The organism is Tepidimicrobium xylanilyticum (assembly GCF_900106765.1).
GTDB lineage: Bacteria > Bacillota > Clostridia > Tissierellales > Tepidimicrobiaceae > Tepidimicrobium > Tepidimicrobium xylanilyticum.
Window position 1 is genome coordinate 1 of record NZ_FNNG01000012.1, and the last position, 57,671, is coordinate 57,671.

A 57,671-nucleotide genomic window follows, 5' to 3' on the forward strand; every position below is an offset into this window, starting at 1 on the left:
GTAGCTAGTGGTAATGAAAAAGGCCATGTAGAAAGAGGAATAGAATTTGTCAGGAGAAAGGTTTTCTCAAGTAAAAGTGAATTTGATTCAGTAGAGGAAGCAAACAAACACCTAAAAGAAACACTAGATAAACTTAATTCTAGAGAAAGAAACTGGTTAAAAAACAAGAGTCCAAAAGATATCCTAGGGAAAGAATTGGATTATCTACTACCTTTAAAACCATCTTACGATACAGCTAGAAGAATAGAAGTTAGAGTTAATAAATATAGCGTAATTAATATAGATCAAAACAAATATTCAGTACCAGATTACCTTGTAGGTAAATTTGTGATGGCTAAAATATATCCAGACACAATAGAAATATTCTACAAAGATAAGCTAATAGCAAGCCATAAAAGATCATACTTAAATCACAACTGGACAGTAGACATAAATCATTTTATCCATACATTAAAAAAGAAGCCTGGAGCGCTGCATTCTTGTGTAGGTAGACATCAGCTCTCTCCAGAACTTCAAGAAGTATATCAAAAATATTATACCAATAATCCTAAGGATTTCATAGTACTTTTAGAACTGATAAAAGAAAAAGATTTAGAAAGTGTGTTAGATGCCATAAAAGAACTAGAAAAAATCAAGGTAGAGATGGTAAATACAGACAATATCAAAAATATAATTTTCAAATCTCCCACTATGGATAATCCTTTGGGAAGTGAAGATATATCAATACAAAAAGCATCTTTGGAGCAAATTTCAATTTTAAATGAGATGTTTAAACTAAATTCGGTGGGAGGTTATGAAAATTGAATGAGATAATAAGTGAAATCAAAGAATATGTTAAAGAGCTTAAGATACCAGGAATAAATCAGGGATTAAGGATGAAGATTGAAGAAGCATACAAGCTAAATCAGCCCTATGAAGAGCTTTTAAGGGACATTTTCATGGAAGCCTATGATATGAGAATGGAAAATGGTAGGAAAAACAGGATTAGAAATGCTCGTTTTCCATACAAAAAATACTTAGATGAACTTCAGGTAGATTATCTACCTGAAGATGCTAAAAAGAAGTTTAAAGAGCTTAAAACCTTAAGATTCATAGAAGAAGGCAGAAACATAATCTTAGCAGGAAACCCTGGCACTGGAAAGACCCATTTATCAATAGGCCTTGGTATTAATGCCTGTAATAAGGGGTATAAGGTGTTTTTCACCACAGCCGCATCCTTAATAAACGAGCTTAAGGAAACCAAGAGTGATAAAAAGCTATATACATTTGAGAAGAGATTTGAAAAATATGACCTAATAATTTTAGATGAATTAGGATACATCTCCTTTGACAAGGAAGGTAGTGAGCTTTTATTTACATTTCTTTCATTAAGAGCAGAGAGAAAATCAACCATAATAACTACAAACCTATCCTTTGATAGATGGAATGAAATATTTAATGATGCAGTTCTAACAGCTGCACTAATTGATAGGATGACCCATAAATCCTATGTGTTAAATATGAATGGTGAATCTTACAGAATAAAAGAAACCAGAGAGTGGTTAGAAAAGAGCAATTAATTTTTTATTTCAACTGGCCCAGTTTTCGATTGAAATATGGTACAGTTTTCGGTTGACAAATACAATAGAACTAAATTCTTTCCTTTTAACCCTATCTTATTCATCCGTGTACTTCTATACAATATTCCTGAATAGCCTTTGCTGATTAAATGATTCGCTAGATAATGAAATGGTACATATGCTTTAAGTTCTGGGTCTTCTTCAATATCAACTGGTAAGAAAACCGCTTCATCAATGCTTTTCATAATTAAATTAGCCAAGTAAATCTCCGTTTCTTTCCTAATTATAGACCTTATCTGTTTATCTTTCATCTCTTTCTCTATAATTTTCTTAATTGCTTCTTCTTTTTTCAGGCTAGTTCTTATTTCTTCTTGATATTTTTTATTAGTAAGAATCTCATTCACTTTCACTTCAATTATTGTATTTATAAATTCCTCTGATTTTCCATCTATTTCATCATAACCTATATCTTCATAACACAAATTAATAATTTTACCATCGCTTTTTACAGGTTTGAATTTACATATACTTACATATTCATCCTTTTTTAATCTTATCTCTTCAAAACAAGTTTTTTCTATAAAATTAATAACTTCATCGTACTGCTTAACTTCCTCATCCAAACATAAATAAATAAAAGCAACGCCTTCAGGATTCCATCTATTTTTTTTGCATATTCTTCTTTTGGAATCATTCTTTCGTAATTATTAAAATGCTTACCTCTTTGCGCTCTATATAAATTTTTTAAATCCCCTAACTTTTTTACAAAGATATTTTCATATTTAGAAATACAACTTTCATGTATATCATCAAAAACTTCAAGAAAACTTTTCTCCGTAACAGTATCACTTTTCTTTTCAATTATACTATTCCAATGATTAAATATTTGACATTGAAGATTCTCCCTATATGTATCTTTAAATATAGAGACAATATCACCAATAAAATAATTATAGCGTTGCAAATATTTTAGATATTGTTCAAAAAAGTTATCTATCATTAGTTTTTTCTGACTTTCACTAAAATCATTACAAACATCAAGTATGGCCTTACATGTATTATTTAAAGCATTTATTATTATATATATAAATTGTCTCTTCTTTGTATCATTAATGCTTTCTAAAGCCCTTCTTAAAATAGTGAATTTGAATTCATGTTCATAAATATCGACCATTCTATTTAACTCAAATGTTAATCGATAGTTATAAAACATTACCAAATCCTCCCCATTTTTTAGCGTTCACAATTATATTTTAAACATATATTAAATCTTTAAATTAATCATTTATATAATGCCCTAAATTCATATAACGCTCTGTTTAATGTCAATCCTGTTGATAACCTACGCTTACATTCTTTAGCATAAAATTCATTACTTATATCAATTTTATAATATCTCTTGTCTGCTTCGACTATATATGATTCAATTAGGTCTTGTTTGTTTTCAACATAAAATTCAAATTCTGACTTTTCTTCTTCATTTTCAAAATATAAAACTACCTCATCAAACCTTCTCTTTGCATATACCTCTTCTTCATTTTCTTCATCAAAAAGAAACTGCTGTAATTTATAATCTATGCTATCTTTTAAAAAATATTTGTATGTGAATTTATGGTTATGCCCCCATTCATCATAACCTGCAAAGCCCCATCTTGGCACAGGCGTTTCATACCTCCCACTATCAAGCACAACTAATTGAAACTCTTTTAACACCGTTCCACTGCACATTATCTTTAGATTTTTATACATAAATCGTGAATTTCTTTGAGAATATACATAGAATTCACCTGCATCCCTATCATATTCATCATCATATTCTACTTCTAACTTAAATTCAGGCTTATAAATATTATAGTAAGTATTTTCATTCTGTGACCATTCTAATTTATTCTCCAATCTTTTGGCTATCTGTAATAATGGAGGTTGTGTTAATCCGAACCTTTTCTTCCAAAGCATCTCTATCTGTTGTATAGTTGCATTTTGGTTTATGGGAGTATTCCTATCTCCAATCCTTGTGTATATATATCCTTCTCTAATATTATTGTATTTTTTACCCCTAGTCTTCAAATAAAAAGGCACATTATATGAATTGAATATGGTTAAAACATCTATTTCTTTTCCCTCAATTTTTATTGTATCCAAACGAACTTCAGGAATATTATCACCAGCAAAAACTGTATTCGAAAGCAAGTCCAGTATATCTGCTTGCCTTCTTCTGTTTTCTTCACCTACACCAACTATTTCACCTGAATCAGATACACCAATTATTAAATAGCAATCCTTATCATGCACTGTATTTGCAAAACAAAGGATATCATGTAATAATCTTTCATTATCTTTATGCCATTCCTGTTTAAAATCCCAATATTCACCTTCTGATTTTCTATCAATTAAGTTTTTTATTTTTGATTTAATATTTATATAATTCATAAACCCACATCTCCAAATTTAAATTTATTAATTTAAAAACCTATCCCATAATACCACTTTATTTCCATTTTAATATAACTTAATCCTTCACGAAAGAAACTTTTCTGTTTTTAAATTCTTTACTAATCATATTATAAACAGAAAAAATACGCCAAGTTCTTGTAAAAATAAAATAATGTCCTATTTTATTTTTCCTTTTATTCACATTACTGTTATATTTCATATGATTTATCCCCATTCTTGTTTCATAAAATGTGAATAAAATCCTAATACAAGAACTTTATTTTCTTTTTGCAATTACTTTTCTGCGATAAAAGGACTTTTTTGTTTCTTACAATTTTAACCATGCTATTTTTTGAAACAGAAAAAAAGGCCTATGTTGTATAGAAAAAGTAAATAAATTGCTTTCACAAATTACCTTTAAATACCATATACCTTTATCCTAAAACCTTATCTAAACCTTGTATTCTCAACACTTTCCCTTATTCCTTATCCCTTTTTATAAAACTACTTTATTTTATTTTTGCAACAACTAATTAACCCCTATTTTAAGCCCAAAATGTTTCCTATTTTCCTTACCCCTTTTTCCTTAATCCTAACTATATGTAACCCAAACAAACTTCTTTCCTTTTTCAAATAAACTCCTTTCACAAATCCCCCTCAAACCCTTGAAAACACTGGCTTGTTATTCCTTGCCAATTTCCCATTTAATTCCTATTCACTTAATCTTTACTCCTTAAAGTCCTTTCATTCCTAAATTTTTAGGTCAAAAAATGAAAATAAAATGATTATAGGATTGAGGGTTTAGGGGGAAGGATTAAGGGGGGATTTTGTCCATTTCCTCTTCCATTTTCTTTTCCATTCAATCTCTCAATCCATTGATTTTACTGAATTTAAACCTTATCCCTTATTCCTTTTCACCTTAAAATTCCTAATAAAAAAACATGGCCTACAGGGTATTTCCTTATCCCTAATAAACCATGTTTCCTAAAAGTACTTTATTTACTCCTTCTCAAACATTTGAAAAATGAAAGGAGTTTATTTGATGTAGACAAATATCTACTTTGCATCATAGTTCTCTTCTATTTTCCATAGCCTTAGAAAGGGTTACTTCATCAAAATATTCTAAATCTCCTCCTACTGGTATGCCATGGGCAATTCTTGTGGTCTTTATTCCTAAAGGTTTTAATAGCTTTGCAATATATAAGGATGTAGCTTCACCTTCTACCGTTGGGTTTAAAGCTAATATTATTTCCTTGACCTGCTTATTATAGACCCTGTCTAGTAATTCCTTTATTCTTATTTCATCAGGTCCTATATCCTTAATAGGGGATATGACCCCATGGAGCACATGGTAAAGTCCTTTGTACTCTCTTATTTTCTCCATAGCAACCACATCTCGAGGCCCTTCAACAACACAAATTGTACTTTCATCTCTATTAGGATTTTTACAGACATTACAAAATTCATCATCCGTTAAATTAAAACATTGTTTGCAGTAATGAATTTTCTCCTTAGCATTTATTATTGAATTGGCTAACTTTTCTACCTCTAAAGGATCCATTTCTAAAACATATAGGGCTAGCCTTTGGGCCGTTTTTTTCCCTATGCCTGGGAGTTTAGAAAATTGCTCTATTAAATCTGCTATAGGCAATGCGTAGTAGTCCATTCAAATCAACCTTCCCTTAAAACAGGCCTGGTATATTCATACCTCCTGTCAATTTGCTCATTTCCTTAGCTACCATTTCTTCAGCATTTCTTAAAGCCTCATTTACAGCAGCTAATACTAAATCCTGTAGCATTTCTACATCATCAGGATCTACAACCGATTCGTCTATGGTAATAGATATAATTTCCTTTTTTCCATTGGCCCTAGCAATAACTGCTCCGCCTCCTGCGCTAGCTTCTACTTCAGTTTCCTCAAGCTGTTTTTGTAATTCTTCCATTTGCTTCTGCATTTTTTGCATCTGTTTCATCATATTTCCCATATTACCCATTCCTGGGAATCTGCCTTTTGCCATATTGATTCTCCTTTCATTTTATTCTATTTCAACAATATCCTCTCCAAAGAAGTCAATGACTCCCTGGAATTTATTCTCTTCTTCTATTTCCTCCTCAAAACTATCTTCCATTATGAAGTTTATCCTTATATCTTTATTAAAATAGGAGGAAGTAATTTTTTCTACAAGTTCTTTATTATTAGGCCTTTCCATAGCTTCCTTATGAATTCCATAACCATCTTTATAAGCTATAAATAGGTTACCATCCTTATAGGATTTTACCTTTCCTTCTATTAAAAAAGCATGGGTTCTAATATTCTTTTCCTTTACAAAAGTCAATACCTTTTTCCATTCCTTCTTTATAGTTTCCAAAGACAATTCTTCTTTGCTATCGAGAGGCTGGATTGGTTCTATCTCTATAGTTTCCTCTTCCATTTGTGACTGTTCCAACTTCTTTTTAGGTTTTTCTACAGTTTTAGCTGCTACTGGTTTGCTAATCTCAATTTGTCCAGTATTGATAATTTCTTCTAGTCTCTTAATCCTTTCCTCTAAATTCATCTCATCTTCTAAGTTTACCAGTTTTATCATAGCCATTTCAAGTATTATTCTAGGTTGAGTAACCCATTTAGCTTGGTTTTCACTTTTATTCAATATATCTAAGGATTTTAGTATGAAATCTAGTGAGATATCTTGACTTTGTTGTATAAACTGATCAATAACTTCCTCATCCAAATCTAACAAATCAATAGCATTTTTCGATGTTTTAACGATTAATAGATTTCGAAAATGAAGTATTAAATCTTTAATAAACTGGTTTACATCCTTGCCTTGTTGTATTAGATCATCTATTTTAAATAAAAGGCTGTGCAGGTTATTATCTTTTACGTCCTCCACTATGGAAAATAATAAATCCGTATTGGCTATTCCCAATACGTCCAATGCATCCTGATAGGTTAATTTCTCACCCTTATAGGATATACATTGGTCTAAAAGGCTTAGGGCATCTCTCATAGCTCCATCGGAATTTCTTGCTATTAACTTTAAGGCCCTTTCTTCAACGAATATATTCAATTGGTTACATATATTCTTCATATTAGCTACAATATCCTTTGTTGTAATCCTCCTAAAATCAAATCTTTGGCATCTAGAAAGGATGGTTTGAGGTAGTCTCTCCTTTTCAGTAGTGGCCAATATGAATATTAAGTGTTTAGGCGGTTCTTCCAAGGTTTTTAATAGGGCATTAAAAGCTCCCTTTGACAGCATATGAACCTCATCTATTATATATACCTTATATTTGGTACGAGAAGGAGGGTAAACTACTTTATCCCTTAACTCCCTTATATCATCTACGCTATTATTGCTCGCAGCATCCATTTCTATTATATCCATTATGGATTCATCCAATATGCCCTTACATATTTCACATTTGTTACAAGGGTTGCCTTCAATTGGGTTTAAACAGTTAATTGCTCTTGAAAATATTTTAGCAGTAGAGGTTTTACCCGTTCCCTTAGTCCCAGAAAACAAATAGGCATGACCAATGTTTTGCTTTTTAATCTGATTCTTTAATGTTGTCGTTATATGTTTCTGCCCTAAAACTTCATCAAAAGTTCTTGGCCTATATTGTCTATATAATGCTTGATACATACAACCACCCTTAATTATTAATATATATATTATACCAGAAGGAAGGAATAATTACACTAAATTAATGGTGGTTATGAATAATGACCTATTATAAATTATAAATTGGAAATTACGGATTTTATCCTTTTCAAAAGTAATGGTTGACATATTTGAATAATTTCTGTATAATATAAATCTGTAGCAGATATTATTTGACTGTGGAGAGATGGCTGAGTCTGGTCGAAGGCGCACGACTGGAAATCGTGTATACCCCAAAAGGGTATCGAGGGTTCGAATCCCTCTCTCTCCGCCATTTTAATTTTTACCGTGCTAGATGGGGAGGTAGCGGTGCCCTGTAACCTGCAATCCGCTATAGCAGGATCGAATTCCCAGTCTAGGCGTTTATATTTCAGGGTCTGCCCTGAATAAGTGGCGTTGACGAATGGGTCCTGCGCAACGGAAATCTATGAACCCCGTCAGGTCCGGGAGGAAGCAGCGGTAAGTAGACACTTTCGTGTGCCGCAGGGGTGCCTATTCCGAGCTAACTGTTCAGGTAACGCTTGGGATATGGCGGCGAAGCTGGGTGCACGGTTACATAGCAAAAAAGCTGTGGAAATTTCCACAGCTTTTTTTATCCCTCAAAACTTTTGTTTTCTCTTAACGTATATTCCCCTAAATTACTCTTTCCATAGATTAAGCCTGCTACTGCTCTTGGCTTTTCCCTTACCTCTAATTCTTGAAAGCCTTCCAGTATAGGCATAATTACCTTAATATTGGTTTCAAAGGAGGATATGGATTTCTTTATTTCGCCTTCAGTCATGGTTTTATTGATAAAGAGGTAAATTTCCCGTAAGGTTGAAGAAATTTCATCATTTCCACTGAATTGAACTGTTAATTCAGTTAATATGGCCCTAGAGTTATTGTTTAACTCCGTTATTTTATCGTAATCTCCTTCTTCTATGGCAGATATACAATTCTTGAAATTCCCTATTAACCTTTCAAATAATATGGCAATTAAGCCTGCCTCATTGGTGGTGGAAATCCTCTTTTTTAATTCATTAATATCAGTCATCTAATCATCTCCTATTGTAACAATTGGAGCATGGTCTTAGGTAATTGGTTAGCTTGAGAAAGCATTGCCACTCCTGCCTGTTGTAGTATATTTAGCTTAACGAATTCACTCATCTCAAGAGCCATATCAGCATCTTCAATTCTAGATTGTGCAGCAGTCAGATTTTCTGCTGTATTATCAACATTCTTAATAGTATGTTCTAGTCTGTTTTGGTAAGCTCCCAATTGGGAACGATAGGAAGCTACCAGTTTTACTGCATTGTCATAGATTGTTATTGCTTTACTAAATTTTGATGAGTCCAGTTGTTCTCCATCAACTACTTTAAAACCAGAACCATCCCTTACAATTATTTCGTTAATAATTTTTAAACCTTCATCATCTTCGCTAACAGTAATATTTATATTCTTCATATCAACGTCAATATATTGGTCTTCATTAGCACCAATTTGGAGTCTTAACTTTCCTTCTGTATCGCCTGAGTACAGTTCTCCCTTTAACAAGAATATTCCATTGAAGGTAGTTTCCCTGGCTATCTTATCTATCTGCTCTGTAAGCTCTTTCAACTCATCAGCAATGGCTTTTAAATCGTCTTTCTCATATACTTGATTGGCTCCTTGTACTGCTAGTTCTCTCATCCTTTGAAGCATAGCATGGACTTCATTTAAAGCCCCTTCTGCTGTTTGAATTAATGAAATACCGTCTAAAGAGTTCCTTGAAGCTTGTCTAAGACCTCTAACCTGTGCTTCCATCTTTTGAGATATGGCTAGGCCCGCTGCATCATCGGAAGCCCTGTTGATCCTTCGCCCAGACGATAATCTTTCTAAGGTCTTTTCCAAGCTACTATTAGTTAAACCTAACATCCTATGAGTATTCAAAGCAGGTATATTATTATTTATTCTCATCTCTTTCACCCTCCATTTTATTTACCTTTTCTATAAAAGATAGGGTTTCTCCAAGGATTTCAAACAACTCCTTAGGAACCTTTTCAATACTCTCCAAAACTAATTCTTCTTTAATGTCTATTTTACTTTCCACATTTTTTCGTTCATAGGCCTTCTTCAATTGATTTTTAGTAACCAATCTTATCTTTTGATTATCACCTAAGTTCTTCATTAGCTTTAAGCTCCTCCAAAGTATAGCCTATCCTTTCAAGGCCTTCCTTTAATAAGTTCGCATTTTCCCTTATTGCTTCATCCTTATCCGAATTAAAATCCACATACATTTTTTTGCCCTTTATCTGTATATTGAATCTCGTCTGCCCTAAATTGTTTAAATCCATATTGAAGTAAAACACCATATCATTCTTGTTAATTCCCTTTTTAACATTTGGAATTATCAAATTTATATTATTATAAGTTCCATCTATAAATATTGGAAGCTGGAACACTAAATCATCCTTGGATAAATGGCTTTGTAAGCTTAGGAATTCATCTAATTGCATTAATCTATCTTCCTTATTCCTTTCATTAGAACCATTAGAGTTAAATGAGCTACTCAAATCCTTAATAGCATTCAAGGTTTCCTTATATTCTTCTTTGATTTCATGTTTGCCATTTTTCAATGAGCTGGAAAACTCCTTAATCTTTGTCTCCAATATCTCAATCTTTTCCTGTAAATCCTTGCTGTAACTATCCTTGTTGTTTAAGACCTCATTAAATATGCTGCCGAGTCCTTTAGCCCTATACAATAGGGAATTGATATTATTTAATTTATCTATAGACATATTTAAATCATTTTTCAATACTGTAGATATTAAGGATTCTTCTCTCCCCTTTAAATACTTTATTTCATTTATTAACCTTTGGGCCTCCCTATACCTATTTATCTTCCTATCAATATACTGATTCAATTCTTCCAATGGCATATGTTCAAGGGCTATTCCTTCTTTAATGCTTTGTTTTATTAGGCTCAATGTGGTATTGTTCTTAGCATTTAAATACTCCTGTCTTATTAAGTTTTCTTCCACTTTGGCTATAGGCTCTACTACAACTTCCTCTTTTGCAGCCACTTCCAAGTGAGATAAGTATAGGTTATTCAATGTAATAGCATTAAACCTTCTATAGGTTAGGGCTATGGTATTTGAATTCAGGTCTTCCAAAGTATTGAATATATTCGATAGGGTTTTTACTTTTTCTATGACCTTCCCATTCAAGTCCTCTGGTGGAATATCAGTGGTAATTAATTCTTTTAAATTTTCTATTTTAAAATCCTTTCCGCTTTTAATCAATTTGAGCAATTCCTTATCGCTAATAGCCTTCAAGGATTCTATTTCCTTTAATATATCCGATGATTTTTCTGAGAGGTCATTATCATTACCATCTTTTTCCTTTAACTTTTCCACTAATAGGAATATATCTTCTTTTAATGGATCTATTCCTTCTTCCATTAAGAAAGCTACTTTATTTGAATCCAATTTATTTACCAATTCATTTAATGCAGCTTTCATATCCATTAATTTTTGAATATTCCCTTCCGTTACCTCGATTCCATTTAGTAGAAACTCCCTGATCATTTGGATATTTTCGCTTTTTGCATCGAGATTTAACTTCTTTAAAATTTCCAATATATAATTGTAGATTTCTTCCTTTTCTATAGTATATACTTCATATACTGGAGATAAAATATTCCTTTCTAAGCTTTTATTATTATAAGAATGTTTATATTTATAGAGATTGTCGATATTAAAGGGCAGATCTTCTTTAAAAAATCTTACTAGGGTTTCCTCTTTATAATCCTTTAAATCGTAAAGTTTATCTATTACCTCCATGACCCTTTCAATGTTTTCTTTATTTATTGGGATTCCCTCTTTATGTAAAGCTATTATACTATCATAGACATCTTTTCCCATTCTCCTGCCATAAATCTTCTTGGCTATTGACTCTGCTTCCTTGTAGCTCAATTTCCTATCTAATTTTATTAACTCCTTGAAGGACAATCCTTTATCTTCTTTTATTTCCAACAGGGCCTCTGCAATTTTCTGAAGAGAATCCCCTTTCAAGTCTATGCCCTTTTCCATTAGCTTAATGCAGGATTCAAAATCTAAATTCTTTATTATTTCTTCTAGATATTTTTTGGATGTATTATAAGCTAATATATTCTCCTTGGTTATTGGAATATTGTTCTCTAACAAATGCTCTATAGCCCTAATATTTTCTTCTGAATCCTCAATTCCCATATTATCCATGACTTCCTTATAACCTATAGAATTTTCCTTCTCTTCTTCCACTTCTTCTACCTTCATGGATAATATATTCTCTTTATTGATTAGCACCTTTTCCCCTAGCACCTGGTTAACTTCTTCCCTTACCCTTAAGGAATAGAGAACTTTTTTGTCCTCAAAGACCTTTTCAATAGTTATATCCTTGCCTTTCTTCTCCACAAGGGTTCCTTCTACATCATAAAAAAGGGTAGGAGCCAAGCCATAAGCATCTACTATATTTTTCTTAGTGCTGAAATTAATAGCTTCCATATAACCATCCTCTTAAATATTCTCATTTAGTATATCGACAAATTTTTATTATTCTTTAAATAAATATAATAAATAAAACATTCAACAATTTACATAATAGTTGCCGATATTATATAATAGAATAATAAGGGAGAGTGACTTTATGGTAAGGATAGAAAAAGTTGGTGTGGATAATTTACAACCCGTTGACAATATAAAATCTGCCAATAGAAAGCAGGTAAGTGAAACCTTCAAAAATAAATTGATGGAAATAGAGCAAGAGCGCATTAGGGAACAATTAAGAATCTTGTATGATAAAATTGAAATTCAATCAGAAAAATTAAGGGATAAATTATTTATCGAAGATTTAATTGAGTATAAAAAATTGGTAAAGGAGTTCTTAGATGTAACCGTTAACAATTCTCATGTTTTTTATAAAGAGAATTCCTTAGATAGAAGAGGTCGCCATAGAGTATATTCTTTAGTGAAGAAGGTAGATAATGAATTAGATGAATTAACTAAGGACTTCTTAAATATTGAAGAAAATAGGATCAAAATCCTAAAAAGATTAGAAGATATTAAAGGCTTACTTTTAGATATCCTTGCTTAGTATGCTACTTTTAGTAATATTAAAGAATTAATAAAGTCATTGGTTCAGTTAGTAGTCTTTTGTAGTATTTATGTATGTATTTACAAAATTTATTGAAAATATATGTATAATAAAAAATTACCAATTTTTTCGAAATTGTTCTTGATTTTTAAGTAAATATATGATATTATCACGTGGTAAAAAATTAACAAACGTAGATAATAATGGAATGTACAAGCCTAATTTAAAATGCTCAATATAAACAATAAATTAAAAGATTACATAGCTCTAAATTTTCAAAGTTTTATAATAAATATTCAACAATCAAAAGGAGGAATTGGCATAATGAGGTTTACCTTACCACGCGATATATATTATGGTGAAAATGCCCTTGAACAATTGAAGCACATAGATGGCAAAAAAGCCATATTGATTTTAGGCGGCGGGTCAATGAAGAAGTTTGGTTTTGTTGACAAGGTTATTAACTATTTACAGGAAGCTGGAATTGAAACTAAATTATTTGAAAATGTTGAACCAGACCCATCCGTTGAAACAGTCATGAAAGGTGCAGCAGCCATGAGGGAATACGAGCCTGATTGGATTATAGCCATGGGAGGCGGTTCACCCATAGATGCTGCTAAGGCTATGTGGGTATTCTATGAATATCCTGACTTAACTTTCGAAGACATTATTGAACCATTTTCTTTACCAACTTTGAGACAAAAAGCAAGATTTATTGCTATTCCATCTACTTCTGGTACAGCTACAGAAGTAACTGCATTTTCAGTCATTACAGATAATGAAAAAGGAGTAAAATATCCTTTGGCAGACTATAATATAACACCAGATATTGCAATCGTTGATCCCGAGTTAGCTCAAACTATGCCACCAAAATTGGTAGCTCATACGGGAATGGATGCCTTAACCCATGCCATCGAAGCTTATGTATCAACAGCTAATAGTCCATTTACAGATCCACTTGCAATAAAAGCTATTCAAATGGTTGTAGAATACTTGTTAGATTCCTATGAAGGAGATAAGGAAGCAAGAGCACAAATGCACTATGCACAATGCCTAGCGGGTATGGCCTTCACAAATGCATTACTTGGTATAGTACATTCCATGGCACATAAAACAGGAGCAGCTTTTTCTACAGGACACATTCCACATGGTTGTGCTAATGCAATATATCTTCCTTATGTAATCCAATTTAATAAGAAGAATGCAAAAGATCGTTATGTAGATATCGCCAATAGTATAGGTATTTCTGGAACAGATGAAGAATGTGTAAAATCGTTATGTAATAAGATAAATGAAATTAATGAAAAATTAGGCATTCCTAGAACCTTAAAGGAGTTTGGAATTAATGAACAAGAATTTAAAGAAAAAGTCTCAAAAATTGCCAAACTAGCTGTAGAAGATGCTTGTACTGGTTCCAATCCAAGACCAATCACTCCTGAAGAAATGGAAAAATTGTTAGTTTGCACTTACTATGGATATGAAGTTGATTTTTAGTAATTAAGTCCAGTAAATTAATATAATCTGTGCTGGTTCTTGCAAGAACCAGCACTTTTTTAAAATAAAATTCGTATTATTTATCAATAGAATATTAAATTATTTTTGAATTGGGGTATATTATAATATATGGTATAATTATTGATGAATATTAAGATGCTCAAACAAATTGATTCTATCTAAGTGAAAAAGCAATTTAAAAACGGAATAAAATATCGATAAGAAAAATATTAGTAAAATTATTTAATGTGGAGGGATAAGACCATCTTGAAAATGCAAGATGGTTTCTTAATATGGAAAACAACTATGCTAATAAAAGGTTTAAAGAGATTATCTCTGTAGCATTAAAGCATGGATTTAAAAATGGAATAAAGGACCCTAAGGAACTAAGGCTAGCATTGGAAGAACTAGGACCTTCCTTTGTAAAAATAGGCCAAATATTGTCTACAAGGCCTGATATACTGCCTATTGAATATGTAAATGAGTTTCAAAAATTGCAGGATAATGTACGCCCTCAAAAATTCTCCATAATGAAAGAAATTATAGAAAAAGAATTGAAATTCCCTATAGATGAAATATTTTTAGACTTTAATGAAGTTCCTATTGCTTCTGCTTCCCTTTCCGAGGTGTATTTGGCTAGATTAAAAAGCGGTGAAAAAGTAGTAGTAAAGGTGCAAAGACCCTTTGTAAAAGAAAAGATGTTAGCTGACATACATATATTAAAGAAGTTATCCCCTTTCATCAATTTTACTACTAAGGAAATAGTAGATGTAAAAAAGGTAATAGATGAACTTAGTCAGGCCGCAGAAAAAGAATTAAACTTCATAGAAGAGATAAACAACATAATAAAGTTTAAAGAAAACAATAGGAATATAAAATTTATTCGTGTTCCTAATGTTTATAGGGAATACTGTACTTCAAAGGTCTTAGTTATGGATTATATATCTGGTATTAAAATCGACAACATAGATGATTTAAAAAAAGCAGGCTATGATATAGAAGATATAGCAAATAAGGTAATCTATAACTATTTCAAACAGGTATTTGAAGATGGTTTTTTTCACGCTGACCCCCATCCAGGAAATATATTAATTAGTAATGGTGCCATCAGCTATATTGATTTCGGTCTGATGGGAAGCCTAGATTTGGGTTTAAGGAAAAAATTGAATGAATTATTAGAAGGGGTTGCAACTAAGGATTTAGACCTTATGGTTAAATCCATTTTAAAAATAGGCATTATAAAAAGTTCCATAGATTTAGATAAGTTATATAAGGATGTAGATAACCTATATAATACCTACATAGATGTACCCTTTCACAACTATGATATACCGCAAATTTTGGATGAGATACTAAGGGTTTGTAAAAAGAATAATATAACCATGCCCCATAATATTGTGTTATTGACTAAAGGGGTAATGACCCTCCAAGCTGTATTAGCTAAAATAAATGATGAACTAACCATAATGGAAGTAGCACTCCCATATTTCAAGAACCGGATAATTAGAGAAAAGGTTAAAAACCTGGACTTGTTAGAAATAATCACTTTTCTATATACCTCATTTAAATCAACCCTCCAACTATCCTCCAAAGTTGTCGACTTCATAAATACAGGATTAGAAGGAAGGTTGAAGTTGGGCTTGGAATTTAAAGATGTAGAAGAAAATATTAATGAACTAAACAAAATGGTTAATAGGCTTATATTTGCCATAATAATTACGGGACTATTAGTAAGCTCTTCTTTAGTAATAAATGCAAATGTAGGTCTTAAAATATATGGAATTTCCTCCATAGGAATTGTAGGTTATCTAGGAGCAGGATTAGCTGGCCTATTATTATTAATTTCCATTATCAAGTCAGGAAAACTTTAACTATTGTTTTGAATCCGTCGTAATTCTTCATATAATCTTTTCTGTTCTTCGGTTAATTTAGGGGGATTTATTATATTTATTTCAACATATAAATCCCCTATGTTTCCATTAGAATCCTTATATCCCTTCTTAGGTATTCTGATTTTTTTCCCAGCCTCCATATTCTCTGGAATTCTTATTTTAAATCTATCCTCTATACCTTCAACTATTGTTTCCGTGCCTAAAGCCGCATCCCAAGGATATAGATTTATCTTCTTATATAGGTCTAAACCCTTTAATACTAGTCCTTCATTTTCGATAAAATTCACCTTTATTAGTATATCGCCATTTATTCCAGCTTTTTCACCTTGAATCTTTATTTTTTTCCCGGGCAATATTCCCCTTGGTACTTTTATCGACAAGGATTTTGTTTCATTTCCTATTCTAATGGATAAGGGTTTAGTAGTTCCCTTATAACCTTCCTCTATGGTTATATTTATTTGAGCTTCATACCTTTGTCTTGTATCCCTAGTAAATATATCCTTCCCAAAATTATGGTCTCCAAAGAACATATTGAAAAAATCGCTAAATCCCTTATTAGCACCCCTAGTAAATGTAAATTTACCGTTCCTAAAGCCTCCAAATCCAAATTGTGATGGATCAAAATGCTGACCATGGTTGAAATTGAAGTTACTTCCAAAAGCATCATATCTCTTTCTTTTTTCCTCGTCGCTTAGCACTTCATAAGCTTCATTAATATCCTTAAACTTTTCCTGTGCTTCCTTATCATTCGGGTTTAAATCGGGATGGTATTTTTTTGCTAATTTTCTGTAAGCCTTTTTTATTTCCTCTTGATTAGCATTTCTATTTACACCTAGTATTTTATAGTAGTCCTTATACTCCATAAGCTCACCCCTAAAAGGTTTTTGACTTTCCTTGACTTTTCTTATTATAACCATTTTTTCTATAAAAATCAATATTTTATGATACTCTACTTTAGAGGTGAGCTTTTTTGTAAATTATTTTTCTTTTAACTTTTCTTTGTTATGCAAATATTCTAATATGAGTAAGTCAAGTTCCTTACTAAGTCTCTCAATATGTTGCCAATCCGTTTCTTCTCTATTTAATTGTTCAGATATTTTATTCCTTAGCTTATTAATTCTGAAAATCAAAAAAATTTCCCCCCCTTAGAACAAAACGATAATATTTACTCTATTAATAGCATAATATATTTCATGCTTATTGGCAACCTTATTTTTGTGCTTTTAGCATATTTAGTTATTGAAAATTTAATATTAAAGTTAACATAAGGGAGTGACAGAATGGATAAGAATGTGTTAGATTTTAAAGAAATAGGTTCAAGAATAAGAACGGAAAGAGAAAAGCTAGATTTGACAAGGGAAAAATTTGCAGAAATTGTAGGACTATCGTCCTTTTACATAGGGCAAATCGAAAGAGGAGAAAGGAAAATGAGCCTGGAAACTTTGGCTAAAATCTCCAAGGCTCTTCATATGTCCACAGATTATCTTCTCTTTGGCAATAATTTTAGTTATGATTCAACAGCTCAAAATATTTCCGTTTTAGAATCAGCCGATAATAGCTATGATTCCAATCCAAAGGGAGATTTACAAGAACTTTTATCCATTTTACTTCGATGTTCTGATAAGGAAGTATCCTTGGTCAATGACTTAGTAAAGCTGATTCTTCCCCACATCAACAAATGATATATTAAATGATATAGCTTTTATCTACAGTTTCTAACTTTACCCTTAACTATAGCCATTAAAATGTTTATATCTCGGTCAAAAACGATTAAATCTGCATCTTTTCCTATTTCAATGCTTCCCTTTGTCCTTTCCACCCCAATAACCCTTGCAGGGTTTAAGCTGGCCATCCTAACTGCATCTTCAAGGGAAACTCCAACCAGATGGACCATGTTATATACAGCCCTATCCAAGGTAAGGGTTGAACCTGCCAAAGTTCCATCTTCTAACCTTGCTGCTCCATCCCTGACGTATACATCCTGACCTCCTAGCTCATACTTTCCATCTTCTAAGCCTGTAGCCATCATGGCATCCGATACCAATACTATGCCATCTTTCCCCTTCATCCTTACTGCCAATTCCATAGCCCCTACATGAAGGTGGATTCCGTCACATATAAGCTCACAAGCTACTCTTTCATCAGTCAAAGCTGCTCCAATTATTCCCGGTTCCCTGTGGGAAAAGTCCCGCATCCCATTATATAGGTGGGTTATTAAAGTTATTCCCATATCCATCCCTAATTTGGCTTCCTCATAGGTTGCAACGGTATGAGCTGCTGATATAGTTATTCCCTTTTCCCTTAAGAATCTAACAGCCTCCTTTGCCCCATCTATTTCAGGAGCTAGAGCCACTATTTTGATATTGTTTTTGGAAAGGTCTATAAACTCCTTTAACTCTCCTATATCTGGAGTTTTAATATATTCCTCTGGCTGGGCTCCCTTTTTCTCTACTGCAAAATAGGGCCCCTCCAAGTATATTCCTAACATCTGGGCCTTGATTTTAGAATCCTTACTACCAGATTCAATATATTCTCCAACACTTATTAAAGCCCTTCTAATAGCACTATCCTTTTGGGTTATGGTGGTGGCTAAAAAGGAAGTCACTCCATTTTTAATATGGAAATCCGCCATAATATCAAAGGCTTCAAAAGTCGCTTCCATAAAATCATGACCGAAATTTCCATGGTTATGAATGTCTATGAAGCCAGGGGATAGGTAATTCCCTTCCGCATCTATAATATCGTCAAAGGATCCATCTTCACATAGGCCTTTACATATATTAATGATCTTCCCATCTTCTATAACTAGGCTACTACTCCTCTTAATCTCATAAGGAGTAACTATATTAGCATTTTTTATCAATATTTTCACTATAAATTCCTCCTTGTATCATTTATGAGCATCTTTGAATCCCTTATTATATGTTATCATATATTTTTAGATTAAGTTTCTTAATTATATGTACCCAAAATCCAATTCAAACAAAAACCAAGAAAACTTTACAAGTTTTCTTGGCTATTTTATATATTTATCTATCACAGTAATTATCTCCTCTATCTTCTCTTGACCTTCCTCTTCTCCTTGTAATATGGCATCCTTTACACAGGACCTAATATGGGCATCTAATACATCTATATTGGCCTTTTTTAATAGGGCTATGGCAGATAATATCTGGGTAGACACATCTATACAGTACCTATCCTCCTCTATCATCTTAATTATTCCATCTATTTGCCCTTTTACAGTTTTGAGTTTCATTGCTGCTTTCTTTTTGCCTTCATTCATAAGCTCACCTACTATTATTTAATTTCTACTACATCATAACCTGCCTCTTCTACTGCTTCCTTTAAACTTTCATCCATTAGGTTTTCTCCAGAAACTTCCACCTTTTTACTATCTAAATCCACCTGAACATCAGTTACCCCTTCTAATTCCTTAAGTGCATTGGTAACTGCCATTACACAATGGTTACAAGACATACCTTCTACTAACATAGTTTTTTTCATATTTCCCATCTCCTCTCCATTATTTAAAATTTCTCAACCTCAATGAGTTGGTTACCACTGATACTGAACTAAAGGCCATGGCTGCCCCTGCTATCATGGGGTTCAAAAATCCTAAGGCTGCAAAGGGAATGCCTATAGAGTTATAGAAGAAAGCCCAGAATAAGTTTTGTTTAATGGTTTTCATAGTTCTATGGCTAAGCCTTATTGCCGTAACAATCCCCATTAAGTCCCCCCTCATAAGGGTTATATCTGCTGCTTCCATAGCTACATCTGTTCCCGTTCCTATGGCAAATCCCACATCTGCTGCTGCTAAAGCAGGTGCATCATTAATGCCATCTCCAACCATTCCTACATATTTCCCTTGAGATTTTATCCTTTCCACCATTTCAGCTTTATTTTCTGGCAATACTTCTGCTAATACATTATCAATACCTACCATTTTGGCTATAGCTTTGGCAGTCCTTTCATTATCTCCTGTAATCATATATACATCCAATCCCATATTCTTCAACTCTTCTATGGCCCTTTTAGAGCTGTCTTTTATTCTGTCTGCTACAGCTATTATTCCCGAGATTTGTCCATCTATCCCCACCATCATAGCAGTTTTGCCTTCTTCCTCTAGTCTGTTAAGTTCAGGTTCTGCTTCATCTATATGGATATGTGCATCTGACATTAGCTTCCTATTTCCTATATATATTTCCTTTCCTTCTAAAGCAGCCTTTAGGCCTTTTCCTGGTATAGCCATGAATGAATCTGGCTCCGTTAACATCAATAGTTTTTCTTCTCCCCTTCTAACTATTGCCTGACCTAATGGATGTTCGGATGCTTTCTCAACTGTGGCCGCAACTCTTAATAACTCATCTTCCTGCATGGAATTAAAGGTTATTATATCTGTAACTTCCGGTTCTCCCTTGGTAATGGTGCCAGTCTTATCCAATACTATAGCTTCCATATTATGAGCCCTCTCCAAATGTTCCCCCGATTTAATGAGTATTCCATTTTCAGCCCCTTTGCCAGTACCCACCATTATAGCTGTAGGTGTGGCTAAACCTAATGCACAGGGACAGGCTATTACTAAAACCGCTACAGCATTTATAAGTCCAGTTGTAAAATCCCCTCTTACCAAGTAAAAACCAATAAAAGTTACAAGAGCAATTAGCACTACTACAGGAACAAATATCCCAGATATTTTATCTGCCAGCCTTTGAACTGGTGCCTTAGAACCTTGAGCGTCCTCAACAAGTTTAATTATTTGAGCTAAAACCGTATCCTTTCCAATCCTTTGAGCTTCAAATTTAAAGGATCCGAATTTATTTATAGTGGCTCCTATTACCTTATCCCCTTCCTTTTTATCTACAGGAATACTTTCGCCCGTTATCATGGATTCATCTATGGAAGAATGACCTTCTATTATAATTCCATCTACAGGAATTCTTTCCCCTGGCTTCACTACTATTACGTCCCCAATATTTACCTCCTCTATTGGAATATCCTTTTCTATTCCATCCCTGATAACTCGAGCAGTTTTAGGCTGTAATCCCATCAACTTCTTTATAGCTTCTGAAGTCTTCCCCTTGGCTACTGCTTCAAAGGTCTTTCCTAATAGGATTAAGGTAATAATAACTGCTGATGCTTCAAAGTAGTATTCATGTACTCCTTTTATAACGTTATATAAACTATAAAAATAGGCTGCGGAAGTTCCCATGGATACCAATACATCCATATTGGCTCCTCCGCCCCTTAGGGAATTATAAGCTCCTTTATAAAACCTATATCCGATTATAAATTGGACAGGGGTCGCTAATAGCAATTGGAAATACCCATTGGTCAATATATTCTCCTGACCTGCCATGTGAAAGAACATGGCTGAAAAGAGAGGAATGCTTAATATTGCTGATATTATGAAGGACCTTTTAAGAGACTTTATCTCCTTTTCCCTTAATTCCTTTTCCCTATCCCTATCTACTTCTCTTTCCACCTCTGCCTTATAGCCAGCCTTTTCAACTGCTTTAACTAGTATCTCCTCTTCTATGGCTCCAGAAGGGTATTCTATTATAGCTTTGTTGGTAGATAGATTTACATTGGCCTTTATAACACCATCCAATCTACTTAATGCCTTCTCTACCCTGGCTGAACAAGCTGCACAGGTCATACCTTCTATTAATAAAATCTTTTTCTCTATAGGAACCTTATAACCTGTTTTTTCTATAGTATTTACTAGAGTATCTATATTCATTTTTTCATCATCGTATTCTACGGTGGCTTTTTGAGCTAATAAATTTACAGAAGAATTAATTACTCCTTCCAACTTGCTTATAGCCTTTTCCAACCTAGCTGAACAAGCTGCACAGGTCATGCCTAATACATCTATAGCAACCTTTTTATGGGCCATTTGAATTCCTCCTTTCCATAACCACCCCCCCGGGGCGGGTGTCTACGTTTAGTATAAACTATTTTTCCCATTTTGTAAACATATTTTATAATATTTATAATCCCCATTTATAATTTCTTTTTATCTTTTGCCACTCAATAATCTATTACATTTTAACAATATTATAATGTTAATCGTCGATAACTACATATATTCCTTTCTGCCAACTAATAATTGGAACTAATACTGGCTGGCGTGTTGAAATATATATTTTTTGGTAATATAATTATTATGATGAGAATTTTACAAATATTTAAAAGGAGATAATTTCTATGACCAATTTGGATTGGAAGGATAAAAAAAATTTAACCATGTTAGCAGATTTTTATGAATTCACCATGGCCAATGGATATTTTGAATGCGGGCTAAAAGATCAAATTGCCTACTTCGATATGTTCTTTAGAGCCATCCCCGATAATGGCGGATTTGCCATAATGGCTGGAGTAGAACAGCTTATTGAATATTTAAAAAACCTCCGATTCTCTCAAGAAGATATTGAATACTTTAGGTCTAAAAACATGTTTAGCCAAGAGTTCTTAGATTATCTTAAGAATTTCAAATTTGAATGCGATGTATGGGCTATTCCTGAAGGCACCCCTATTTTCCCATTGGAGCCTATTGTTATCGTAAGAGGTCCCATAATACAAGCACAGATTATAGAAACAATGGTATTGTTAACTATCAACCATCAAAGTCTAATTGCAACAAAGGCCAATAGAATAGTGAGAGCTGCTCAAGGTCGGCCTGTAATGGAATTTGGATCTAGAAGAGCCCAAGGTTACGAAGGGGCTATACTCGGAGCAAGAGCAGCCTATATTGGAGGAACTGCAGGCACTGCTTGTACTATCGTAGACAGGGATTTCAGCATTCCAGCTTTAGGCACAATGGCACACAGCTGGATTCAAATGTTCCCATCCGAACTGGAAGCTTTTAAAGCCTATGCAAGAATATATCCAGATAATTGTGTTCTATTGGTAGACACTTACAATGTACTAAAATCGGGAGTTCCCAATGCAATTAAGACCTTTGATGAAGAAATAGTTCCAAGGGGCTTTAGACCTAAGGGCATTAGAATCGATAGTGGTGATATCGCATACTTATCTAAAGAGGCTCGTAAAATGTTAGATGCAGCAGGTTATGAGGATTGCCCAATTGTAGCATCTAGTAGTTTAGATGAATATGTAATTAAGGATTTATTAGACCAAGGAGCAAAGATCAACTCCTTTGGAGTAGGAGAAAGGCTAATTACTGCCAAATCTGAACCAGTATTTGGTGGAGTCTATAAGCTTACTGCCATCGAACAGGATGGACATATAATCCCTAAGATAAAGGTAAGCGAAAATGTAGGAAAAATTACTACTCCTGGATTTAAACAGCTTTATAGGTTATACGATAAGAAAACTGGAAAGGCAATTGCAGATGTAATAACTTTGCATGATGAGGAAATTGACGAAAGCAAACCTTATGAAATATTCCACCCACTATTTACTTGGAAGAGAAAGACCCTTACCAATTTCCGAGCCAGAAAGCTATTAGTCCAATTATTCGATAAAGGTAAACAGGTATATCAAAGTCCTCCAATTGATGAAATCAGAGACTATTGTAGGGAACAGATTGACACCCTTTGGGATGAAGTCCTTAGGTTTGAAAATCCTCATGAATATTTCGTAGACCTATCTAAGCCATTATGGGAAATTAAATACAACTTGTTAAAAGAATATGAATAATTGTAGTTCTTAAATAAAAAGAGAAGGGCTAAATTCTTACCCTTCTCTTTTTATTTATTGGCTTAATCCCCTTTCGAAAGCTTTTATGTTGACCTCATGAACCCTTTCAGGTAAATTTTCTTTTATCAATTCTATCCAATCTATATCCTCAAGACCTAATTCTTTTACAATAGCACCTAATATTACAATGTTCTGGCATCTAGGTTCTCCCAATTCTTCTGAGATCCTTCTTGCTTCAATTATTTTTACATTTTCCACCTTATCTACCATCTTATCTAAAATACCCTCAGGATATTGAACACTCCCTGTTAATACGGATAAAGGGTAAATTTCTTCATCATTTACTATTAAAGTACCTCTTTTTTTAAGGTGGTCTATATATCTAGCAGCTTCTAATTTTTCAAAAGCTACCAATAGGTCAGCTTCACCTTTATTTATAGCAGGCGAATAGACCTCTTCCCCAAATTTAATCTGCGTAGTTACGCTGCCTCCTCTTTGCGACATTCCATGAATTTCAGACATTTTAACATCGTATTGAGCTTTTACCAAACCTTGAGAGAGTATCTTTGAAACGAGGATTGTGCCTTGCCCTCCAACTCCCACTAATAGCAAACTATTGGACATGAAAATCACCTGCTTTCCCCTTTAACTCTATAGCATCAAAAGGACAAACTTGAAGGCAGATACTACATCCATTACATTGAGCTCTATCCACACTAATAACATTATCCCTAAAAGATATAGCAGGACAACCAATCCTTAGACAAGCTTTACATTTCCTACATTTTTCTTGGTCAACTTCACAATAAAGTCCTCTTCTTGCCCTTTGAACCTCCTTAATTAATGCACATGGTCGTTTTGTAATTATTACAAAAGGCTCTTCTGATTCATAAGCATCTTTTACCGCTTCCCTTGTCTCTTTTAAATTATATGGATCTGTAACTCTTATATTTTCTTCTTTAATCCCTACAGCTTTAACCAGACTTTCAATATCTATCATGGGTGCTTGTTCTCCTAATATATTCCTTCCAGTTCCAGGATTTTCCTGATGCCCTGTCATTCCAGTAGTCCTATTATCCAATATTACAATAACCATATTAGTTCCATTATAGATCCCATCGATTAAACCAGTAATTCCAGAATGGAAGAAAGTAGAATCCCCTACGAAACCAAAAACCTTTTTGTTCCTATTGGCTTTTTTATTAACCCTGTCAAATCCAATACCTGCAGATATTCCAGCCCCCATGCATATTACAGTATCTCCAACCCCAAGGGGGGGAGCCATTCCCAGTGTATAGCAACCTATATCGCTAGTTGCAATTATTTTATCCTTATATTTGCTGACTTCATAAAATATTCCTCTATGAGGACAACCAGCACATAGAGTTGGAGGTCTTGCAGGTATTTCCATATCTAGAGTATAACTTTCCCTTTCTTCTTCCCCTAGTAGGGCCTTTCTTATAATTTCTGGGCTTAATTCTCCACAGATAGGGAGTACTTCCTTTCCTATGCAATCAATGCCCATAGCCTTAATAAAGTTTTCCATATAGGGTTCATTTTCCTCTATTACATATAGTTTGTCTACTTGTTCTGCAAATTCCCTAATCAATTTATCTGGTAGTGGGTAGCTAAAACCTATCTTTAAATAAGATGCCTTGTCTTTAAATACTTCCTTAGCATGATAATAAGATATACCATTAGCAATAATTCCAATACTTTTATCGTTATATTCAATCCTGTTTAAGGACGTTGTATTTGAATATTCTTGTAGTTTTGGAAGCCTTTCTTTTTCTATTTCCACATGCTTAACTTTAGCATTAGCAGGTACCATAATATATTTTCTTAGATCCTTTACGTATTCCTTAATTCCTACTTCTTTCCTATCTTTTAGTTCTACCAATCCCTTGCTATGGCAAACTCTTGTAGTTACCCTAAATAATACGGGTGTATCAAACCTTTCGCTGATTTCAAAAGCTTCCTTTATGAAATCCTTACATTCCTGACTATCAGCAGGTTCTACCATTGCCACCTTTGCATGGGCAGCATATAGCCTATTATCCTGTTCATTTTGTGAACTATGCATCCCTGGTTCATCGGCAGTAATTATTACTAGCCCTCCATTTACCCCTTCATAGGCTATTGTAAATAAAGGGTCTGCTGCTACATTTAATCCCACATGCTTCATAGCAACCAAGGCCCTAGCACCAGCAATAGAAGCACCACATCCTACCTCTAGGGCTACTTTCTCATTAGTAGACCATTCAGAGTATATTTCCCTGTATTGGGAAACGTTTTCTAGGATTTCAGTACTAGGTGTTCCTGGATAGGCGCTAGCTATTAAACAACCTGCCTCATAGGCTCCCCTTGCAATAGCTTCATTGCCTGTTAAAAGCTTTTTCATATTCCACCCTCCTATCTTTAAACCCTCATTTATATTATATCAGAATACATATTGACTTTATAGGTAATTTAAAATTTTTCATAATAAATCAAATTTTTTTCATTAATTTTAGTTAAATTATTAATATTGTTTATTATCGCTTTAAACTAGTGAAGGATTCTTTTTTCTTCTACTTTTTTTTGCATTTTATAGTAAAATTATTGTGAATGTGAAGGCGAATCTAAATATATTGTCGAAAGAGGTGTTATTCAATTCAAAAACTTTGAACAAAATGAACTTAAAAGCCAAATAAATCAAGTAAGAGAACAGCTTCACAAATTAATTGAAGGTGAAGAAATAGATCTAACGGATAATAGAATAATATGTCTAAGTCAATTACTAGACAAACTGATATGTCAGTACCATGACTTAGAATAACATTCTAGATTCGCCTTCCATTTTTAGTCAAAAAAAATAGGCACTAAGTGCCTATTTATTCAATTTGTATTCTATTTCTTCCTGAAGAAGTCTCTGGCTTCTTAGGGAGAACTATTTTGAGGATTCCATCTTCAAATTTAGCCTTTATCTTGTCTTGATCCACATCATCTACATAAAAGCTTCTACTATAAGAACCATACCTTCTTTCCCTTCTAATATAGTTTTCCCTTTCTTCTCGTAATTCTTCATCCCTTTCCACAGCAATTGTTAAAATATCGTCTTTTACCTCTAATATAATATTATCTTTTTTTGCCCCCGGTATTTCTGCCTCTAATACATATTCCTTACCCTTATCCTTTATATCTACCTTCATTGGAGAATAGGGATAGGCAATAGATTCAAATTCTTCTAACATATTATCAAAGAATCTGTCAAAGTCGAATCCCCATCTCCTCGATAAACTGCTAGCCCTTCTGCCAAAAGGTGTAATTCCAAACATAAAATTCACCTCCAAAATCGTTTAACTTTGACTTACTTTGACCTTCATCTATAAGATATCATTTACTTCCATAATATTCAAATGCTATATATTATGTTAACCTCCCGAATATTTAAATTATATATTGTTTTCTTAATTTATCTCATTATTATTCACTATTTCTATAAAATTTAAAAAGCCCATATGGGCTTTTTCATTAAATCTTTTTATATAATCTCTTCATCTTATCTACCTTGCTTTTATCTATTTCAGTTCCTCCATATCTAGCTTCGATGTAAATTTCCCTTACATCTTTTAAGATCTTTTTATCTACATCGTTCTCTGCCTTAACATTAATCTCCAAACTGGTGTCAGAAGGTATTATATCTACTCCTTTTCTATACAGTTTTATTAAGGCTTTCCTATAGTAATACCTAATCTGTTCCTTAAGGCCCTTGGGCCTGAATAAGAATTGTTTGCCTTTATCTTTGTCTCCACCTACTATATTAATGAATTCCCTCTCTTCACGATAAGCTATTTCCTCCTTACCTTTACCAGCTACCTTCTTCTTAAACAATCTATAGGATATATAAGCTATAAACAGGATCAGAGCTATCATCAAGACTGTAGACAAAAATCTACTCAACCAAGGGAGGAAGGAAGGGGACTTTTGAACCCATTCACTAAAATCCACAACCGTTTCCAACTCTTCCGATGGCAACTCTACAGTATGATTAATGAGCAGGGAAATAATATACCTTATAAATTTCTCAACAACATAGCTCAAATATACAATAGGCCAATAGAGGATATTAAATAGCATTTCTGTAAACCAAAAATAGATTGACCTAACTAGTTGGTACAGAAATATCTTTAGCCTTTCTATACCTAGCACTAGATATAAAATAAATACGGATATAGCAAATATTAGATTGGTTCTATTTATCTTATTCATATTAGGACTATGTTCTAAATGCCTAAGGCTTCGCAATAGTATAATGGTAGATATGAAATAAATTAACATAAAAGGTATGAAATCTTTACCGCTAGTTTGAAGCCTGCCCATAATCCCCGATAGCCCCATGAGAATAAACAATATTTTTAATTTTCTTTGAAAACCTCTTCTAAAAAAATTAATGCTTACTTCACTGGAGTATTGAAAAATAAAATAGAATGTATAGTAGGCAGCAATAAATAAAAAAACTATATTTTCAATGGAAGGATATTTAATAACTGGAAGAAGTAAAAATAAATTTAAATAGAAGTATTTTTTGCCTTTCCTTTTGAAAAGGACCTCCATATAAGATACTAGTAGAAACAAGAAAAATATTGCAATAAAATTATCTATGGTTAAACTTGGAATTACAACTATTAATAGAGCAAATATGAAAGACACAATACTTATTAACTCTAATAAAATTATGCTATTCATAGGGTACAATTCTCCTAACGTATTTTATAATGGAAGAGCTTAATTTATCTAATTTAGCTTCATCTAAGGAAATGAGAATAAGCTTATTATTTCTCTTTAATCTTTCTAGAGATTCTATATAGCTATCGAATATTCTAGGTGTAACTACGATAAATGTTGTAAATTTTTCCCTCTTATTGATTATACTATCAATTAACGTTTCAAACTTAATTGCTGCTCCATAGGATACTTTACCTAGAACATTTAATACATTTTCATAATTACTAGAATAGCTAGTAACTCCACTTCCCCCATAGGAGTTGTTGATAAAGCTGTATAAAATTTTATTCTTCTCTAATTCCTCTACAATCCCTCTACATAAGGAGATGCAGGTTTCAATTTCATCTTTTTCAATGCCACGCCAAAAAGGTTGTGTACATTCCACATTCAATATTATATTTACAGAGTATTCCGAAGTAAAATCGAATTCCTTAACCATCAAGTTTCCATATTTTAAAGATGAAGGCCAATGAATATGTTTTTCTGGTTCATTGCCCGTATACTCTCTAATGCCAACATTCATTAACGGGTCATCTATTATCCATCTCTTAACAGACACTTGACCATAATAGCTCCCATAAGGTACCAAATTTTCATCTAAATCTAAAACCTTTGGTAATACTACTAACTCTTGTAGATAGTACTTTGTAACGGAAAACGTATTTAATCCAATAAAGTCTCCTACTATTAGGCTTACATTTCTAAAGGTATAATAGCCTCTTTTATTTCCAATAAAGGAATAGATTCGCTTTACCCTTTGATAAGGCATTACGAACATGGCAGTTGAAAATTCAAAATAACCATCCTCTTCACGTTCATCTATTATCCCTTTACAATTGAGGGCTGCAGGAAATTTTTCCGTTATCCTTAAATAGGGTACTGGAAGAGGCTTTCTATTTTCAATTACAGTATGTACCTCAAAAGGTTCGCCTATCTCCACCATGCTTTTAGATAATGTCCGCATATGGTGCAAATTCTTAAAACCATATTTCATGCTAACCCTATTAAATCCAAAGGTAATAGCTACAATTCCAATTAATAACCAAAACATAATCTATATCCTTTCTAAAGGCACTTCTATTGTACTAAGTATTCTTTCTATTAATTTTTCATTGTCTACCAAATTATTCCTGCCCTTAACTATAATTCTATGATTTAACACCTTAGGTACCATGGCCTTTACATCCTCTGGTATGATGTATTTTCTTCCGTTAATAGCAGCATAAGCTTGGCAAGCTTTGAAAAGAGCTATAGTTCCCCTAGGGCTAACTCCCAATTGTATTTCTGCCAAGTTTCTTGTTTGATCTACTATATCCATGATATAATCCATCACATCGGGGGAACATTCCACTTTACTGACATTTTCAAATAAATAATCCAATTCTTCTGCTGATACAATACTTTCTAAATCCTCTATGGATTTGCTTAAATTGCTGTGGATTATTTCTTTTTCCTCTTCCCTAGTGGGATAGCCTATTTTTATTCGCATAAAAAATCTATCCAATTGGGCCTCTGGTAGTGGAAAAGTTCCATAAGATTCTATTGGGTTTTGAGTAGCTAAAACCATAAAGGGTTTATTGAGCATTCTAGTTTCTCCATCTACAGTAACCTGTCCTTCCTGCATGGCTTCCAATAGACTCGATTGGGTCCTAGGAGTAGCTCTATTAATTTCATCTGCTAATACTATATTAGAAAATATAGGGCCCTTTCTAAATTGGAAATCTCCTAGCTTTTGATTATAATAATTTATTCCCATAATATCGGAGGGAAGTAGATCAGGTGTAAATTGGATCCTTTTAAAGGGCAATCCTAAAGTCTTAGAAAAGGCCTTAACCATCATAGTTTTTCCCATACCAGGAAGGTCTTCTAATAATATGTGGCCTTTAGATAGGAAGGATACTATAATTAGTTCCATTACCTTTTCCTTGCCTATTACCACTTGAGACATATTATTAATTACTTTCTCTTTAAATTCTACGAACTGGTCCATTTAGTTTCCCCCTTATAAAGTTGCTTCCATTTTTTGTATCAGTATTATAATATATTATATTTAACAATATCTCAACCTTTTATTTCTGCGAATATTCAGTTTCATCGAGCTTTCATATGGAGCAAAAAAGGAGAACAAACTAATAGTCTATTCTCCCTGATTCTTAGCTTGAGCTTCAAAATCCTCATCCGTAGGATTTTCTTTCTTTTTACACTTTATTTCCCAGTGAATTACAAAACTTATAATAATCCTTAAAAAGGTTACAAATGCTAATATTACGAACTCATCTAGGCTTCTGACGATAATAGTCTTTAATATCTCTGCTGCCAATTTGAACTCTAAACTCAATGCAAGAGCCTTTACAAATTCAATTTTATAATACTCATAATTAAAATTAAATCTTCCTCTAATTAAACTGAAAACAGATCTAATGGTAGCAATAGCAATGATAATTACGCCTATTATTTCTAATATACCTGTTATATAAGGAATGATTTCTTCTAAAATTAGCTCAATATACAAATCCTTTCCTCCTTAACAAATATAATTCCAAATAATCAAAACCTACACAAAGAAAATATATCGCTTTTATAGCAAATTGTCAAGAAATCTTCGAAATAATCAAAAAATTAACATATGATCATCATATTTCTTAAAATATAAAAACCTAGCTTGAGCTAGGTTTTTATATATGGCGGAGAGAGAGGGATTCGAACCCTCGGTACAGCATTTAACTGTACAGTGGTTTTCGAGACCACCACCTTCAACCACTCGGACATCTCTCCAGAATATATAGATCATATTAAATTATTTATTCCTTAATTCCTTAAAAAAATCGGTTAATATACTACTACACTTATCCTCTAATACCCCATATTCAACTTGAACTTTATGGTTAAAATTAGGATTATTTAATAGATTGATTACAGAACCACAACAGCCTCTTTTAGGATCTTTTGCACCTATGACAAGACGTTCTATCCTAGAGTTAATTATGGCTCCTGCACACATGCTACAGGGTTCTAAGGTTACATACATGGTACAGCCTAATAATCGCCATCCATTCAAATACTTACTGGCTTCTCTAATGGCAATCATTTCTGCATGGGCTGTAGGGTCTTTCAAAGTCTCCCTTTTATTGTGGCCTCTTGCTATAACCTTGCCATCATGCACAATAACAGCACCTACTGGTACCTCATAGGTGCTAAATGCCTTATATGCTTCCTCCAATGCTAATTCCATATATGTTTCATCCATATATAATCACCAAAATAAATATGGTGCACCCGAGAGGATTCGAACCCCCGACACACGCCTTAGGAGGGCGCTGCTCTATCCTACTGAGCTACGGATGCACAAATATTTGCTATTATATTTTACAACTTTTTTTAATAATTGTCAACACATCTGAATCATTCACAGCTATAGTTAATAATTTCTCAATGATTTTTCCAATAATCCTTTTAACATATCTATAGATCCTAATGAATATATTAGCCTTTTCTACATCTTGGTGAACTACTAAGTCTATTTGGTCTAAAATCTCACCATTTAACAGGATATTCAACCTTCCTATCTTTTCCATTGACTTTAAAGGCAAGGAAATATCTTCATTTACTAAAACTTCCCTATGAATACTGTCCCCTTTTCTTACTGTGATGGTAAAATTTCTAGTTGGATATACTTCTATGACCTCATTTTTGCTGCTAGGTAAATATATTAAATCTACAGGCATATTTTCTTTTGCTATTATCCTTCTAGTATAGTTATTAAGCCCATATTCAATTAATTCTTTGCTTAATTCCTTTCTTTTTTCCTCATTTCCCGATCCCATTATTATGGAAATTAACCTAAAATCCTCCGTTTCTACATTATCCCCTTTGATATTTATGGTGGCAACTAAGCAATAGCCTGCCTTATTGGTAAAACCAGTTTTAAGTCCATCAACGCCTTTTATTTCTTTCAACAATGGATTTGTATTTTCTTTGTCATAGTCCCTATTTTCCAAATGAATATTGGGAATGGAGGTAAAGGTTAAAGTTTCAGGAAACTCTCTTATTATATACCTAGATAGCTCAAATATATCTTTGGTGCTCATTTTATTCTGTTCTTCCCCTTGAGGTAGTCCTGTTGAATTAATAAAATAGGCACTTTCTAATCCTAAACTTTGAGCTCTGTAATTCATCCTTTTTACAAATTCCTCCTCCGACCCAGCTACATATTTGGCCAAAGCATAGGTAGCATCATTTGCAGATACCACTAAACTTGCCTCTAATAATTGTCTTACGGTAAATACCTCTCCTTCTTTTAGTTCTAGGCTAGACCCTTTAATTCTAGTTACATCATCATCTATATATACTTTATCATCTAATCCGATTTCTCCCCTATCTACATGTTCCATTACAATTAAATAGGACATTAATTTGCTAATGCTGGCAATTTCTATAGGTTGGTATGCATTATATCCCTCCAATATTTCTCCCGTTTCAAAATCCCCTAATAGATAAGCCTTAACTTCATCTTCTATGCCGACGGAAGCTAAAGCAAGAGGGTTTAGCAATAATATAAAAAATAATGATAATATAATTCCTCTAATAATCCTGTTCATAATAACATTCCCCCTATTAAAAATGAAATAATAGCTACAAAAAGGTAACATTTGTATCCTAACCTCTATATAATGTATTAGGCAAAGTACTAGAACTTTAAAAGGAGGTTATAGAATGTCTGATCTTCAAAGAAGAGGTGGCATCTGGGATGGCGATGACTCTAGTTTACTATTTTTCTTCCTGTTATTAGTAATACTTTTTGGTGGTTTCGGCGGTAGAAGATATTAGGCTAAAACGGAGGGCCTTGCCCTCCGTTTTTATCTGCCATATAACCACTTATGGGCCCTCTCTTCAAAAGGCGAGTTAGTCACCTTTTCACATATATTTAAAAAATCCTTTGTAGTTGCTATTTTGAACTTATATGTTTTATAGTACCTTTCTAATATTTGGTACAATGTGTCGATTCCAAACTCTTTTTTTATCTCATTTAAGAAAACAGCTCCTTTTGCATATACCAAAATCCCGTAATCATCCCAACTATTAAATTCGTCTAAGGATTTAACCACCACATCAGAATCAATATATTTTTCTCCATAATCATAGGGCATTTGGCAGGTATAATTAAAATAGTCTTCTCCGTCCTCTTCTCCATATTTATGGTGAACATATAAAACTTCCGAATAAGTTGCTAAGGATTCGTCTAACCAGGCTTCGTCTATCTGGTCGTTTCCTACTACCCCATACCACCATTGATGGGCTGTTTCATGGACTATTATCCTTTCTAAAGTATCCTCTTGATGATGCGTATAGCAATCCCTGTTTATAAAAACTATACCTGGATACTCCATACCAGAAGGAAACTGTGTCATCACTATGGAATAAACTCCATAAGGGTATTGGCCAAATAGATTATTGAATATTTCTATGGAATCTTTTCCTACTTCTAATACATAATCAGCTATACTAGGCCTATCTTCCATTGCATAAAGCCTTATTATTGTGTCCCCTACTTGAGTTTCCTCTATAATAAATTTAGAGCTGGCAACCCAAGCAAAATCTCTAATCAGTTTTCCTTCTATTACATAGGTTTTTGTATTTCCCCTAATTTTTTCAGAAATTATATTCCCACTGGTTCCAATTATAATATTCTTTGGAACCTTAATAGTTACGTCGTAGTTGCTTACATTGCTATAAAAAGGATCTCCTATATTATAATAAGGGTCTAAATTCCAACCAGTATCATCGTGCATACACGCTATTGGATACCAATTACCAAAGTTGAATACATCTTCTCCAAACCCGAATCTATCTATGTTAATTGGAAGCTTGACATTATATGTAAATTCAATTTTGATTCTATCTTTAGCCTTCAAAGGCTTAGGTAGTATTAATCTTAATATGGTATCTCCTCCCCCCCCTATTTCATAATCCGCCCTTTTATTCCCTATTTTTATTTCTTCTATTTCCATAAACCCTGGCTCATATTCCTTAGATATGCTCTTGCCAGCAAATAATATAGGGGCTGTTTCCATACTTTTAAAAGCATTAGGGTAAAGGTGGAAATAAATTTCCCCTAGTTCCCTCCCAGAATTATTAATATAATCAACCCTTTGATAAGCCCAATAGCTTTTATTTTCAGGATCAAAATCCACTTCTATGCTATAATGGTCTACATCATTTATGTCAATACCATTTAAATCATCTACCACAAGTGTAGGAATATGGTTTGTTTTTACCCTACAGCCAATAAGATTCAGAATTAATAAAAATGACAATAAAAAACATATACTCCTTTTAATATTCAAGACTTCACCTCCGACAATTCTATTCTAATATATTCTATATTCTCATAGGAATATTATAACTTATTTCATCCTAAGAATAGAAAATAAAAATTCTCCCTACGGAGAACATACCGTAAGGAGAATTTATTTCTCTATCTTTTCTAAATTGTTTACATATGGTCTTAAGGCTTCTGGAATTACTATACTTCCATCTTCTTGCTGATAATTTTCTAGTATTGCAGCAAAGGTCCTACCCACTGCTAAACCTGAACCATTTAAAGTGTGAAGAAATTCCACTTTCTTGCTACCCTTCCTTCTAAATCTAAGGTTAGCACGTCTAGCTTGAAAATCCTCAAAATTGCTGCAGGATGAAATCTCTACATATCTGCCATAACTTGGCATCCAAACCTCTAAGTCATAAGTTTTAGCTGCTGAGAATCCTAAGTCCCCTGAACATAACATAACTACCCTATAAGGCAATCCCAATCTTTGAAGTATTGTTTCAGCATTGTTAGTCAGCTTTTCTAACTCATCGTAGGAGTTTTCAGGTAAAGAGAATTTCACCAATTCTACCTTATCAAACTGATGGTTTCTAATAAGCCCACGAGTATCCCTACCAGCAGAACCAGCTTCTTGTCTAAAGCAAGGGGTATAAGCTGTAAAATAAATGGGGAGCATATCTTCTTCAAGTATTTCATCCCTAAACATATTGGTAAGGGGCACTTCTGCTGTTGGCACTAAGAAATAGTCCTTACTAGGTATATAAAACATATCATCTTCAAATTTAGGCAATTGCCCTGTTCCAATCATACTATCCCTATTTACCATGAAAGGAGTTGATACCTCTTCATAACCATGTTCACTGGTGTGAATATTGATCATGAAATTGATTAAAGCCCTTTCAAGTAATGCTCCAGCTCCCTTGAAGAGAGAGAATCTCGCACCTGTGAGCTTTGAAGCCCTTTCAAAATCTAAAATATTTAGCTCCGTCCCTAGATCCCAATGGGCTTTTGGTTCAAAATCAAATTTTGTTGGCTCTCCCCATCTTCTTATTTCCACATTATCCTCATCGCTTACTCCATCTACTACAGATTCATGAGGAGTATTGGGAATATAGAGTAATGTTTCTTTAAGCTGTTCGTCTATCTCCTTTACCTTTCCATCTAAATCCTTTATCTTAGCAGATAGTTCCTTCATCTCCTCTAACAGTTTCGATACATCTTTTCCTTCCTTTTTAAGCATTGGAATTTCCTTTGATACCGAGTTTTGCTTTGATTTCATTCCTTCAACTTCCGTTAAAAGGCTTCTTCTCTTTTCATCTAATTCCAATACCTTTTGGATTGGAAAATCCCCATGTCTCTTTCCCAGGGCCCTTACTACCTCATCTGGATTGATTCTAATTCTCCTAATATCTAACAAGCATATCACCTTCCTTCTATTTAATTATATTAAAATTAATTATATTAAAAAAACCCTCGCTCCCTAACAATTTTAGGGACGAGAGTATTCCCGCGTTGCCACCCTAGTTAACCATAATGGTTCACTCGTATACATATTAGCTCAGGGATGGATTCAATAATAAGCCTTGCCAATTCTCACCAACCATTGGCTCTCTTAAAAGTACTTTATTATTTACTAGGTCCCCTCATAGCCTTAATATGGATTTTAATAGGTAGTATAACATATTTTATGAAGAATATCAATTATTAATTCATACTTATGAACAAAAGGCACCGACATGGATAAAAGTCAGCACCTTTTGTTAATTTTTTTTTGTTTATTAGGGATTTATCTTTAGTAAGAGGGGCCAAAGCATTTCTACTTTGACTTAATGACTATTTACTCATAAAAAGATCTTTATAACATAATATTGCTATAATTTCATATCTCCCATTTTAATATATCCCTTCTTCCTCATCCATTCGGATATTATAAAGGATATTAGTCCAGGCAGAATAAAATGGAGTAGAAGAATTTCCACTATAGTTTTTGCCCCAGTGCCCATTACCTCTATAGTTGCAAGTTGTCCTACCAGACCACTAGTACCCATACCTGCACCTATTCTATTCCCTTCCATCTTAAATATTACAGTAGAAGCTGGACCAAGGATTGCAGATGCTATAATAGGTGGGATCCATATTTTAGGGTTCTTTATTATATTGGGTATTTGAAGCATTGAAGTCCCTATACCCTGGGCTATAAGCCCACCGAATCCATTTTCCTTAAAGGATGAAATTGCAAATCCTATCATCTGAGCTGAACAGCCAACGGTACTAGCTCCTGCTGCTAAGCCACTAAGTCCTAAGGATATGGCCAATGCAGCACTGCTAATGGGCAATGTAAGAACTATTCCCATTACTACTGAAACTATTATTCCCATTGGTAAGGGATGTAATTCGGTAGCTTTATTAATCATATTCCCAATTAAAGTCATAAAAGAACTGATAAAGGGTCCTATGTAGTTTCCAGCTAATCCACCCGCCAAGATGGTAGCTAATGGAACCAAAACTATATCTACCTTGGTTTTTCCTCCAATGAGCTTCGAAAATTCCGCTCCTACTAATGCAGCTACAAAGGCTCCTACTGGCTCTCCAATTTTGATTATTGCTACCCCTTCTTCAAAGGAAATGGTACCAGCACCAATTGCCCCAGTAACTGCTGATGCAAAAATAGCCAATGGAGGCGCTCCTACCCCATACGCAACTCCTGTACCAATAGCTGGCCCCATTAACAATTGAGCCATTTCACCAAAAATCACCATCCATCGGATGTTAAAAATGGTGCCCAACTGCTTTATTATTAATCCTATTATCAAAGAAGAAAAAAGTCCTAATGCCATCCCATTAAATATTTTCACAAAATAATTCCTTATACCGCCTTTCTTTTCATTAAGTTTATCTTTCAATTTAGCCACCCTTTCTGGTATTAATTAATGTATATACACCTGTCTTGTCACCTCATAGTAAAAATATATCATCTTAATCTTCCTTTATCAAGTAGTTTTTACTCATAAGGGCTTTCTTTATTCTTTCAAAACTCCCCCTATCGTTTACTTCTATGGTATGGATATGGATACCTTCTGTTAAAGATGATAAGGGTTCCGCATTAGTCTCTCTAATATTTGTCATAAATTCCTGCAGATCTAATCTTGAACAGATTTGAAGGGGGCTTTTTATTTCTCCATAGAGGGGATGATCTACTATTACATCTATGATTCTACCTCCCAAATCAACAATGGTTCTTAATTCATCCTCCATTTCATCATATCCCCAATGTTTGCAAACTATTTTCTCTATCAACTTATTTTTTCGATGGCTATTAGGAATTATATATCCTTGTGGGGTGGCTAATATTTCCTCCCCTCTAGCTCTTAATAGAGCAATGTCCTGGACTATTATTTGCCTACTCACATTATATTTTTTTGATAATTCATGACCCTTTATAGGTTTATTGCTCTCTTTCAATTCCTTTAGTATTTTTTCTCTTCTTTCGCAAGCATTCATAATGGTTCTTCCCTTCCTCATTAATTTATACATTAATTCTATCATATAATGTTGACAAGGCCTATTTATTATAGTAGAATAGATAACAGTTTGTGTAATTAAGGCCCTATGGTCAAGTGGTTAAGACACCGCCCTTTCACGGCGGTAACCCGGGTTCGAATCCCGGTAGGGTCACCAATCAAAAATAGGTGCTTACCTGTTGGTAGGCACCTATTTTGCTTCCCATCTATAATACCTTAAATCGGGACCAAAAAATTTTAAAGGTATGAACCTATCTAATATTCTTGAAAATACCCGCTCCGTATAGATTTCAGAAATCTCCTTTGGAGTTAAATTGGTGGATATGATGGTTTTAGTATTGTTTATCAATCTGGTATTGACTATGTTGAAAATCTCCGCATTGGTGAAGGCATTGGATAGTTCCGTTCCTAAATCATCTATTATCAATAAGTCCGCTTCAAATAATAAATCATACTCCCAATCATTGAATCTTTCAGAATCTCTGCCAAACCTTCGTTTTTCTATTATTTCAAGGATCCTAAATGCAGTTTGGTATATAACTATCTTATTTTTATCCAATAGAGCCTTAGCAATACAGTTACACATGAATGTTTTCCCTAAACCAGTAGAACCATAAAATAATAGGTTTTCCCCGTTCTTATCATCAAAATTGCTAACAAAGCCTTCGCATATACTAGTTATATTAGCCATATTTTCTCTAGGAGTCATGGTTTCCCCTTCTACTGGCTCATTTGGAAATATATTTATATTAAAGGTTTGGAAGTTTTCCCTCTCTAGTACATCCTCAATATTGGACATCTTATAGGCCTTATTTATAAGGGCTTGCTTTAGGCAGCTACACTTATCACCATTGGATAAATAGCCTGTATCATAACATTTTTTACATTCATATATAGGCTCAAGATAGTCTAATGGAATATTGTTTTCAGTTAGAAGATAGGCCTTTTCCATCTTTAATTTCTCAATTTCCTTTTTTACCCTTTCCATGTTTTCTATATAGTTCCCAGGATTTTCGATCACAGCCTTAGATATCTGTAATCCCATTTCCCGTATGGTCCTATCTATTTCCCTAATTCTGGGAATTTTGTTGTAAATCCTTTGAATCCTGATATTCTGTTCATAGATAGCCCTGTCCCTCTTCTTTTCATATTCCATCAGAATATCTCTTAAAATCTGGTCATACATTATTTGCCTTCTCCCTTTCCTTTAAAATAATATTCTTCCCGCTTTCTCCTGGCAATCTCCTCAAGCTGTTCAGCTGTATAATTTGAGGTTCTCTGTTGGAAATTATGAAACTTAGTTTTTATGGGTTTTACTTTTTCGACCTTATAATCCGCCCTATCCTTTTTATTCTGGAGTTTATCCTTTTCTTCTATTTCATCTACCGATTTTATGCCCTTATTATACCAGGAAGTTATAATTCCATCTATATAGTTTATGCTGGGATTTGAGGTCTTTCCTGAATTCTCGCAAGCCTTAAGAACTAAGTCCATGGTAAATTCATATTCTTCAAACCACTTATCGATAACTTTCATTTCTCCAACGCTAGGTAGCCTATTTCCATGTCCCAAATGTTTCAGAATCTTCTCATATCTATAATACTTTTCATCCGTCTTTTTAAAATGTTCCTGCAAGGCTTCCACATTGGTTATACCCTGATCATACCAATTTCTTACAATAGCAGCTACATAATTTATACTCCTCTTTCCCTTTTTCTCTATACCATAAAAGAAGGCCTTTATAATCATATCTGGATTCATGTTATAGTTATAAATCCATTCCAATATCTTTTGTTTTTCATTAGGCACCAAGGGTCTTCTCATTATATAATCTATTTCGTTAAACATATTGTTGATTGCAGGAATCTGATTAGCATCAATTAAGTCTTCTACAGCACATGTATATGTCTTCTTATTCATTTCCTCTCCAACACTAACAGGCCTATAATTATTCTTTATATATAATTGCTTTAAATTCAAAAATTTAACCTTGTAATTGAATTTATCCTCCTTGTTTTCCCATATCTTTTCTATTATTCCCTTCTTCTCCCAAAAATCCCAGGCATTTAATACATCAGACAGGGGTATGTCTAGATGCTTAGCTATAGTCCTATTATCTACATGGATGTTACTATCCTTATCATAGGCATATTTATATCCAAGTAAATATACTTTTACATAGGTACCATTCGCCATAGGCATAAAATCGTTGATAAATATATTCTCAATGGGGGTATCCCCTAAATCGATTTCAGTCGTTTCGATTATAAAGCCCATTTTATCCCTCCTATTTATAATACGACCTGTCTAAAATGGGACAATAGATCCTTGCAGATTTCTCCCCTATCTGCCATGCCTTCCATAATTAGTAGGGCCTCCTTGGGAGACATTTTTGCCCGATAAGGTCTTTCCTCCGTTAGTGCTTGGTATATATCCGCTAAGGCTATTATCTGATCTTCCTTTTTTATACTTTGCCAATCTAGTTTCTCAGGATATCCAGTGCCATTTAGTTTTTCATGATGGTTTCCAGCCCATTCTGCTATATCTTCTAAACCCTTCACATACTTTAAAATCAGCTTTGTATAATAGGCATGGGATTTGATTATCTGAAATTCCTGATCATTTAATTTACCTGGTTTTTCTAGAATCTCTAAAGGAATTACAAACTTTCCAATATCATGTAGATTAGATGCAATAACTAATTTTTCAACCATTATAGGATTATATCCTAAATAGGTGGCAAAATTACCTACAATATTTGAAATTCCCTTAGTGTGTTCATAGGTAAATTTGCTTTTAGCATCTATTAAAAGAGCAAAAGCTTCCGATATCTTATGTAAATCCTTAATGCCTATATAAATGCCCTTTCTGGGTTCCACCATCTGAAGGGCCTGGTCTAAATTAGTTGGCCTTAAATCGAACCAAAATTTTTCCTTCTTTGCCACTTCATAAAATATCTCACATACTTCTTTTTTAAATCGCTTATCTTTATGTTTGCCCAACCATTTATCTATATGGTCTAAATTTGCGATATAAGTATCATCTTCCATTTTTCTTAAAAAGAAAAGCTCAAAATAGTCTGCCAGGCTGATTATCTGACAAGCTAAAGGAATTTCCTCCCCTTTTAAACCATAGGGGCCTGTCCCCTGCCATTCCTCATGGTGATGCAATATATATTCCTTTATTTTCCCCATAAAAGATAGTTTATCCAGTATCTTGTAGCCATAATAGCAGTGTTCCCTTTTTAATTCTTCTTCAAAATGAATCTGGTCAACGCTGTATTTAGATAAATAACCTGCCATGCCTATGTCGTGGATAAGGGCAGCATAGTATATATCTGCAGCTTCCTCGTCATTTAGTTCCATTTCCTCCGCTATACAATAAGCTATGTAAGCAGTTCTTCTGGAGTGGTTATAGTATCTGTTTTCAGCTACCTCTAATGAAAAGGATAAGCTATTTAATAATTGGCTTAGCTTAATATTTAAATTTCCCATTAAGTTCCTCCTGTATTTTGAAAAAAGCCTTTCTATCTACCTTCATCTTATATACATAATTATATACTTTTCTATCTATTATTACAAAAGCAGATCTTTCTTGAATGAAATAAGGATTATTAAAATCTATATTTTGATCGAAAAATTCCTTTAAGTATCTGTCTATTATTCTAAACCCGCATTTTTCATAACACCTAATAGCCCTCTTATTAAATTGAGCTACTTCCAAAAATAATCTTTTCATTCCCATTTGAAAAAAATAGTATTTTAAATAGGTTGTAATGGTTTCCGTACCATAACCTTTATTTACGTAATTGGGATCAAATACTATTCCTAGTACTGCATCCCTCCAGAGTTTCCTTATATTCTTAATTCCCATATAGCCAATAAATCTGTTTTCTTCATTAAATATGCTATAGTATTTCCTGTCCCTGCTGCCAGTTTTATAATGATACCATTCTTTTATTTCCTCATCGGTTACCGAGGGTAGATTATAATCGTAAAGCAAGGGGTTTTTATGGACCCCCCAACGCCTCATATAATAAGCATCTTCTAATTTTAAAGGAAGTATCTTTACCCTTTCTCCTCTTATTTCCATAGATAATCCTCTTCCATCAGTAATTTTAGAAATTAATACTTCGAAGAAGAACTTATCTTCTTCGAAGTATTAGCTTTGCTGGTTCAATTATAATAGCTTTTTTCCGAACAGTACATATTTACCCAGGAAGAACCTTTAGTAACTACTCTCTTATATTCTCCTTGTTTAAGAATTTAGTAAATTCTTTTTTCCAGACCAATTCCACAACGCCTGTTGGTCCATTCCTATGCTTAGCAATTATTACCTCACCTATATTCTTCTTATCCGAATCATTATGGTAGTATTCGTCTCTATATAAGAATAATACTACATCGGCATCCTGCTCTATGGCTCCCGACTCCCTTAAATCTGAAAGGATAGGTCTATGATCAGAACGAAGTTCTGGGGCCCTGGAAAGCTGGGATAAGGCTATTACGGGACATTCTATTTCCTTGGCCAAAGCTTTTAATCCTCTTGATATTGCAGATATCTCCTGCTGCCTGTTTTCATACCTGCTATCGGATTGCATCAATTGTAAATAATCTATAACAATTAAGTCCAAACCCTTTTCTATCTTCAGCCTTCTACATTTTGCTTTCATCTCAGTAAGGGATACTCCAGCAGTATCATCGATAAAAACCTTTGCTTGGGACAAGGGCGCCATAGCATCTATTATTCTAATCCACTCATCTTCGCTTAATCTACCGCTGATTATCTTCTGTAAGTCCACATGGGCAACAGAACTGATCATCCTCTGAACCAGTTGCTCTTTAGACATTTCCAAAGAAAATATGGCTACACTAGCTCCTGCCTTAAGTGCCGAATTAATAGCGATATTGATTCCCAATGCGGTCTTTCCCATGGAAGGCCTCGCTGCCAATAGTATAAGGTCTGATTTTTGTAAACCAGATAACTTTCTATCTAAATCTATAAATCCTGTGGTAAGACCTGTCAATTCTCCTTCCCTTGCTGCCATCTCTTCAATTTTAGAAAAACTATCTAATAATACCTGCTTTATAGGAGCAAATCCATCTCTATGGCGACTCTGAGTTATGTCGAATATGCTCTTTTCAGCCTCCTCTATAATTTGATTTACATCTTCGCTACCCTCATAGCTTTTCGCCATTATATCGTCACAGGATTTGATTAATCGCCTTAATATGGACTTTTCCTTAACTATATCGCAATAATATTTTACATTAGAAGTTATAGCTACCCCACCTGTTAATTCAGCAAGATAGGTAACACCACCTAAATTCTCTAGAGTTCCTCTTCTCTTTAATTCCTCCGATAGGGTAATAAGGTCCACTGGTTCATTTCTATTGAATAATTCTATTATAGCTTTAAATATCTCCTTATTTCCTTCTTTGTAAAAATCTTCTGCATGTAGATGCTCTATAGCCGTATTAATAGCTTCCTTATTTAAAATCATAGCACCTAGTACGGATTGTTCAGCTTCTAAACTATGAGGTGGGATTTTCCCAAATGCATACGCTTCTATTTAAATCACCCCATTATCCTTCTATTACTTTAACCTTTAAACTAGCAGTAATTTCTGGGTAAACCCTTATTTCAACTGAGGTTTCACCTATGGATTTAATATTATCTTTTAATTCAATCTTCTTCCTATCTATTTCTATTTTATGCTGTTTTTTCAAAGCTTCAGCTATATCCTTGGAAGTAATGGAACCAAATAGTTTTCCACCCTCTCCAGACTTCCCTTTCAATTCAACAGTTAGACTTTCGATCTTTTCTTTTAATTTTAACGCTTTTTCTCGTTCCTTCCTTTGCTCTTCTGCTTCAATCTTCTTTCTTTCTTCCCATTTCTTTAGATTATTTGGTGTAGCCTCTATGGCTAAATTCTTAGGAAATAGATAATTTCTTGCATATCCATCCTTTGCATTAACTAAGTCTCCTGCTTTTCCTAAACCCTTTACATCCTTTAATAAAATTATTTTCATTCCTTTTCACCTTCCTTTAAATATTCATCTATGGTTTCAATAAGCATATCTTCTACCTGTTTTATGGTCTTACCTTCTATTTGAGTTCCAGCACTGGTTAAATGCCCTCCCCCTCCTAATTTCTCTAATATTAATTGAGCAGATATATTCCCTAAAGATCTGCCGCTTATATGAACCTTATCTTCCCAGCGAGTTAAGACGAAAGAAGCTTCTACTCCATTTATATTCAATAGGTCATTAGCAGATTGAGCTGCAATTAATATTGAATCTTCCAAGTCCTCTTCTAACCTACCAATAGCTACTTTCCCAAAAACAATCTTTGAATTTTTTATCACATCTGCCTTTTGCAAAAATACATTAAAATCATCTCTAAATAATTGTCTTACATTTGTTGTATCAGCACCTGCTCTCTTTAATATGGAAGCAGCCTCAAAAGTTCTAACTCCCGTTTGGAATGTAAAATTCTTAGTATCTACGGCTATGCCAGCCAAAAGAGCATCAGCTTCAAATTTAGTCATTTCTAGCTTATCCGACATATAGTAAAGTATTTCTGTTACCAATTCACAAGTGGATGAAGCATAGGGCTCTAGATAAGTTAGAACTGGATCTTCGATAAACTCAGCTCCCCTCCTATGATGATCGATTAATACTATCTTATCCGTCATACCTAAAAGTTCTGGTACTTCTGCAAAGCTAGGCCTGTGATTATCTACAACTATCAGAAGGGAAGATCTATTTACCATATCTATAGCATCGTCAGGACTCAATATTAGGTTTAAATACTCTGGCTCCTCCTTGATCATTCTATCATATATGTTCTTAATGGATGGATTTATCCCTCCTAATACGAAATAAGCTTTTTTACTCCTGTTCTTTGCAGCCCTAATTATACCTATGCTGGCCCCAAAGGAATCCATATCTGCATTTTTATGTCCCATAACAATTACTTCTCCCGCTTGATCAATTAATTGCATTAATGCATGGGCAATAACTCTAGATCTAACCTTATTTCTCTTTTCTATAGCCTTGGTCTTGCCTCCATAAAAGCTTAAATTGTTTTTATCCTTTATGACTGCCTGGTCTCCACCTCTACCTAAAGCAATGTCTATAGCTGCTCTAGCATATTGATAATTTTCATTGGGATTCTTGCCATTTATTCCTACTCCCATACTTAAAGTTATTGCTATGGGATTTCCTTTATCAATCTCTCTAATCTGATCTAATATGTCAAATTTCCTGTTCTGAATTTCCTTCAAATCCCTGTTATGAAATATGAGCATGTATTTATCGCTTTCATATTTTCGCATAAGTCCATTGTGCATGGTAGTGTATGCCCTTATTACCTTATCTATTTCTGCTAATACAATAGGCCTGCTCATCTCAGGAGTGGCATTCTTTATTTCATCGTAGTTGTCTACATAGGCTAGGCAAACTGCTGACATTTCATCCTTGTACTTATTATATAGGAGAACCTGATCCGATTTATTTATCCAATAAAGCATTATAATATTTTCCTTTGTACTGATAGACTTTTTATTATCTACAATATTATAATGAACTTCATAATATTGGTTCTTATGCGTTATTTCCAATGGCCTTTTATCCTGATCCTTTATTATATCTTCTAATTTCAGTTGAGGTAGCAATTCATCTATTCTCTTATTCAATATATCCTCAGATTCAAATAGGTCTTTAAACCTAGTATTATACCAAGATATAGTCCCATCCATATCTAATAATACTAATGGGAAGGGCATATTAAATACAGCATGTTTAGTGGCAGAATCAAATTCTTCCGACAGACCTTCTATATATTTTGTCCATTCCCTTTCTCTGTCCCTAAGGGTAACTATATATTTATAGATTAGATAGCCTAAAGCTGCTGTCAACAATAATGCAAGTAAAGGTTGATAATAGGCTATTATTGCTATTAGAACTCCTATAATTATTAGATAGGTTTTTCCATCCTTCCATTTAAAAAAGTTATTATTATCCATAATTTTCCTCCTAATAGGAATTAGGAATATTTCCTTAAACCTCTAAAATCAAATATGATATCCAATACCCCGATAAAGGGCATAATACCTATAATGGGTAGAATCAAAAAAACATAAATAAGTAGCCGAAGAATAATCTTAACATTTTTTATCTTCAACTTATAGTCTATAACTGCCAATCCCTGGGTTAAAAATAAGAAGGATACTATTGCAGTTAAGTTTATAAATATGGTTTCATAATAAAATATCTCAAGTTTTTTAATTATAAAAGCTCCCAAAAACATTAGGCCTGTTCCTAATAAAAAGTTATTAGGAAGTTTGAATTTAGAAAATCTAGGGATGGAAACTACCCCATATCCAAGCCTACTGAGGAGCAAGGTAGCTAATAAAAAATTTAAATAGGCAATGATTAAAGAAAAAATCATTGTTAATGCTGGTACAGTCAAAATCAAATATTCAAACCGCTCCTCTAAAAATTCCCTTGCCTTTAGGATTTCATAATTGGAAGAACCTATGTCCTTCAATACATCTATCCAATAGTTAATTGTTTGATTGGATATATCTGATAATTGACCGATAATGCTTATGCCAGTCATATTTTTGCTAATATTTATCATTAACAAAATTGAAAATAAAAAAATTAAAGTATTAATGCATAAAATGGTTAGAGAATCCCTCCTACTTTTCATGGTGTAGATAAGGGATAAGCACAAGGGAGCAAACATCACAAATATTAATATTCCTGATACCATATCTAACATTAAACCAGTGGATACCGCTGATAAAATTAATGCTAATAAAGCGTGATTTATGTCATATTTAAATCCTAATAAAATGAAGGGCAATGGATATAAAAACATGAATCCAGTAAAATAATAGGTTCCCATGAACATTAATATTAATGAAGTGGTTATTGTAAATATAAACTCTACTATTTTCCTTTTATAATCTATTTTCAATATATTCACCTCTTCACAATCAATTCCTATTGGATTTCAAAAAAACCAATAATTCATTCAAATCTCCATACCATTTCTCTATTTTATGCCCTTCTAAAATATTCAATTTTATCTTATCTATAAGGTTTGAGCTTATATCCTCATAGCCTATTCCTAGCCTTTTACCAAGTAAATAGGATAATAGTATCATATTAGCTATTAAGTCCTCTATATCCTCTTTGATATAGTCTTCCCCTTTTGACAGCAATTGATAAATCTGGGCAATATTAGATAATATTTCGCTTTTTAGCCATTCTATAGTCCTTAGATTTTTTATTATATCCATATTATTCTGGTCCATAATTTCACCCTTTAATTAATAATCATAAAAACAACCTTATTAAAATAATACAAAGTATAATATTATATGTCAAATAAAAAAGAGAGGTTACTCCTCTCCTAGTCTGCACTATATGGTAACAAAGCAACTTGCCTTGCTCTTTTTATTGCCGTAGTCAATTCTCTTTGATGTTTTGCACAGTTACCAGAAATCCTTCTTGGAAGGATCTTTCCTCTCTCAGTAATATATTTTTTCAATCTATTTATATCTTTATAATCTATATATTCAACTTTGTCTTGACAAAAGCTACACACTCTTTTTCTTGGTTTAAACCTTCTTTGCACCTTTCTCCCTCCTTCTTAGAATGGAATATTATCGTCATCTACTGGCTCGAATCCATCTATTCCTGAAAAATCTAAATCTCCGCTATCAAAACCTGTATTGTTATCATTACCCCACTCTAGGAATTGAACTCTATCTGCTACTACTTCAGTTACATATCTTCTTGAACCATCTTTGGCGTCATAGGATCTAGACTGAAGTCTGCCTTGAATAGCAGCAAGCCTTCCTTTGGTTAGGTAATTTGCACAATGTTCAGCTTGTTTACCCCATACTACAATATTTATGAAATCTGCTGTCGGCTGTCCTTTAGCTTCCATTTCCTGTTTTTTCTCCCTGGACAACTGTTTATCTACAGCTAGACTAAAAGTTGCAACCGGTGTTCCTGTATTGGGTATATATCTTAATTCTGGATCCCGAGTAAGCCTTCCAATCAATATAACACTATTCACTCAATACACCACCTTGGATTCTATTCATCTTCCCTAATTATCATATGCCTCATTATACCGTCGGTAATTCTGCACACTCTGTCTAGCTCTTTCACAATCGCTGGGGTAGATTCAAAGTTTATGATTGTATAATAGCCCTCTGTGTGGTCATTAATTTCATAAGCCAGCTTTCGAACTCCCCATTCATCTACGTTTGAAATAGTACCATCGGATTCAATAATACCTTTCAATCTATCCAATTGTTGGTTTCTCACTTCATCTTCGAGAGTAGGCACAAATATAATAAGAGCTTCATATTTTCTCATGTATTTCACCTCCTTTTGGACTAACGGCCCTATTAAATAGAGCAAGGATTTATCTATGAAATTATACCATTAATATAAACTTAGTGCAACAGAGTTTTTAATTAAATCTTAAAAAAAGACAATTCATTATTTAGTTCTTCGGCAATTCTGGATAATTCCTCACTGGCACCTGATATTTGTGCCATAGAAGCTGTCTGCTCTTCAACTGATGCTGAAGCTTCTTCAGTACCAGCTGCATTTTCCTGTGAAATAGCAGATAGATTCTCTAAAATTTCGAGTATTTTTTCTTTTTCTTCAATCATTTGACTAGCAAATTTATTAACTGTTTTTATCATTTTTTGCATTTCTTCCAAGGCATAAGCTATTCCATCAAATTTAGCACTGGTTTGTTCTACACCTAAGCTTTGTAGATCAGTTGCTTTTTTCACCTCATTCATAGCATTAACAACAATGGATGTTTTACTAGTTAGGTCATCAATGATTGAACTAATTTCCTCTGTAAATTGAGTTGATTGTTCTGCTAACTTTCTTATTTCATCAGCTACAACTGCAAAACCTCTTCCAGACTCTCCAGCTCTAGCAGCTTCAATTGCAGCATTTAAAGCTAAAAGATTAGTTTGGTCTGATATATTTTTAATCATTTCACTAGCTATTGCAATTTTTTCTACACTCTGATTAGTGTCGTTTATTGCCTTTTCTATTTCTTCTGCAGAACGAATATTAATTTCTGTTTTTTCTATCAAATCTCTTATCAGTTCAGAGCCTTCATTTTTAAGTTGATTAACTTCTATGGTAGAGTTGTTTAATTCTTCCATATAGTTTGTATTTTGAACAACCATATCTCCAAGTTTTGTGGCTGCAAAAAAACCCACTTCCGTATTCTCTGCCTGATCACTAGCACCGCTTGCTATACCTTCTATAACCTTAGATATTTCATCCGCTGCCGCTGCTGATTGTTCAGTAGTTGCAGTTAATTCCTCTGAATGGGTAGCAACGGTTTCAGCTTTTTTTAAAATATTTTCTATAATATTCCTTACTGAGCTTTGCATTATATTTACTGAGTTTGATATTTCACCAAATTCATCCTCTTCCCTTAACAATTGGTCAGATAGATTCTTAGTAAAATCCCCTGAAGCTATCAATTTCAAATGTTCTTTCAATTGGTTAATAGTATTTACAGCATCATGAGATAATCTATATAGTATGACAACTAAAAGAATAATAGCGGCAATTCCTGTTGCAACTATTTGAATAATATTTTTACTAATAGATTTGTTAATATCCTCCATAGAAAAACCAATGCTTACCGCCCCTATAAGTTCATCATCTACAATAGCTGGATATACTAAATCCAAAACTTCAATCTTTTCCTCGCCATATAAATACTCTGATGAATAAGGCTTTTGTTCTCTAATTGCTGAGACAGAGCCTTTATCTTCAGATAAATCTAAACCTATTCGCTCTGTATCGCTGTGGGCAGCAGCCTTTAAATCCTTATCAATAAAAACTGCATATACAATTTCTCTACTTAAAGCTAATTCTTCAACTAACCTTTGATATTTAAACTGTTCAGTTAGGGCATTTATATAATCAGCATTTATCCCCACTTGCACAAAAGTACCATCTGAGTTTTTTATAGCACCATATTTCCTATATGTATTTGAGACTGCATCTTTTCTAATGTCCTCAATTAATTCCGTTTCACTGCTATTCATAAAAGAGTATAGAGGATGGCTCTCATCAAATTTCCAACCTATATTTTTGGGAATATTAGAATATAGTATTACTCCTTCCGAGTTAAAGTAATTTAATTCATCTATGCCCAAATTTGTTGCAACTCTTGTTAACTTTTGGTTATCTAGTTGCTCAAAATCCATGAGAGTCTTAACTGCTTTTCTGATTTCATCTTCTATCATCCAATTAATAGTTTCTAAAGATTTATAATTATCATTTAGGCGCTCTACAAATTGTTCTAATATAAATTGACCATTTTTATGCATTTCTGCAAGTAAGCTATTTCTAACAGAAATGCTTGAAAATATGCTTATTAAGACAATAGATATTATTACTAATGTAATGGGTATTATAATCAATTTTGTTTTTATTGACTTTTTTCTAATGCTCCCACTAGATTGTGTAACTTCTGGTTTTTTACTTCTCATTTAATACTCCTCCTAATTAATTCAATCTAATTAATTCAATGCTTTGCAAAATCAAACGAAAATTGAGGACTCAAATCCTCTGTGTTACAGTGTTTTACTGAAAAACAAATACCTTCCAGAAAGGATTAAGTCCTCATGCAAAAATTATACCAGCAAAACATGGAAAAAACAACAATAAAAACTCCTTTTAAAAAAGAATCCTCTATCAGCCCGACATTCTACCTAATGCAGCTCATCAAAAAATTTTTCTTTAAATTTATTTTACATTATCTTTAACAAAACTATCCTATCTCTGTCGCTCTTGTTGGTTCTTCAACTTTTACTTCCTTCAACATTTTAACACCTGTATAGATAATAATTCCAGTTACTAACCAAGTTAATAAATTAATCGGTAATGATTTCACAATAAAGTATGCTATTAAAACTCCAACCACTCCCCCTGCTGTAAGCCCCATAGATGCCTTCCTATCATATGCTCCTTCTTTAACAAATCTCATACCTGCTGCGGGCATTAAAAATGCGCAAGAACCCATCATTATTGGAAATGCCACCCTAGGACTCATACCTAAAGCGTAAATCAAAGCCATACAAGGAGCGTATAAACCAATACCAACTGTCATAAATGCACCAAGCATGAAGTTTACAACAACTCCAATCACTAATTTAATCCCTGTTAACCCTACTGCCTCACCACCTGATGGCATCCAGCCTAGTTGTCCTGATACCATCAACCCTGCCACTGCTAGTAAAGCAATACCCATTACTAATCTAATTCGATTTACAGGTAGTTTAGAGACGATTCCAGCCGCTACTATAGCACCCAAGGTTGCTGAACCTAATAATAAGGTTAGTGTTAATGGTTCTACTTCTATAGCTCTAATAAATAGAAAGGCTTCTAAAACTACTGGTATTGTGTGTCCAACATTCAATGTTCCTGGCATTGTTTTATCATCTGTCATTTTCCCAATTTTAAATAGTGAAACTGTAGGAGCAAAACTACCAATGCCTAAAGTATCAAAAAAATCCGTTATAAAACCTACTCCTAGAAGCTTGTCCCATCTAGTTGTAGATAAGGAATCTTTATTTTCAAAAAAGTCTTTGAAAAAGTAAATTGCAAATATTCCCGTCAAAATTCCTAGAACTGTAAGGACTAATGTAACCATAATAGACCTCCTTAAAGTTATATTTATCATGTAAATCTAAATAAGAATTCAAAACTCAAACCTTCTATGGTATAATAATCAATGTTAGAAAATAAATATTTTTAAATTTGGGCAGAGAATTTTTTACCATGGTATTTAAAAATTGACTATTTGATAATCTCAAATAAAATCTCCAAAGCTATTTCTCTGCCCTTGTAACAATACCTATCCTAATACAAACCCATACTTAATGGGATCAGAGTCGTCAATTACAAAATGATTAAATCCTGTTATATACGCAGAACCAGTTATCTCGGGTATAATAGCCTTAAACCCTCCAACAGTTACTTCTTCTAATATCCTCCCTTTAAATTTAGTGTTAATTATACTCTCGTATACAAAAGGTTCCCCTATATCTAATTCTCCTTTTGCATATAAAGTAGCCATCTTAGCACTTGTACCGGTTCCACACGGCGATCTGTCTAACTGACCATTTCCAAAAACAACTACATTTTGGAAGTTTGCCTCTTTGGATTTTGGTTCTCCATAAATTTCAACTAAATCTACTGTGTTAATATGTTGTTTGACAGGATGCATTACTGGAATCTCTTTATTTATAAGCTCCTTTAGTTTCATGGCCCTCTCGGATATAATATTTGCATTTTGAGGATCAATTTTAACCTTTAGTTCACTATCTTTTACTATTGCAAAAAAACTACCTCCAAATGAAATATCAAAAGTAACTTTGCCAACATTAGGCAGTTCTAATTGCACATCTTTTTTATACAAAAAAGATGGTACATTTGTAATAGAAACTTCTTGTGCCCTTCCATCTTTAACTTTTATTCTTGATTTAACTAATCCAGCAGGAGTTTCTAATATTATATTTGTATAGGGCTCCTTTACTTCTATCATCCCTGTTTGTACTAGAACAGTAGAGGCTCCAATACTCCCATGTCCGCACATATTTAGATATCCTCCACTATCCATAAAGATAATACCTATATCCGCCTCTGGCGTGGTTGGTTCTGTTATTATAGAGCCAAACATATCATTATGCCCTCTTGGTTCATGCATTATAGCAGTTCTTATATAGTCCAAGTTACTTTCCAAATATTGCTTTTTTTCTTGTATAGTCTTCCCAGGTATAACTGGGACTCCACCCACTACAACTCTGGTGGGTTCTCCCATGGTATGAGAATCAACAGTATGCAAACTTCTTCTAATTTTCATTTTTACTCCCCCTCATATCAAATAAGGTTTTAAATACAAACTTATATCTATTTTTTAGAATTTTTGGTTAAATATGGCTGTTATAGGTTCAAGAATATATAGCTATGACTCCCGATAACAAATTATTGTTTTATACCTAACCTACTATATTTTTGCTTCATATTCATATGGAAGCGGAACTATAGTCCCTGGTGTTTGAATTTTAACTAGTTGTTCTAATGAGTCTTTGACAATATTCGTTTGCATTTTTATATTATTTGGCTCTCCAGCATTTGCACCCATAGGAACCTTAGGCGCTACAATTCTTGGAGAACCATTTTGCCTTGCTACTGGTGGCAATGCAGCGATTAATATTGTGGGAATCCCATTTTCTTCAATTACTCTCTGCAATATCACGGCAGAGCGGTGACAAGTTCCTCAGCCAGCAGTTAATAAAACTGCATCTACATTTTCTTCACGTAATTCTTTTGCTATGCTTGGACCAGTTTCATTTGTGAACTTTTCAACATTCCCTCCACCGCCCATAACTCCAAAGTTAATAGGTGCTAGTGCTTTAATGAAACCCTCTTTTGCCAATTCTTTCATTCTATCTATTGGAAACATACAGTTGATGTCCTTGTTGACATCACTATTGTCATATCCTCCATGGGATACCATTAAATCTTTGCTATCCACATCTCCTGGAATTATTCTGTAGCTAGTATCTCCTGCTAAATTAAATCTTTTATCAGATTTTAAATGGACTCCTGCACAAGTTACTAAAGCAACGGTCATTTCACTTAACTCTTTTGTTACCGGTGTCCATACTGGATCTGGTGTGATGGGCACATATATTTCTGATTTCATGCCCTTTACTAGGGTCATACTCATTTTGCTACCTCCTTTTCCTATTCTAAGACCTCTGGATAAGTCATCATAAATCCTACTTTTTTTCCAGTTACCAATTCACTTTTGCTAATGATCATTCGCTTTGGAATTTTTAAAATCCCTAGACGACCATTTAGCTCTATTTCCACCCCTCCATCATAAACATTCACTATTCTGCCTTGAAAATAATTCTGATTTATATAATTATCTGCTAATGTCATTTTTTCACCTACTCTTCATCTTTTTCGTATATGGTCCTACGTTTCTCACTGATTTTTAAAGACGTTTCATTTACAGGTCTTTCTATTTTTCGACCTGTCACTTTTTCTATTAGCCTTATATTTTCTTCTTTCACATTTGGGTTCCATTTTCTATCAGCCTTCTCTATTTTTTCTCCAGCCATCTTTAACTTCAACATAGCTAACGCTCTTATTGCATCTTCTTGAGTTAAGCAATTGTTACTTAATATTTCGTTCTCTATTCCTTGCCGCGATTTATTCAAATCGATCATTGCATCCATATATTTGTTTCCCACAACTAGTTGACCTTGTACTGCAGCAAAAGTCATTCCAACTACTGGAACTCCCCTCATGCCCACTTGTTCTATATGGCTGGCAAAGTCTATATGGTTGTTACCAAAGCCCTCGGTCGTTACAATAGCACCATCTAAATCCATAGTTTCTATCATAGAACCCAATAATCTAGAAACATAAAACTTCTCTGAATTTGCTTGAGGCGAACCAATAAGTACTACTCCAGCTAAATCTATTTCTTCATCTTCCATAGCTTCCATGACTAATGGCTCTCTCCAGTAATGTCTTGATGTCTCCTTAGATGCAGGTCCAATACAGGTTAAAGCATGGACACATCCATCTAATATCTGTAAAGGTGTTACCACTACAGGCACATTCCCTAAATCCACATTTGCTTTAGCTCCTACAGTTCCCACCGGTTCATCTGGCATCAAGAAATTATCATGCATAGCCCCTTGCCCCATTATTTCCTTTATTATTAAGACCTTCTTCCTATTAGGTCTACGCTTCTGCACTAATTCTTCTACTTTATAAACTAGACTTTCATCTACTTTTTTTAATACTTCTCTTATCTCCTGCGTTATAAAATCTGTTGCTCTATGGACAGACATAGGTCCTGGCCTTTCCATGTTTTTCCCTGCTTTTATGGTAACTTTCGTTTTTATCAGTATTTCTCCCTCATCTGGAGAACCAGGTCTACCAAATAGTATATTCCTATCCATTTCTCCTTCTGATGAACCAAATTCCCCAATCTGTACCCCATTTTCATCAATACCAGTAACAATAACTACTACCCCATCAATAACTCTAGTAATACCCTCGCCTAATTGCCCCTTTTCTTTAACTGCTATTGGTTGGACATCCATTATAGTATCGCTATATTCCCCATACCGGTCAGGAGTTATTATATCTATTTCTAAATCAGTTACTAATTCTTGAGAATCCATAGCATCTTTTGCAATATCCTTTCTTATATATAGGGTGGTTCCTTCTATTTTAGTTTCTTCTCCAAATTCAACTTTATCTATTTTAATATGCTTTCTAACCAACGTTCTTATTATCTTCTCTTCATCAACATTTATCTCCTTATCTGCCGTTGGACAGTTTGACTCTATTGGTAATATACCAGTATCTGGAAAATCACCCCATGAGCAAATAGGAATTTCTAAATTTATATCTTTCCCTTCTCCTATATGAATTCTTACAAATTGGTTATTTGAACTTGCGGGTATGTTTGTTCCTAAACCCTTTTGAAAATCAGTTTCATTTGTTTCCTTTTTGATTTCTTCTCTTACCTCAGAAATCTCTTGTGAAATTTCATTGACCCCATCTACCAAATCTGGTGTAAGGGGGGTTAGCGCTTCAACAGTTTTTAAAAGTTTCTTTCCTAAGACTTGTCCTATGGTTAGACAATTATCTGGAATGTTTATTAACCCCGAATCTTCAAGATCTGGTAATATCTTAGGATCTTCAATATTAGATGGTTTTATCACTTCACCAGCTTCAAATCTACAGCAAGTTACAGCAAAATCATTCTTATGCTCTTCTGCCTGTTCAATAGTTATAGCCATCATATCCCTCCATTACTTCTTTATTTTCCTATATAAGTCTAGGCCATAGGCTCTTAAAACATGGTCTGTACTATGATAAACTGGAACTCCTAACCTAGGAGCTATATCTGAAACCGTGTTAGTTCAGTCCTGACAAGACCCTATTAACAAAACCTCAGCGCCATTCTTTTTCAACTCTAATACCTTCTCTGCCTGACCAGGGCAGACTCCTGGTTTATCACATCTATACCGTTCCCCTACCTTTACCATCCGTTTACATCGAGTACTTGCTACAACATTTGCCCCCATTCCTTCAGCTATCTCTCTTAAACGCTGATCTCCTCCTCCACATTCACAAAGAAGAAGGCCTACATTCCTTTCTTCCTTAGGGAAAGGCATAGTTAAAGCAATTCCTCCACTTGTTTTGGTTATTGGTGAATTTTCATAGCCATGAAATCCGGTAAAGGCACCACCTATAAGGTACTCTCCATGAGGTTTTATTGGTTTCCCAACCTGTTTAATTAAGTCTTTGACCATAGTGCCTATTGGAACATCAAATAGGACTTTTCCACTTTCTGCCCCTTGGATTCGTCCTCCAACGGTGATATCTTTGTCTATTACTGGTTTTCTTTCTTCTATTGCTAGGGTAATATTTTTTAAAGTTTCTACATTACATATGACTGCATTTGCTTCCAATGGTAGCTGGCCCGGTTTTAGTTCTACTCCTAACAATTCCCTTACTATTACTCTTTCATCTCCAGAAGGGTACATATCCGATAAGTATTTAATTTCAATACTAGGATCATCCTTAATAATTTTTGCAATATTTATTAAGGCTCTTTTATTTTTAGGTTTAATTGCAATAATTCCCTTCGAGGCACTGGTTATCTCCATTACATATTTCAAGCCTTTTACTACTATTTCCGGGTTTTCTTCTATATATTTTATATTGTGCCTTAAATTTGGCTCACATTCAGCAGCATTTGCTATTGCAAAACCGCCTTTCAAGGATGTACTTAACTTTATATGTGTTGGAAAACCCGCTCCTCCTGCTCCTACTATACCAGCCTCTTTTATAGTTTCTAAATGGTTAAAAGTATCTTTTATCTTCACATAATCCTTAGGCTGATCATCAGGACCATGGATTTCAATAAAATTTTCTGTTACTTGCTCAACTATTCCTTGCACCGACGAATGCACATTTGCTCCTAATCCATTAGGTACTGCAATTAGTTGTCCTCTATTTACCATTTCTCCTTCTTTCACTATTGGCATTGCTGGCTTTCCAATATGTTGTAATAAGGATATTAAAATTTTCATTATTTCACCTCTCTTTCTTGATTAAAATTTCACTATTTTTTAAGAGCAAAAT

56 protein-coding genes, 4 tRNA genes, 1 other RNA gene and 1 other annotated feature are annotated in these 57,671 nt (G+C 33.7%); of the genes, 11 read left to right on the plus strand and 50 right to left on the minus strand.

Annotated features, from left to right (window positions below):
* Together BLV68_RS15500 and istB are read left to right on the plus strand one after the other, a co-directional pair.
* Window positions 1-804 (plus strand): Mu transposase domain-containing protein (locus BLV68_RS15500; RefSeq protein ID WP_407702385.1); only part of this gene is annotated, 804 nt, incomplete at its 5' end.
* The gene (gene istB / locus BLV68_RS11665) at window positions 801-1,559 is read left to right on the plus strand and encodes an IS21-like element helper ATPase IstB (RefSeq protein WP_243641318.1); all 759 of its coding nucleotides are present in this window, start codon (window positions 801-803) and stop codon (window positions 1,557-1,559) included. The genes BLV68_RS15500 and istB, both read left to right, overlap by 4 nt.
* On the opposite strand, the gene BLV68_RS11670 is transcribed toward istB, so the two are convergent.
* The 6 genes from BLV68_RS11670 to dnaX form a co-directional block, all read right to left on the minus strand.
* The gene (locus tag BLV68_RS11670; RefSeq protein WP_093754031.1) at window positions 1,556-2,182 is read right to left on the minus strand and encodes a hypothetical protein; all 627 of its coding nucleotides are present in this window, start codon (window positions 2,180-2,182) and stop codon (window positions 1,556-1,558) included. The two genes, istB and BLV68_RS11670, sit on opposite strands and share 4 nt — an antisense overlap.
* Window positions 2,137-2,772 (minus strand): hypothetical protein, encoded by a 636-nt coding sequence (locus BLV68_RS11675; RefSeq protein WP_093754033.1) that lies wholly within the window; start codon window positions 2,770-2,772, stop codon window positions 2,137-2,139. Before BLV68_RS11675 ends, BLV68_RS11670 begins: the two co-directional genes overlap by 46 nt.
* 68 nt (window positions 2,773-2,840) lie before the next feature.
* Entirely contained in the window at window positions 2,841-3,989 is a 1,149-nt protein-coding gene (locus BLV68_RS11680; protein ID WP_078054678.1) for an ATP-binding protein, read from the minus strand.
* A 1,069-nt stretch (window positions 3,990-5,058) separates the two neighbouring features.
* The gene (gene recR, locus BLV68_RS11685) at window positions 5,059-5,658 is read right to left on the minus strand and encodes a recombination mediator RecR (protein WP_093754035.1); all 600 of its coding nucleotides are present in this window, start codon (window positions 5,656-5,658) and stop codon (window positions 5,059-5,061) included.
* A 16-nt stretch (window positions 5,659-5,674) separates the two neighbouring features.
* Window positions 5,675-6,010 (minus strand): YbaB/EbfC family nucleoid-associated protein, encoded by a 336-nt coding sequence (locus tag BLV68_RS11690; protein WP_093754037.1) that lies wholly within the window; start codon window positions 6,008-6,010, stop codon window positions 5,675-5,677.
* An 18-nt stretch (window positions 6,011-6,028) separates the two neighbouring features.
* Window positions 6,029-7,636 (minus strand): DNA polymerase III subunit gamma/tau, encoded by a 1,608-nt coding sequence (gene dnaX / locus BLV68_RS11695; RefSeq protein WP_093754039.1) that lies wholly within the window; start codon window positions 7,634-7,636, stop codon window positions 6,029-6,031.
* A 199-nt stretch (window positions 7,637-7,835) separates the two neighbouring features.
* On the opposite strand from dnaX, the gene BLV68_RS11700 reads away from it, so the two are divergent.
* A tRNA-Ser gene (locus BLV68_RS11700) sits at window positions 7,836-7,928 on the plus strand.
* Between the two features lie 12 nt (window positions 7,929-7,940).
* Window positions 7,941-8,206: signal recognition particle sRNA large type (gene ffs / locus BLV68_RS11705), an RNA gene on the plus strand.
* A gap of 40 nt (window positions 8,207-8,246) precedes the next feature.
* Here ffs and BLV68_RS11710 read toward each other — a convergent pair.
* The 4 genes from BLV68_RS11710 to BLV68_RS11725 are packed head-to-tail and all read right to left on the minus strand — an operon-like array spanning window position 8,247 to window position 12,156.
* Complete coding sequence (locus BLV68_RS11710; RefSeq protein WP_093754042.1) at window positions 8,247-8,687, minus strand: flagellar protein FliS; 441 nt, start codon at window positions 8,685-8,687, stop codon at window positions 8,247-8,249.
* A gap of 11 nt (window positions 8,688-8,698) precedes the next feature.
* Entirely contained in the window at window positions 8,699-9,589 is an 891-nt protein-coding gene (locus BLV68_RS11715; protein ID WP_093754044.1) for a flagellin N-terminal helical domain-containing protein, read from the minus strand.
* A complete protein-coding gene (locus BLV68_RS11720; protein WP_093754046.1) occupies window positions 9,576-9,800 on the minus strand; it encodes a hypothetical protein in 225 nt (74 codons plus the stop codon). The genes BLV68_RS11715 and BLV68_RS11720 overlap by 14 nt, the downstream gene beginning before the upstream one ends.
* Window positions 9,784-12,156: a DUF6240 domain-containing protein gene (locus BLV68_RS11725; protein ID WP_093754048.1), complete on the minus strand. Its 2,373-nt coding sequence runs from the start codon at window positions 12,154-12,156 to the stop codon at window positions 9,784-9,786. The genes BLV68_RS11720 and BLV68_RS11725 overlap by 17 nt, the downstream gene beginning before the upstream one ends.
* A gap of 142 nt (window positions 12,157-12,298) precedes the next feature.
* Between BLV68_RS11725 and BLV68_RS11730 the strand changes: the two genes are divergently transcribed.
* From BLV68_RS11730 to BLV68_RS11740, 3 genes are all read left to right on the plus strand, one after another.
* Window positions 12,299-12,745: a YaaR family protein gene (locus tag BLV68_RS11730; RefSeq protein WP_093754050.1), complete on the plus strand. Its 447-nt coding sequence runs from the start codon at window positions 12,299-12,301 to the stop codon at window positions 12,743-12,745.
* 321 nt (window positions 12,746-13,066) lie between these two features.
* Window positions 13,067-14,239, plus strand: coding sequence for an iron-containing alcohol dehydrogenase (locus tag BLV68_RS11735; protein ID WP_093754174.1), 1,173 nt, complete (start codon window positions 13,067-13,069; stop codon window positions 14,237-14,239).
* A 293-nt stretch (window positions 14,240-14,532) separates the two neighbouring features.
* Window positions 14,533-16,110, plus strand: coding sequence for an ABC1 kinase family protein (locus BLV68_RS11740; protein ID WP_093754052.1), 1,578 nt, complete (start codon window positions 14,533-14,535; stop codon window positions 16,108-16,110).
* Here the strand turns inward: BLV68_RS11740 and BLV68_RS11745 are convergent.
* Window positions 16,107-16,994, minus strand: a complete 888-nt coding sequence (locus BLV68_RS11745; protein ID WP_093754054.1) for a DnaJ domain-containing protein — start codon at window positions 16,992-16,994, stop codon at window positions 16,107-16,109. The genes BLV68_RS11740 and BLV68_RS11745 overlap by 4 nt on opposite strands.
* Window positions 16,995-17,108: 114 nt before the next feature.
* A complete protein-coding gene (locus BLV68_RS15505; RefSeq protein WP_159428689.1) occupies window positions 17,109-17,261 on the minus strand; it encodes a hypothetical protein in 153 nt (50 codons plus the stop codon).
* 150 nt (window positions 17,262-17,411) lie between these two features.
* Here BLV68_RS15505 and BLV68_RS11750 point away from each other — a divergent pair, with 150 nt between their 5' ends.
* The gene (locus BLV68_RS11750) at window positions 17,412-17,813 is read left to right on the plus strand and encodes a helix-turn-helix domain-containing protein (RefSeq protein ID WP_093754056.1); all 402 of its coding nucleotides are present in this window, start codon (window positions 17,412-17,414) and stop codon (window positions 17,811-17,813) included.
* Between the two features lie 20 nt (window positions 17,814-17,833).
* Here the strand turns inward: BLV68_RS11750 and nagA are convergent, their stop codons facing one another.
* The 4 genes from nagA to BLV68_RS11770 all read right to left on the minus strand — a co-directional run bounded on the left by nagA (window position 17,834) and on the right by BLV68_RS11770 (window position 22,030).
* Complete coding sequence (nagA, locus tag BLV68_RS11755; protein WP_093754058.1) at window positions 17,834-19,003, minus strand: N-acetylglucosamine-6-phosphate deacetylase; 1,170 nt, start codon at window positions 19,001-19,003, stop codon at window positions 17,834-17,836.
* Between the two features lie 144 nt (window positions 19,004-19,147).
* Window positions 19,148-19,417, minus strand: coding sequence for a metal-sensing transcriptional repressor (locus tag BLV68_RS11760; protein WP_093754060.1), 270 nt, complete (start codon window positions 19,415-19,417; stop codon window positions 19,148-19,150).
* 14 nt (window positions 19,418-19,431) lie between these two features.
* Window positions 19,432-19,638 carry a copper ion binding protein gene (locus BLV68_RS11765; protein ID WP_093754062.1) on the minus strand — a complete coding sequence of 69 codons (207 nt, stop codon included), beginning with the start codon at window positions 19,636-19,638 and terminating at the stop codon, window positions 19,432-19,434.
* A gap of 19 nt (window positions 19,639-19,657) precedes the next feature.
* Window positions 19,658-22,030 carry a heavy metal translocating P-type ATPase gene (locus tag BLV68_RS11770; protein ID WP_093754064.1) on the minus strand — a complete coding sequence of 791 codons (2,373 nt, stop codon included), beginning with the start codon at window positions 22,028-22,030 and terminating at the stop codon, window positions 19,658-19,660.
* 311 nt (window positions 22,031-22,341) lie between these two features.
* On the opposite strand from BLV68_RS11770, the gene BLV68_RS11775 reads away from it, so the two are divergent.
* Entirely contained in the window at window positions 22,342-23,796 is a 1,455-nt protein-coding gene (locus tag BLV68_RS11775) for a nicotinate phosphoribosyltransferase (protein WP_093754066.1), read from the plus strand.
* A 54-nt stretch (window positions 23,797-23,850) separates the two neighbouring features.
* On the opposite strand, the gene BLV68_RS11780 is transcribed toward BLV68_RS11775, so the two are convergent.
* Together BLV68_RS11780 and iorA are read right to left on the minus strand one after the other, a co-directional pair.
* Window positions 23,851-24,420, minus strand: a complete 570-nt coding sequence (locus BLV68_RS11780; RefSeq protein ID WP_093754068.1) for an indolepyruvate oxidoreductase subunit beta — start codon at window positions 24,418-24,420, stop codon at window positions 23,851-23,853.
* The gene (gene iorA / locus BLV68_RS11785; protein WP_093754070.1) at window positions 24,410-26,197 is read right to left on the minus strand and encodes an indolepyruvate ferredoxin oxidoreductase subunit alpha; all 1,788 of its coding nucleotides are present in this window, start codon (window positions 26,195-26,197) and stop codon (window positions 24,410-24,412) included. The genes BLV68_RS11780 and iorA overlap by 11 nt, the downstream gene beginning before the upstream one ends.
* Window positions 26,198-26,485: 288 nt before the next feature.
* Here iorA and BLV68_RS16350 point away from each other — a divergent pair, with 288 nt between their 5' ends.
* On the plus strand, window positions 26,486-26,614 hold the full coding sequence (locus BLV68_RS16350; RefSeq protein ID WP_399264604.1) for a Spo0E family sporulation regulatory protein-aspartic acid phosphatase: 129 nt from the start codon (window positions 26,486-26,488) through the stop codon (window positions 26,612-26,614).
* A 55-nt stretch (window positions 26,615-26,669) separates the two neighbouring features.
* Here BLV68_RS16350 and BLV68_RS11795 read toward each other — a convergent pair whose 3' ends face one another.
* The 13 genes from BLV68_RS11795 to BLV68_RS11855 form a co-directional block, all read right to left on the minus strand.
* The gene (locus tag BLV68_RS11795) at window positions 26,670-27,113 is read right to left on the minus strand and encodes an Hsp20/alpha crystallin family protein (RefSeq protein ID WP_093754072.1); all 444 of its coding nucleotides are present in this window, start codon (window positions 27,111-27,113) and stop codon (window positions 26,670-26,672) included.
* Between the two features lie 196 nt (window positions 27,114-27,309).
* Window positions 27,310-28,524: a hypothetical protein gene (locus BLV68_RS11800; RefSeq protein ID WP_093754074.1), complete on the minus strand. Its 1,215-nt coding sequence runs from the start codon at window positions 28,522-28,524 to the stop codon at window positions 27,310-27,312.
* Window positions 28,517-29,614 (minus strand): DUF58 domain-containing protein, encoded by a 1,098-nt coding sequence (locus tag BLV68_RS11805; RefSeq protein ID WP_093754076.1) that lies wholly within the window; start codon window positions 29,612-29,614, stop codon window positions 28,517-28,519. Before BLV68_RS11805 ends, BLV68_RS11800 begins: the two co-directional genes overlap by 8 nt.
* A gap of 3 nt (window positions 29,615-29,617) precedes the next feature.
* Entirely contained in the window at window positions 29,618-30,553 is a 936-nt protein-coding gene (locus BLV68_RS11810) for an AAA family ATPase (protein ID WP_093754078.1), read from the minus strand.
* A 147-nt stretch (window positions 30,554-30,700) separates the two neighbouring features.
* Window positions 30,701-31,075 (minus strand): DUF1622 domain-containing protein, encoded by a 375-nt coding sequence (locus tag BLV68_RS11815; protein WP_093754080.1) that lies wholly within the window; start codon window positions 31,073-31,075, stop codon window positions 30,701-30,703.
* A 170-nt stretch (window positions 31,076-31,245) separates the two neighbouring features.
* Window positions 31,246-31,338: transfer RNA gene (locus BLV68_RS11820), tRNA-Ser, on the minus strand.
* Window positions 31,339-31,360: 22 nt separating this feature from the next.
* Entirely contained in the window at window positions 31,361-31,810 is a 450-nt protein-coding gene (tadA, locus tag BLV68_RS11825; RefSeq protein WP_093754082.1) for a tRNA adenosine(34) deaminase TadA, read from the minus strand.
* 21 nt (window positions 31,811-31,831) lie between these two features.
* Window positions 31,832-31,908: transfer RNA gene (locus BLV68_RS11830), tRNA-Arg, on the minus strand.
* A 14-nt stretch (window positions 31,909-31,922) separates the two neighbouring features.
* Window positions 31,923-33,161, minus strand: coding sequence for a D-alanyl-D-alanine carboxypeptidase family protein (locus BLV68_RS11835; RefSeq protein ID WP_159428690.1), 1,239 nt, complete (start codon window positions 33,159-33,161; stop codon window positions 31,923-31,925).
* Between the two features lie 258 nt (window positions 33,162-33,419).
* Window positions 33,420-34,877, minus strand: a complete 1,458-nt coding sequence (locus BLV68_RS11840; RefSeq protein ID WP_234949907.1) for a M1 family metallopeptidase — start codon at window positions 34,875-34,877, stop codon at window positions 33,420-33,422.
* 153 nt (window positions 34,878-35,030) lie between these two features.
* On the minus strand, window positions 35,031-36,305 hold the full coding sequence (gene serS / locus BLV68_RS11845) for a serine--tRNA ligase (RefSeq protein ID WP_093754088.1): 1,275 nt from the start codon (window positions 36,303-36,305) through the stop codon (window positions 35,031-35,033).
* A 71-nt stretch (window positions 36,306-36,376) separates the two neighbouring features.
* Window positions 36,377-36,544: a binding site (T-box leader), on the minus strand.
* Between the two features lie 215 nt (window positions 36,545-36,759).
* Entirely contained in the window at window positions 36,760-37,791 is a 1,032-nt protein-coding gene (locus BLV68_RS11850; RefSeq protein WP_200773776.1) for a PTS transporter subunit IIC, read from the minus strand.
* A 73-nt stretch (window positions 37,792-37,864) separates the two neighbouring features.
* The gene (locus BLV68_RS11855; protein WP_093754090.1) at window positions 37,865-38,389 is read right to left on the minus strand and encodes a transcription repressor NadR; all 525 of its coding nucleotides are present in this window, start codon (window positions 38,387-38,389) and stop codon (window positions 37,865-37,867) included.
* 102 nt (window positions 38,390-38,491) lie between these two features.
* Between BLV68_RS11855 and BLV68_RS11860 the strand changes: the two genes are divergently transcribed.
* Window positions 38,492-38,566: transfer RNA gene (locus BLV68_RS11860), tRNA-Glu, on the plus strand.
* Between the two features lie 33 nt (window positions 38,567-38,599).
* On the opposite strand, the gene BLV68_RS11865 is transcribed toward BLV68_RS11860, so the two are convergent.
* From BLV68_RS11865 to prdC, 19 genes are all read right to left on the minus strand, one after another.
* Window positions 38,600-39,595 (minus strand): ATP-binding protein, encoded by a 996-nt coding sequence (locus tag BLV68_RS11865; protein WP_093754092.1) that lies wholly within the window; start codon window positions 39,593-39,595, stop codon window positions 38,600-38,602.
* Window positions 39,595-40,686, minus strand: coding sequence for a DnaD domain protein (locus BLV68_RS11870; RefSeq protein WP_093754094.1), 1,092 nt, complete (start codon window positions 40,684-40,686; stop codon window positions 39,595-39,597). Before BLV68_RS11870 ends, BLV68_RS11865 begins: the two co-directional genes overlap by 1 nt.
* Window positions 40,687-40,700: 14 nt before the next feature.
* Window positions 40,701-41,903 carry an HD-GYP domain-containing protein gene (locus tag BLV68_RS11875; protein ID WP_093754096.1) on the minus strand — a complete coding sequence of 401 codons (1,203 nt, stop codon included), beginning with the start codon at window positions 41,901-41,903 and terminating at the stop codon, window positions 40,701-40,703.
* Window positions 41,884-42,501, minus strand: coding sequence for a GNAT family N-acetyltransferase (locus BLV68_RS11880; RefSeq protein WP_093754098.1), 618 nt, complete (start codon window positions 42,499-42,501; stop codon window positions 41,884-41,886). The genes BLV68_RS11875 and BLV68_RS11880 overlap by 20 nt, the downstream gene beginning before the upstream one ends.
* Window positions 42,502-42,643: 142 nt before the next feature.
* Window positions 42,644-43,981 (minus strand): replicative DNA helicase, encoded by a 1,338-nt coding sequence (gene dnaB / locus BLV68_RS11885; protein WP_093754100.1) that lies wholly within the window; start codon window positions 43,979-43,981, stop codon window positions 42,644-42,646.
* A 13-nt stretch (window positions 43,982-43,994) separates the two neighbouring features.
* Window positions 43,995-44,441: a 50S ribosomal protein L9 gene (rplI, locus tag BLV68_RS11890; protein ID WP_093754102.1), complete on the minus strand. Its 447-nt coding sequence runs from the start codon at window positions 44,439-44,441 to the stop codon at window positions 43,995-43,997.
* Window positions 44,438-46,438 (minus strand): DHH family phosphoesterase, encoded by a 2,001-nt coding sequence (locus BLV68_RS11895; protein ID WP_093754104.1) that lies wholly within the window; start codon window positions 46,436-46,438, stop codon window positions 44,438-44,440. The genes rplI and BLV68_RS11895 overlap by 4 nt, the downstream gene beginning before the upstream one ends.
* A 20-nt stretch (window positions 46,439-46,458) precedes the next feature.
* Window positions 46,459-47,397: a DUF2232 domain-containing protein gene (locus tag BLV68_RS11900; RefSeq protein ID WP_093754106.1), complete on the minus strand. Its 939-nt coding sequence runs from the start codon at window positions 47,395-47,397 to the stop codon at window positions 46,459-46,461.
* 19 nt (window positions 47,398-47,416) lie between these two features.
* Window positions 47,417-47,737: a MazG-like family protein gene (locus BLV68_RS11905; RefSeq protein WP_234949910.1), complete on the minus strand. Its 321-nt coding sequence runs from the start codon at window positions 47,735-47,737 to the stop codon at window positions 47,417-47,419.
* 98 nt (window positions 47,738-47,835) lie between these two features.
* Window positions 47,836-48,060: a 30S ribosomal protein S18 gene (gene rpsR, locus BLV68_RS11910; protein ID WP_093754110.1), complete on the minus strand. Its 225-nt coding sequence runs from the start codon at window positions 48,058-48,060 to the stop codon at window positions 47,836-47,838.
* Between the two features lie 15 nt (window positions 48,061-48,075).
* Entirely contained in the window at window positions 48,076-48,507 is a 432-nt protein-coding gene (locus BLV68_RS11915) for a single-stranded DNA-binding protein (protein ID WP_093754112.1), read from the minus strand.
* A 20-nt stretch (window positions 48,508-48,527) separates the two neighbouring features.
* A complete protein-coding gene (gene rpsF, locus BLV68_RS11920; protein WP_093754114.1) occupies window positions 48,528-48,812 on the minus strand; it encodes a 30S ribosomal protein S6 in 285 nt (94 codons plus the stop codon).
* 101 nt (window positions 48,813-48,913) lie between these two features.
* Window positions 48,914-50,974 carry a methyl-accepting chemotaxis protein gene (locus tag BLV68_RS11925; RefSeq protein ID WP_093754116.1) on the minus strand — a complete coding sequence of 687 codons (2,061 nt, stop codon included), beginning with the start codon at window positions 50,972-50,974 and terminating at the stop codon, window positions 48,914-48,916.
* 281 nt (window positions 50,975-51,255) lie between these two features.
* Window positions 51,256-52,137, minus strand: a complete 882-nt coding sequence (locus tag BLV68_RS11930; RefSeq protein ID WP_093754118.1) for a sulfite exporter TauE/SafE family protein — start codon at window positions 52,135-52,137, stop codon at window positions 51,256-51,258.
* A 204-nt stretch (window positions 52,138-52,341) separates the two neighbouring features.
* A complete protein-coding gene (locus BLV68_RS11935; protein ID WP_093754120.1) occupies window positions 52,342-53,349 on the minus strand; it encodes a proline racemase in 1,008 nt (335 codons plus the stop codon).
* Window positions 53,350-53,493: 144 nt separating this feature from the next.
* The gene (prdB, locus tag BLV68_RS16145) at window positions 53,494-54,219 is read right to left on the minus strand and encodes a D-proline reductase (dithiol) protein PrdB (protein WP_093754122.1); all 726 of its coding nucleotides are present in this window, start codon (window positions 54,217-54,219) and stop codon (window positions 53,494-53,496) included.
* Between the two features lie 17 nt (window positions 54,220-54,236).
* On the minus strand, window positions 54,237-54,437 hold the full coding sequence (locus tag BLV68_RS11945) for a CBO2463/CBO2479 domain-containing protein (RefSeq protein WP_093754124.1): 201 nt from the start codon (window positions 54,435-54,437) through the stop codon (window positions 54,237-54,239).
* A gap of 8 nt (window positions 54,438-54,445) precedes the next feature.
* A complete protein-coding gene (prdA, locus tag BLV68_RS11950; protein WP_093754126.1) occupies window positions 54,446-56,320 on the minus strand; it encodes a D-proline reductase (dithiol) proprotein PrdA in 1,875 nt (624 codons plus the stop codon).
* A 12-nt stretch (window positions 56,321-56,332) separates the two neighbouring features.
* Window positions 56,333-57,619, minus strand: a complete 1,287-nt coding sequence (gene prdC, locus BLV68_RS11955) for a proline reductase-associated electron transfer protein PrdC (RefSeq protein ID WP_268807637.1) — start codon at window positions 57,617-57,619, stop codon at window positions 56,333-56,335.
* Window positions 57,620-57,671: the final 52 nt, after the last annotated feature.

Bases quoted from the DNA above. Each gene is read 5' to 3' on its own strand.
- BLV68_RS11675 (WP_093754033.1), bottom strand. From the start codon at position 2,772: ATGTTTTATAACTATCGATTAACATTTGAGTTAAATAGAATGGTCGAT.
- BLV68_RS11680 (WP_078054678.1), bottom strand. From the start codon at position 3,989: ATGAATTATATAAATATTAAATCAAAAATAAAAAACTTAATTGATAGA.
- recR (WP_093754035.1), bottom strand. From the start codon at position 5,658: ATGGACTACTACGCATTGCCTATAGCAGATTTAATAGAGCAATTTTCT.
- BLV68_RS11690 (WP_093754037.1), bottom strand. From the start codon at position 6,010: ATGGCAAAAGGCAGATTCCCAGGAATGGGTAATATGGGAAATATGATG.
- dnaX (WP_093754039.1), bottom strand. From the start codon at position 7,636: ATGTATCAAGCATTATATAGACAATATAGGCCAAGAACTTTTGATGAA.
- BLV68_RS11710 (WP_093754042.1), bottom strand. From the start codon at position 8,687: ATGACTGATATTAATGAATTAAAAAAGAGGATTTCCACCACCAATGAG.
- BLV68_RS11715 (WP_093754044.1), bottom strand. From the start codon at position 9,589: ATGAGAATAAATAATAATATACCTGCTTTGAATACTCATAGGATGTTA.
- BLV68_RS11720 (WP_093754046.1), bottom strand. From the start codon at position 9,800: ATGAAGAACTTAGGTGATAATCAAAAGATAAGATTGGTTACTAAAAAT.
- BLV68_RS11725 (WP_093754048.1), bottom strand. From the start codon at position 12,156: ATGGAAGCTATTAATTTCAGCACTAAGAAAAATATAGTAGATGCTTAT.
- BLV68_RS11730 (WP_093754050.1), top strand. From the start codon at position 12,299: ATGGTAAGGATAGAAAAAGTTGGTGTGGATAATTTACAACCCGTTGAC.
- BLV68_RS11740 (WP_093754052.1), top strand. From the start codon at position 14,533: ATGGAAAACAACTATGCTAATAAAAGGTTTAAAGAGATTATCTCTGTA.
- BLV68_RS11745 (WP_093754054.1), bottom strand. From the start codon at position 16,994: ATGGAGTATAAGGACTACTATAAAATACTAGGTGTAAATAGAAATGCT.
- BLV68_RS11750 (WP_093754056.1), top strand. From the start codon at position 17,412: ATGGATAAGAATGTGTTAGATTTTAAAGAAATAGGTTCAAGAATAAGA.
- BLV68_RS11760 (WP_093754060.1), bottom strand. From the start codon at position 19,417: ATGAATGAAGGCAAAAAGAAAGCAGCAATGAAACTCAAAACTGTAAAA.
- BLV68_RS11765 (WP_093754062.1), bottom strand. From the start codon at position 19,638: ATGAAAAAAACTATGTTAGTAGAAGGTATGTCTTGTAACCATTGTGTA.
- BLV68_RS11770 (WP_093754064.1), bottom strand. From the start codon at position 22,030: ATGGCCCATAAAAAGGTTGCTATAGATGTATTAGGCATGACCTGTGCA.
- BLV68_RS11775 (WP_093754066.1), top strand. From the start codon at position 22,342: ATGACCAATTTGGATTGGAAGGATAAAAAAAATTTAACCATGTTAGCA.
- BLV68_RS11780 (WP_093754068.1), bottom strand. From the start codon at position 24,420: ATGTCCAATAGTTTGCTATTAGTGGGAGTTGGAGGGCAAGGCACAATC.
- iorA (WP_093754070.1), bottom strand. From the start codon at position 26,197: ATGAAAAAGCTTTTAACAGGCAATGAAGCTATTGCAAGGGGAGCCTAT.
- BLV68_RS11795 (WP_093754072.1), bottom strand. From the start codon at position 27,113: ATGTTTGGAATTACACCTTTTGGCAGAAGGGCTAGCAGTTTATCGAGG.
- BLV68_RS11800 (WP_093754074.1), bottom strand. From the start codon at position 28,524: ATGAATAGCATAATTTTATTAGAGTTAATAAGTATTGTGTCTTTCATA.
- BLV68_RS11805 (WP_093754076.1), bottom strand. From the start codon at position 29,614: ATGTTTTGGTTATTAATTGGAATTGTAGCTATTACCTTTGGATTTAAT.
- BLV68_RS11810 (WP_093754078.1), bottom strand. From the start codon at position 30,553: ATGGACCAGTTCGTAGAATTTAAAGAGAAAGTAATTAATAATATGTCT.
- tadA (WP_093754082.1), bottom strand. From the start codon at position 31,810: ATGGATGAAACATATATGGAATTAGCATTGGAGGAAGCATATAAGGCA.
- BLV68_RS11835 (WP_159428690.1), bottom strand. From the start codon at position 33,161: ATGAACAGGATTATTAGAGGAATTATATTATCATTATTTTTTATATTA.
- BLV68_RS11855 (WP_093754090.1), bottom strand. From the start codon at position 38,389: ATGAATGCTTGCGAAAGAAGAGAAAAAATACTAAAGGAATTGAAAGAG.
- BLV68_RS11865 (WP_093754092.1), bottom strand. From the start codon at position 39,595: ATGTATGACCAGATTTTAAGAGATATTCTGATGGAATATGAAAAGAAG.
- BLV68_RS11870 (WP_093754094.1), bottom strand. From the start codon at position 40,686: ATGGGCTTTATAATCGAAACGACTGAAATCGATTTAGGGGATACCCCC.
- BLV68_RS11875 (WP_093754096.1), bottom strand. From the start codon at position 41,903: ATGGGAAATTTAAATATTAAGCTAAGCCAATTATTAAATAGCTTATCC.
- BLV68_RS11880 (WP_093754098.1), bottom strand. From the start codon at position 42,501: ATGGAAATAAGAGGAGAAAGGGTAAAGATACTTCCTTTAAAATTAGAA.
- rplI (WP_093754102.1), bottom strand. From the start codon at position 44,441: ATGAAAATAATTTTATTAAAGGATGTAAAGGGTTTAGGAAAAGCAGGA.
- BLV68_RS11895 (WP_093754104.1), bottom strand. From the start codon at position 46,438: ATGGATAATAATAACTTTTTTAAATGGAAGGATGGAAAAACCTATCTA.
- BLV68_RS11905 (WP_234949910.1), bottom strand. From the start codon at position 47,737: ATGGACCAGAATAATATGGATATAATAAAAAATCTAAGGACTATAGAA.
- rpsF (WP_093754114.1), bottom strand. From the start codon at position 48,812: ATGAGAAAATATGAAGCTCTTATTATATTTGTGCCTACTCTCGAAGAT.
- BLV68_RS11925 (WP_093754116.1), bottom strand. From the start codon at position 50,974: ATGAGAAGTAAAAAACCAGAAGTTACACAATCTAGTGGGAGCATTAGA.
- BLV68_RS11930 (WP_093754118.1), bottom strand. From the start codon at position 52,137: ATGGTTACATTAGTCCTTACAGTTCTAGGAATTTTGACGGGAATATTT.
- BLV68_RS11935 (WP_093754120.1), bottom strand. From the start codon at position 53,349: ATGAAAATTAGAAGAAGTTTGCATACTGTTGATTCTCATACCATGGGA.
- BLV68_RS11945 (WP_093754124.1), bottom strand. From the start codon at position 54,437: ATGACATTAGCAGATAATTATATAAATCAGAATTATTTTCAAGGCAGA.
- prdA (WP_093754126.1), bottom strand. From the start codon at position 56,320: ATGGCTATAACTATTGAACAGGCAGAAGAGCATAAGAATGATTTTGCT.